The organism is Stenotrophomonas sp. STEN018 (assembly GCF_056760235.1).
Window position 1 is genome coordinate 57,672 of sequence record NZ_JBRREK010000008.1, and the last position, 54,489, is coordinate 112,160.

Genomic DNA, 54,489 nt, shown 5'->3' on the forward strand with positions numbered 1-54,489 from the left:
CTGCGCTGGGATTGATGGAGCCTACCGGCAACGGCATTGGCGGCGACCTGTTCGCGATTGTCTGGGACCCTAAGACGCAAAAGCTCCATGGCTACAACGGCTCAGGCCGTTCGCCGCGCTCGCTGACGCTGGCGGAGTTGCAGCGGCGTGGCTTGAAGGAAATTCCAGCAACCGGGCCGTTGCCGGTGTCGGTGCCTGGCGTGGTGGATGGCTGGTTCGCCCTGCACGAACGCTTCGGACGCAAGCCGATGGCTGAAAATCTGGCCCCGGCAATTGCCTATGCGCGCGCAGGGCATCCAGTGTCGGAGGTCATTGCCTACTACTGGGATCGCTCGGTGCCAAAGCTGTCGCAGTATCCGGGCTTCAAGGAGCAATTCACCATCGATGGGCACGCGCCGCGCAAGGGGCAGATGTGGCGCAACCCGAATCTTGCAAACACTTTGCAGCAGATCGCCGATGGCGGCCGCGACGCGTTCTACAAAGGTGACATCGCTCGCGGCATTGGTGACTACTTCAAGGCCAATGGCGGCTATCTGAGCTACGAGGACATGGCCGCGCATCAGGGCGAGTGGGTCGAGCCGGTCAGCAGCAATTATCGCGGCTACGACGTGTGGGAGCTGCCGCCGAACAGCCAGGGCATCGCCGCGCTGCAGATCCTCAATGTGCTGGAGGGCTACGATTTCTCGAAGATTCCTTTTGGCTCGGCAGAACATATCCATTTGTTCGTCGAGGCCAAGAAACTGGCCTTCGCTGATCGTGCACGCTTCTACGCGGACCCGGCATTCTCGCCGGCGCCGGTACAGCGGTTGATCTCCAAAGAGTACGCCGCACAGCGCCGTGCGCTGATCTCGATGGACAAGGCCTTGAAGGAAGTGCAGCCGGGCACGCCCAGGCAGTTGGAGCAGGGCGACACCATCTACATGACCGTGGCTGATGCCGACGGCATGATGGTTTCATTGATCCAGTCCAACTATCGCGGCATGGGCAGCGGCATGGCGCCGCCGGGGCTGGGCTTCATCCTGCAGGATCGTGGCGAGATGTTTGTACTGCAGAAGGACCATCCCAACGGCTATGCACCGGGCAAGCGACCGTTCCAGACCATCATCCCGGCCTTTATCACCAAGGATGGCAAGCCGTTCGCCAGCTTCGGCGTGATGGGTGGCGCGATGCAGCCGCAGGGCCATGCGCAGATCGTGATGAACCTGGTCGATTTCGGCATGAACCTGCAGGAGGCCGGCGACGCGCCGCGCATCCAGCATGAAGGCTCCACCGAGCCGACCGGGCAAGCCACGGCGATGAATGACGGCGGCGAGGTCAATCTTGAAACCGGCTTTGCCTATGAGACGGTGCGCAGCCTGATGCGCAAGGGCCACCGCGTGGTGTTTGCCGACGGTCCTTATGGTGGTTATCAGGCAATCATGCGTGACCCGGAGAGCGGCGTTTACTACGGCGCTTCGGAAAGCCGCAAGGATGGGCAGGCGGCGGGGTACTGATCTTCGCTTCTTGTGGTTGTGGCAGGGCCAAAGCCAAAGCCAAAGCCAAAGCCAAAGCACCCCTCCCCAACCCTCCCCTTCGCTGCGCGAAAGGGAGGGGGTAGAAGCGGCTCCGTCGCCATCTTGAAGATCGCCAAGAACGGCTCCCTCCTTTTCGCGCAGCGAAGGGGAGGGTTGGGGAGGGGTAGCTCTTCGCTGCCGTCCTTACCACCCAATTGTTCAGCCACATTGCGCAGCTGGGTGCCAAGCCAGTCACATACACCACGGCAATTCACAGCCCTCCGGAGCTCCCGTCTACTTGTCGAGACCTGACGAACGCTCAGTGGCTGCCCGCGCTTCTTCCTGCGCTGCCTGCTCGCGCTCGATCCACGCCTCCATCATGTGTCGCGCGCGTTGTGCGAGCCGACGTTGCCGGTTGTGCTCGGCGTCCAGTACCCGGTACAGCGAAATCATCACCAGCACCATCAACAACGCGAATGGCAATGCTGCAATGGTGATCATGCCCTGCAGTGCATCCAGCCCGCCTGCCAGCAGCAGCACCGCGGCGATCAGTGCGATGGCAATACCCCATACCAGCTTGCGCGACAACGGTGGATCGCCGGCTTCGTCGGTGGACATGCTGGCCAGCACCAGTACCGCAGAGTCGGCGGAGGTGACGAAGAAGATGACCAGCAGTACCAAGGCCAGGCCCGACAGCAGCAACGAGGCCGGCATGCTGTCGAACAGCGTGAACAGTACCGTTTCATAGCCATTGCCCAGCGCCTGGACCAGATCGGCCTGACCAAACAACTCCGCCCACAGCGCGGTGCCGCCAAACACCGAGAACCACAGGAAGCCGAGCAGGGTTGGTGCCAGCACCACCCCGACCACGAATTCGCGCACGCTGCGGCCACGCGACACCCGCGCAATGAACGCGCCCACGAACGGCGCCCAGGCGATCCACCAGGCCCAATAGAAGATGGTCCAGTCCGCGACCCAGGTACTGCCGGAGAACGGCGACATGCGCAGGCTCATCGTCACCAGCTGGTTGAGGTAGGAGCCCAGCGTGGTGGTAAAGGTATCGAAGATGAAGCCGGTGGGGCCGAGCACCAGCACTGCGGCCAGCAGCAATGCCGCCAACGCCAGATTGAAGTTGGACAACCACTTGATGCCACGGTCCACGCCGCTGGTGGTGGAGATCATGTAGAGCACAAAGGCGATGGCGATGACGGTCATCTGCAGTGGCACGCCTGCGCTCACGCCGAACACCCGTTGCATGCCGGCAGCGATCTGGATGGTGCCGAACCCCAGCGTGGTGGCGACGCCGATGGCAGTGGCGACCACGGCGGCAATGTTCACCAGCTTGCCGACCCAGCCACGATGATGGCGGCCGATGACGGGTTGCAGCATGTCGCTGATCAGTCCGCGGCCGTTGCGGTTGTATTGGAACCAGGCCATTGCCAGCCCTATCAGCGCATAGATCGCCCACGGGTGCAGGCCCCAATGAAAGAACGAGTAGCGCATCGCGGCACGGGCGGCATCCATGCTTTGCGGCGCCAGGCCTTCCGGTGGGGTGACGAAATGCGATACGGGCTCGGCCGCGCCCCAGAACACCAGGCCGATGCCCATGCCGGCGGCGAACAGCATCGACAGCCAGCTTGCACGGGAAAAGTCCGGCTCGGCATCTTCGCCGCCGATGCGCAGGCTACCGAAGCGCCCGAACGCCAGATACAGCAGGAAACACAGCGTCAGGAACACGATCAGCAGATACATCCAGCCGGCGCCACGCACAACTTGCGTCAGCGTGGTCTGCACCACGTCGTTGAAGGGGCCTGGCGCGAGGCCGGCAATCAGCACCAGCAGCGCGACCAGTGCGATGGAGACACGAAACACCATGGAGGAGCTTCTCCGATCAAATAAGCGATTGAGGGGAGCGAGCCTGAGCTTGCAGGACAACCGGCGTGCACGATGGCAACGGGCCGGGAAAGGGGGAGCGGCAAGCGCCGCAAGGCAGTCATTGGGAATCAGCCGCAGCTGCATGCTACTGAATGGCACGTCACGATTACGTTAGTGAGCTGTGAGGTCATGTGCTTGACGGCTGTACCCGCAGCGAGCCAACCCTCGTTCCCGCCGGGTTGGCATTCCCGTCGATTGCAGGTCTAATGACGCCCGAAGCGGGGGTACCGCGGCCATTGGGCCACGGTTGAGACATACCCTTCGAACCTGATCCGGCTCATACCGGCGTAGGGAAGCTTCGTGTGCCGCCAGTCGATGTGCCCGCAATGGGCCAGGGCTGGTTGGCGTACGCCTTCGCTTCGTTCCGTCATGCGAATCCCTCGCGTGGCCTTCGCACTTCGCGTGTGGATAGACAGGACGAATGCCAATGAACGCACAGCCCAGCCTGCAGCAACAGGCCCAGCAACTCTCAGAGTCGGTGACCCGGCCGATTCCCGGTTCGCGCAAGATATTCGTCGCAGGCTCGCGCCCGGACCTGCAGGTGCCGATGCGTGAGATTGCGTTGACCCGCACGCCAACCTTGTTTGGTGGCGAGGAAAATCATCCGGTCACCGTGTACGACACCTCTGGTCCTTACACCGATCCGCAGGCCAATATTGATCTGGCAGCGGGGCTGGCAGCGGTGCGCACAGCCTGGATCGAGGAGCGCGGCGATACCGAGCAGTTGGCTGGGCTCAGTTCCGAATTCGGCCGTGGCCGTCAGCACGATGCCAAACTCGATGCCGTACGTTTCCCCGGCCGCACACTGCCCCGGCGTGCCATCGGCACTGCCAATGTCACCCAGATGCACTATGCACGCCGTGGCATCGTTACCCCTGAGATGGAATACGTCGCCATCCGCGAGAACCAGCGACTGGACGCGGTGCGTGATGCCAGTCTGCTTGCGCAGCATCCGGGGCAGAGCTTTGGTGCCAACATCCAACAGATCATCACGCCGGAGTTCGTACGCGATGAAATTGCGCGCGGCCGCGCGGTGTTGCCGAACAACATCAACCACCCGGAGTGCGAGCCGATGATCATCGGCCGCAACTTCCTCACCAAGATCAACGCCAACATCGGCAACAGCGCGGTGTCGTCCGGTATCGCGGAGGAAGTGGAGAAGCTGGTATGGGCGATCCGCTGGGGCGGCGACACGGTGATGGATCTGTCCACTGGCAAGCATATCCATGAGACGCGCGAATGGATCGTGCGTAACTCGCCGGTGCCGATTGGCACCGTGCCGATCTACCAGGCGCTGGAGAAAGTGGATGGTCGCGCCGAAGCGCTGACCTGGGAGATCTTCCGCGACACCTTGATCGAGCAGGCCGAGCAGGGCGTGGACTACTTCACCATCCATGCAGGCGTGCTGCTGCGGCATGTGCCGCTCACCGCCAAGCGCGTCACCGGCATCGTCTCGCGCGGTGGCTCGATCATGGCCAAGTGGTGCCTGGCGCATCACAAGGAGAACTTCCTTTACACGCACTTTGAAGACATCTGCCAGATCATGAAGGCGTATGACGTCTCCTTCAGTCTCGGTGACGGTCTGCGCCCGGGCTGCATTGCCGATGCCAATGACGCGGCACAGTTCGGTGAGCTGGAAGCGCTCGGCGAGCTGACCAAGATTGCGTGGAAACACGATGTGCAGACCATCATCGAAGGTCCCGGCCATGTGCCGATGCAGCTGATCAAGCAGAACATGGACAAGCAGCTGCAGGAGTGCGGTGAAGCACCGTTCTATACGTTGGGGCCACTGACCACCGATATCGCGCCGGGTTATGACCACATCACCAGTGCGATCGGTGCGGCGATGATTGGTTGGTATGGCACCGCGATGCTCTGCTACGTGACGCCGAAGGAGCACCTGGGCCTGCCCAACCGGCAGGATGTGCGCGATGGCATCATGGCCTACAAGATCGCCGCGCACGCCGCCGATCTGGCCAAGGGCCACCCGGGGGCGCAGGTCCGTGACAACGCCTTGAGCAAGGCGCGTTTCGAGTTTCGCTGGGAAGACCAGTTCAACCTCGGTCTGGATCCGGAGAAGGCCAAGGAATTCCATGATGAGACGCTGCCGAAGGATGCGCACAAGCTGGCCCACTTCTGCTCGATGTGCGGCCCGCATTTTTGCTCGATGAAGATCACCCAGGATGTGCGTGAGTACGCCGCCGAGCAGGGGCTGGATGAGGCGCAGGCGCTGGCGACCGGGATGGCCGAGAAATCGGCGCAGTTCCGCGAGCAGGGCGCGCAGGTCTACCGGGTCGAATAAGCCGGTGAGTCGGGGCCGGGCATCCACGCGGGTGCCCCGGCCGCTGATTGACGCCAGCACGGGTACGGACGTGTTAGCGTGCAGCCGTCCACACCAGGGGTAGGCCATGAAACTTCGCTTTGTTTCTCTGCTTTTCGTCTTGTCCACGCTGCTCCTGCTGGGCGCCTGCGCCAGCACCCCGCGCGTCGCCAGTCAGGCAGATCCCACTGCCGATTTTTCCAGCTACCGCAGCTTTGCGTTCTTCAGCCCGCTGGCACTTGAGCAGCACGGCTATACCACCATCACCAGCAACCGCATCCGCGCCGCGGTGCGCGCGCAGATGGAGTCGCGCGGTTACCGCTTCGATGAAGCCAATCCGGACCTGTGGGTGAACCTCAACGCCTATCTGCAGGACAAGACCCAGGTCACCACGATGCCGGAAGTGGACTACGACTATTACTACAGCTATCGCGCCCGCGGCTATGTCGCCGTGCCGTACTGGCGCGATCGCACTGATGTGCGCCAGTACACCGAGGGCACCTTGAACGTGGACGTGGTGGATGTGCGGAAGAAGCAATTGGTTTGGGAGGGCATTGCGGTCGGTACGGTGGGGCGGCTGAAGCCGGAACAGCGTGGCGAGCGGATCGATGCGGCGGTGGCGGCGATCTTCGCCACCTACCCGTATCGCGCCGGGATGGCGGCTAATCCGATTCCTTGAGGTCCAGATCTGCTGGTCATGGCTCAACTGCACCGACCGGCACCGGCATTGAAAGGATGCGTATGCAGTCGCGCTTGAAATGGATCGTGATGGCGCGCAGGCACCCGTCGGCGTGGTTGCTGGCGGTGCAGCTGCTAGGTGTACTGCTTTACCCGGCGATGGAGCATATGCCGGCCGGACGCGCGTTGTTCGGCGTATTCGGCATGGTTGTGTTGGGTTTAGCGGTATGGGTGGTGCGGCGCAGTCCGCTGCTGCTATGGCTGGCGTTGACGCTGGCAATCCCGGCGGTGGTGTTTTCGCTCGCCGGCGCTTTGCTGGGGAGCCATTCGCTGATCGCTGTAGCGCAGGCATTTGAGAGCCTGCTGTATTTCTATACCTCGTGCAGCCTGATTGCCTACATGCTGCAGGACCACAAGGTCACCCGCGATGAGCTGTTTGCCGCCGGCGCTACCTTTACCTTGCTGGCGTGGGCATTCGCATTTGCCTATTCAGTGTGCCAACACGTCTACCCAGGCAGTTTTGTGGCCACCAGCGAAGGTGATTTCAGGAGCTGGGTCGAGTTGCTTTATCTCAGCTTCAGCTTGTTGTCAGGGGTGGGCCTGAGTGACGTGGTTCCTGTGCATCCGCAGGCACGTGCGTTGGTGATGCTGGAGCAGTTTGCAGGCGTTATGTACGTTGCGTTGGTGGTTTCGAGGCTGGTTGGCCTGACCATCTACAAGGCAGAGAAAACTGAACGCTAGATAAAAAAATCGCGCCAGAAGGCGCGAATCATGTAGCTGATTATGTAATTTCGTCGGCGAGAGAGAGCCTGATGTCGTCCACGTTTGGCACGTGGGGAACTCCGTTAGAGTAATATCTGTTCCAGATAAAACATTTGCTCTGTGCGTTGATGCCTTTTGCGGAATTTGGCGGCTTGCAAGGGATTGGACCCGGAAAGCTGGACACAGGATTGGTGTCCGCCAGCGACTTTGAAAGACCGCGATGGCAATGAACCCCACCGAAAAACCTAGCTCTGACCGACTGCGCGTCGGTGAGTGTCTGGTGGTGCTTTCCTCTCGTGAGGTGCACCTGCCAGGGACACGCAGGATCCAGCGGCTCACACCAAAATCGGTGGGGGTCTTGTTGGTGCTTGCGCGCAGGCAAGGGCAGGTGGTGACGCGCGATGAGCTGTTTGCCGAGGTCTGGCCGGACACCATGCCGACCAATGACGTGCTGACCCAGGCCGTGACCCAGCTGCGCAAGGCATTTGCCGCAAGCGACGCCGGTGAGGGTGCATCTTATATAGAGACCATCGCTAAAACCGGATATCGACTAATTGCCGCGGTGGTTTGGGAGCCGAGCCCGGATGTCGCGGCTGTTGATGTGCTCGAGCGCGCGGATACGCCAGTCGCTGATTCATTGCCTGCAGGCGCGCGCGAAGCAAGGCGCTACAAACGTCGCAAGGTGCGTCGTTATGGCCTGTTGGTAATCGGCATTGCCTTGTTGCTCAGCACGCTGGTGATGGCATGGTTGTTGTGGGGGCGTGATGCGCCTTCGCAGGTGGATGCAACGGTTGCCGAGGGAAACCGGGTGGTGGGCAGTCCTGCGCGCCCCTATCGGTTGGTTACCGCTACCGAAGACGTTGAGGTCAATCCTTCACTCTCACCCGATGGTGCGTTGGTTGTGTTCGCGCGCGAGAAGGACAACAGCTCCAGCTTGTGGATACAGAGTGTAAGCAACGCGACCGCCACACCATTGCTTGCGACGCCGGTCGGGGCCTCGGACCGCTTCCCGGTGTGGTCGCCAAATGGCCGCAATATCGCCTTTGCGCGCTTCTTGCCGCAGGGCGACTGCGAGGTGTTGGTAGTGTCGGCGACTGGTACCGGCCTGCGCCGGGCTACCCGTTGCGATGGTGCCGACATGCTCAGCTTTGACTGGGCTGCGGACGGTGCGAGTCTGTTGTTTGGTTCCATGACTGGCCGTTATGCGAGCCGCGGCATCCGCAGTCTGGACCTGGCATCAGGACGCTGGTCATCGTTGCAGTACGAGATGGGTGCCGACGATTTCGACTATGCGCCGCGCTACTCGGCGGACGGGAAAAAGATCGGTTTCGTGCGCAATCCCCAGGTGGGGGATATGTGGGTGATGGATGCCGATGGCAGCAATGCGCAGCGCTTGACCGAAGAGGCCGCCGAAATCAGAGGTTGGAGTTGGTTGGGCTCGGACGAAATGGTATTCGGTCGCCGTATTGACAGCGAAGCGCGCCTGTATCGGTTGGATGTGGCGACGCGCGCCCTGCGTGACATGGGCATTGATAACGCACAGAGTCCCGCGGCGTCGCGTGGCGGTGCCAACCTGGCGTTCATGCGCAGCCAGCCGCAGTACGGTTTGTTTCGCATTCCGCTGGGGCCTGATCCAGGCACGCCGCAGCATCTGTTTGCGTCCTCGGCGCGTGATGGCCAGCCAATGGTTTCGCCCGATGGCGCGCAGTTGGCGTTCACCTCCGATCGTTCCGGTGCGTTTGCGCTGTGGTGGGCGCGCTTGAATGAACCTGCGTCCCTGCAGATGATCGAAGGGGTACGTCCTGAAGCGCGGCAACCCATGGACTGGTCCGGTGATGGGCGGCATCTGTTGGTGACCGGGCGTGATGCTGGTGGCGCACCTGGTATCTATGAAGTCGCGCCGGAAGAAGGCAATTGGGTGAAGCTGCCGGTACCTGCACGTGAGCCGCTGCAAGCGGTGTATGGGCCTGCCGCCGATACGCTGCTGGTGGTGGAGCGTGGTGATGACGAGCGGATGGTATTGACCTTGTTTGACCGCAGTCAGCAGCCGTGGAAACGTTTGGCATCATTGGAAGGCGTGTCGCAGGTGCGGTACGACCGCGCTGGGCAACGGGTGCTGTTCACCCGATTGGCCAGTGGTGGGCTTTGGCAGGTGGCACCGAGCTTGAGCCAGGACAGTGTGAAAACCGTGCACGCTGAATTGCCTAGTCGCTGGCGTTACCGAGCTTGGGCCGTGGCTGCCAGCGGTGCCGTGGAATACCTGGACATCAGCCGGGATTGCAGCAGCCGGCTTACTGGCATCGCAGGTGATGGGAATAGTCAGTGTTTGGATGCCACTCGCTTCAGCGCGAGCAATGGTCTGAGTCTGGCACCAGATGGAAAGGCGGTTTTCATCGCTTTGGCCGCCACTGGTAATGTCGATATCGGGATGATGCACATCCCGCAACGTGCGCCGCAGCGGGTGATGGGCTTGGCTAAGTGGTTGTCGCCGTAGGGAATAGTGGCTTCGGAAATATTTCGTAGTCATTATCGGGAAGAATTCGCAGCTTTCTCGCCGGACTTTCCTGACGCGCATCGCCAAAGTTGGCAAAACGTTCGCTCAATAAAAGTAAACGATGGTGTGCGACATGCGGCAGGTTTCGTGGGTGGATCGTGGTCAGTCGGTTTCGTTTGAAAAACCAGCAGAGGATGGTCCGCGGCCAGCCTGTGTCGGTGTGGCCCGGCTGGGCAGCCTGCAGACCTCAGGTACTGTATTCACCGTCTGGCTGCAGCTGCGTGGCACTGCCTGGGTCGAATCCAAGGAAGGCAAGTTCCGCCTGCGCCAGCGCGAGTGGATCGCGTTCGAGAAAGAATCGCGCCCGCTGATCCAGGCTGGTCGTGATGGCATGTGCATTGGTGTCAGTCTGGATGCCGATGCCTTGCGCATGCTCGGCACACTGGCTGACAGCAGTGTTTATACCGGCCGTGGTCGAATGAGCCTGGCGGAGGCGCGTTTGGCGCTGCGCCTGTGGCGCGAAGCGCAGGCGCCGGGTTCTACCATCCACCAGCTACGCCCGCTGTTGCTGCACCTTGCCTCCCTGCAGCGTGACCTTGCCGGCACCGTGCAGCGTTGCCCTGGCCGTTCGCGTATCCGCAAGCGTCAGGTATTCGGCCGCATGCAGCGTGCGCGCATGTATCTGGAAGGCAACAGCCACCGCGTCGTGCGCATCGGCGAGCTGGCCGAGCTGACCAACTTCTCCAGCTGGTATCTGTCCAAGACCTTCCAGAGCCTGTATGAAGAGAGTCCACAGTCCTTGTCGGCGCGGCTGCGACTGGAGCGTGCAGCGATGCTGTTGCGCGATACCGACATGATGATCGGTGAAGTGGCCTCTGCCAGCGGTTTTGACAACTGCTGCAGTTTTGCACGGGCGTTCCGGGCACGTTTTGGTGCATCGGCCACGCAGTACCGTGAGCTGCCGGAAGCGTTGAAGCCAGATTCGGCAAAGCTTAAGGACGGCTCACGCAAAACCAAGGTGGCAGTACGAACGTAACGTTCAGGGGTGTTTAACGCACCGCTAACTTTGTCGTTTGTTTAGCTCTTTGGAGAGATTGATGAAGCTTCGTAATTCTGCAGTGCGGTTGGGCTTGCTCCCGGCCGGCATTGCTATTGCCTTGACCCCCTCTTTTGCTTCGGCGCAGGAAGCTGCTGCCGGTGCGACCACCCTGGATCGCCTGGAAGTCACCGGCTCGCGCATCCGTTCGGCCAGCATGGAAACCGCGCAGCCGGTGATCGCGCTGCAGCGCGCTGATATCGAGAAGCAGGGCTTCACCAGCGTTGCTGACATCGTGCAGAACCTGGCAGCGACCGGTTCGCCGGCCATCAGCCGTGCCGATGCACTGACCTCGGGCGAAGAAGTCGGTGGTCAGTACGTTGACCTGCGCAACCTCGGCCCGGAGCGCACCCTGGTGCTGCTCGACGGCAAGCGCATGGGTTCCAGCACCGGTGGTTACACCGATCTGGCTTCAATCCCGACCTCGGTTGTCGAGCGTATTGAAGTGCTGACCGACGGCGCCTCGGCCATCTACGGTTCCGATGCCATCGCCGGCGTGATCAACATCATCACCCGCAAGAACTTCGATGGTCTGGAAGCCAGCGTCTACCGCGGCCAGTACGGCCAGGGCGACGGTGACAAGGAAACCTATAACTTCGTTTACGGCCAGACCGGTGAGCGCGGTTCGGTGACCTTCGGTGCCGAGTACAGCTCGGAGAAGCCGGTGGCCGCCAAGGATCGCCGCTTCAGCCGTTCCGGCAATGGCCAGTGGCATCCGGTCCCGACCGAAGATGACGCCAACGGCTGGTCCGCGGCTACCAACAAGGGCATCCTGATTGACAAGGATGACAACTGGTACGTGAAGAATCCGGGCGCGGCAGGCACCGATCTGTCGGATTACCATGAGTTCGGCATGGCCGACTACGGCAATCCCAGTGCCGAGATGTGGCTGCAGAACAAGCTGGAGCGTCGCTCGATTTTTGCCAACGGCAACTTCGATGTGACCGAAAACATCCGCGCCACCGCCAGTGCCTTGTACACCAAGCGCACCGCGACCTCGCAGATTGCTGGCTATCCGTTCCAGTCCGAGCGTTTCAAGACCCCGATGTCGGCCGACAGCGCCTTCAATCCGCTGGGCGAAGAAGCTTCCTTCATCCGTCGTACCTCGGAAATGCCGCGTCAGACCGAGTCTGAGCAGGAAACCTTCCGCTTCAGCGCAGGCCTGGAAGGTGCGTTCGAATTTGCCGATCGCTACTTCGACTGGGATGTGGGCTACGTCTACAACCAGAACAAGGGTGTGAAGACCGGTACCGGCGACCTGTTCACCCCGAACGTTGCCAATGCAGTAGGCCCGTCGTTCATCAAGGACGGCGTTGCTTACTGCGGTACCGAAAGCAAGGTGATTGCAGGTTGCACCCCGTGGAACCCGTTGCTGGGCTACGGTGAAACCGGCATTGGTGGCCTGACCGGCAACCAGGCACTGCAGGACTACCTGTTCCTGCCGAGCCACGACACCTACACCAACACCACCAAGGTGCTGAGCGCCAACCTGTCGGGTAGCGTGGTCACGCTGCCGGCTGGCGACCTGGCCTTTGCTGCTGGTTACGAGCACCGCGAGGAAAGCGGCAAGTACAGCCCCGATGCGATGCTGCAGTCGGGCCTGAGCACCAGTCTGGCCGGCGGCCCGACCCAGGGCAAGTACGAGCTGGACGAGTTCTACCTCGAAATGAACGTGCCGATCCTGGCCGACATGCCGTTCGCCAAGGAGCTTTCGCTCGACCTGGCTGGCCGTTACTCGGACTACAGCACCTTCGGTGACACGATCAACTCCAAGTTCGGCCTGAAGTGGAAGCCGATCGACGACCTGCTGGTTCGCGCAACCTATGCCACGGGCTTCCGTGCACCGAACATCTCCAACATGTACGGTGGCGTTTCGCAGACCTTCGACAGCTACACCGATCCGTGCGACAGCACCTTTGGTGCTGCCGTGCGTAACCCGTCGGTTGCCGCTGCCTGCCAGGCTGGCGGTCTTGCCTCGAACTTCCGTCAGATCACCTCGGGTGGCGCACTGTCGACCGGTCCGGGTACGCAGTCGTACAGCCCGTTCGAATCCGGCTCCAACCCGGAGCTGATGCCGGAAACCTCCAAGACCTGGACTGCCGGCCTGGTATACAGCCCGAGCTATGTGCAGGGCCTGGATGTCAGTCTTGACTGGTGGAAGATCCGCATCGAAAACGTGATCGCCGCTGAGTCGGTCACCTCGATTCTGAACCAGTGCTACGTGCTGGGTATCGATTCGGCATGTGATCGCTTCACCCGTGGCACCTCCGGCCGTACCAACGGTCAGGTCATCGACGTGACCCGTACGCTGATCAACGGCGGCTACCAGGAAACCGCTGGTTTCGATCTGGGCGTCAAGTACCGTCTGCCGGAGTTGGCAATCGGTAACTTCGTTGTCGACTGGAAGACGACTTACGTCGACTACCTCGAGTACAAGCGTGACAACGAAGCGGGCACCCCGACCGAGCAGTCGACCGGCTGGGCTGGCAACTTCCGCGTCCGTTCGAACCTGAATGTCGATTGGAGCTACGGCGACTTCGGCGTCAACTGGGGTGTGCGTTACTACTCCAGCATGAAGGAAGCCTGCAGCTATGACATGGAAGGCGGCCCGGAGTGCAACATGCCGGACTTCACCTCGCCGTACACCTTGGCGCAGCCGACTCATGAGCGTGGTTCGAACACCTTCCACGACGTGCAGATTCGTTACAACGCACCGTGGAAGGCAACGATCGCTGTGGGCGTGAACAACGTGTTCAACCATGAAGGCCCGGTGATGTACAGCCAGCCGAACTCGAGCTTCTCGTACTACGGTGGCTTCGACATCGGTCGTTTCATGTACATGAAGTACAGCCAGAGCTTCTGATCCATCGAAGCTCTGTGATGCATGACAAAGGGTGGGCCGCAAGGCCCACCCTTTTTCTTTGCGTGATGGTAATCGTTGGGTCAGAGCAGGCGTGCTTTGATCCCCAGGCAACTGACGACGAAAGCGGATCCATCCAGGCTGGGACTGTAGCCCGGGTGCGCGCAGCGCTTCAGGAATGATCGAGGCAATGGTTGCCAACTTCCTGCACGCAGGGCTGCATTGACACGCAGAAACAACAACGGCCGCTATGCGGCCGTTGTCATTCAATCCTGGTTTTGCAGCGCAATGAAACGCAGGCTCAGGCCTCGACGCTCACGCCCATCAGCTCATCGGCCATTGCCCGCCACTGCTCCAGCTTGGGCAGTACGCCGACGTTGGCCAGATACTGCTCATCAACTGCGGTACCGGCGGCCAGTGCAGTGGCGACGTGGACAGCACCGGCCACCCAGAAGCTACGGACATTGGAGCGGCCCGGCTGCAGCTGGAAGGCGACTGCTTCGATGATGGGCATCGGCAGGCCCCACAGGCCCATCAGATAGGCACCGGCCTCGGCATGGCCGGGGCGCGGGTCTTCTGCATCGGCGGGCAGGCGTTCGTCGCGCACGCCGGGCAGCAGCAGGCCGATGTCGGCCAGCAGGGCGGCGGTGGAGCCTAGTTCGGCGCTGGATGCAGGCAGCATCTTGGCTGCCAGGCGTGAGGCCATCAGTGCGCGTGACTGCAGTGCGTTGCGGTCGGGCCCGGACATGCCGGGCAGGGCGAATACTTCACTGGCCAGAACCAGGTCGCGCAGGGTGGCCATACCCAGACGGGTGACCGCACCACGCAGATCGGAGATGGCGCGGCCGCTGTTGAAGAACGCCGAGTTGGACAGCTGCAGTACCTTGGCGGCGATGGCTGGGTCGGCTGCGACCAGCTTGGCGATCTCCGCAGAGTCACTTTCCTCGTCCTCTTCCAGCGCGTGGGTCAGGCTGATGTACAGGTGTGGCGGCGAGGGCAGCTTTTCGATGCGGCCGATGGTCTGGCGCAGGTGCGGGCTGTCCAGCAGTTCGCGCAGCTCCTCCAGGCTGGTCAGTGCTTCAAGCAGCACTTCCGGGGCCAGCGGCAGCGGCAGGAAACGATGGGCCACGCCAATGATGCGGGCCGAAGGCACGCGCTGGTTGTTGTCGCCGTCGATCAATGCGATACGGATGGTTTCCGGGCGCAGCGTGCGGATCTGCCCGAGCAGGGTGGCCGGGGCCAGGTCGGGCAGTACCGGCGCAACGATGATCGCGTCGATGGTGGCCGAGGACACCGCAACAATGGCAGCACTGCCGTCCGGGACCGACTGTACTTCCCACTGATCGCCCAGATCGGCGACGTACTCAAGCAGCTCGGCCGACAGGTTGGCTTCGCCGCCGACTAACAGGATTCGCAAGACACTTCCCCTTGGACAAAACGCAAAAGCCGCACAAAAAACAGGCCGGAAACCGGCCTGTCAATGTAGCTGCTTGCTGGCAAAGGGTCATGCCCTCTACCAGGAAAACGTGATGGTTGTCGCTACGCAGGGCCGAGTATTACGACCAAGCGCGGTGCCAATTAGACGTCCTGTTCCTGGGTGGCAAGGTAGCTCTTGTGCGCTTCGACCAGGATGCGCTTGGCTTCGGCGGCATCGCCCCAGCCTTCGATCTTGACCCACTTGCCCTTTTCCAGGTCCTTGTAGTGCTCGAAGAAGTGGCCGATGCGCTCCAGCCAGTGGCTGGACACCTGGGCGATGTCTTCCACGTGGGCGTAGCCACTGAAGATCTTGGCGACCGGCACGGCGAGGATCTTCTCATCGCTACCGGCTTCGTCGCTCATCTTCAGCACGCCGACCGGGCGGCAACGCACAACCGAGCCCGGGACCAGCGGCAGCGGCAGCACCACCAGCACGTCGGCCGGGTCGCCGTCGCCGCACAGGGTCTGCGGCACGAAGCCGTAGTTGCAGGGGTAGCGCATCGGCGTGGACAGGATGCGATCGACGAACATCGCGCCGCTTTCCTTGTCCATTTCGTACTTCACCGGCTCCGAATCCTTCGGGATCTCGACGATGACGTTGATTTCTTCCGGCGGGTTCTTGCCCGGCGAGACCAATTTCAGGCTCATTGCGCTGACTCCGAATCGTTGTTGGTTGAAAAAGAGCTCCATTCTACGCGCACCACTATTGCGGCGCACCAAACCTCAGTCGGGCGGGCAATCTGGGCCGGGCAGGGCGCGGGGAACACACTGTCGCGCAATACATATGAGAACAATTATCATTATCGATGTATGCTTGCCCGCCCAGGGCCGGCGTGTGCAGGCGGCCCGTCCTGTCTTCACAGCCTCCAATGTCCAGCAACGCCACCACCTTGACCGAACTGCTGATCCGCGAACGCCCGGCCTTGCTGCGTCTGGTGCGGCAGATCCTCGGTGCTGATGGCGGCGCCGACGACGTCATCCAGGGGGTGTGGTTCAAGGTCCGCGGGGTCGGCAACGAGCAGGTCATTGGTAACCCGCGTGCCTACCTGTACCGCTTGGCCAGCAACCTGGCCACCGATCATGGTCGCGAGCGTACCCGCCGGTTGCGCCTGCAGACTGAGAATTACCTGTGGGGGCCGGACGAGGTGCTGTCCACCGAGGAGCAGGTGATGGCGCAGGACGAGCTGGCACGGGTTCTGGAAGCTGCCGAGCACCTGCCCGAGCCCACCCGCAGCATGTTCCGCCTCAATCGCCTGCAGGGCCTGACCCAGCCGGAAGTGGCGCGGCGGATGGGGGTATCGGTAACCACCGTGGAAAACCATCTGCGCTTGGCCCTGCAGCGGCTGGCCTGGGCGCGCAGCGGCGGTTAGCGTTGCAATTCATCTTGGGGATGCAGTGGCGCGGTTCGTCATGTAGTGAGACCGCTGTCCTGTATTCCGCCCGTCGCCATCACAAACAAAAGCAGCAACGCCAGCCCATGAGCCCGCCGTCCTCCTCGCCAACGCCCGACAGTCCCGCTGCGCAGCAGGCGCGCGACTGGCTGCTGCGTCTGGCCTCGGGGACCATGAACGAGCAGGACATGCAGACCTTCGAGCAGTGGTTGTTGCTGCCCGGACACCGCCATGCGTTTGAACATCAACGGGTACTGTGGCGCAGCCTCGCTGCCCGCCCGCAGACCAGCGTGGTGGTACAGCGGCCTGTGCGCCGCACGCAACGTCGCTGGTTGGCAGCGGTGGCGATGCTGGCGCTGTTCTGTGGGGTGATGTCGGCGCCGGAGCTGGCGCTGCGCATGCGCGCTGATTACCGCGCGGATGTGGCCATTCGCCAGGTCGGCCTGCCGGACGGTTCAACCGCCGTGTTGGATGCTGGCGCTGCCATTGCCGTGCATTACGGCGAAGCCACGCGGCGTATCGAGCTGCTGCGTGGGCGCGCCTGGTTCGAGGTTGTGCCGCAGTCTGGCGCGCCATTCCGCATCACCGTCGGCGATGGTGTGGTCGAGGACATTTCCACCGCGTTCGTGGTCAGTCGTGATGGCGATCATGTCGATACCGCGGTCGAACAGGGGCGCGTGCGGGTTGCTGCGCGCCCGGATCAAGGCTGGATGTACCTGCAGGCCGGGCAGACAGCTGGCTGGAGCAAAGGCGGGGTTGCCGAGCTGGGCGCGGGACTGGCACCTGATCACGTCGCAGCATGGCGACGCGGCGAGCTGCTGCTGGAAAACGTGCCGGTGACGCAGGTGCTGGCCGAATTGGGGCGTTATCGTCCAGGTCATGTGTTCGTGCGTGGCGATCTGTCGGCCTTGCCGCCGATCAATGCCGCGTTGCGGCTGGATCAACCCGAGCAGGCGCTGGATGCGCTGGCTGCAGGCAGTGGCTTGAGCGTAACGCGCCTGCCGTTTGGCATCGCCATCGTGCAGGCACAACAGAACGAGCTGCCAGCGCGTCGCTAGCCGAGCTGGGCGATTGATCTTGGGGGTTTGCCCGGCTCAATCGTCTTAACCCCGACCGTACCTCAGCCGCCGCCACGTACGTCGAACCTCCGCCGCCTCATTGCGGCTTCGACATCAGGAATTTCAATGCCCAGTTCTTTCCGCGCCGGCCCACGCCTGCGCCTGTCCCGTCTGCACGTCGCGATGCTGGCCGCCGGCCTGGCGGTGCTGACGCCAGCCATTCCCGCAATGGCGCAGGCCACCGTTGCCAGCGCCAGCGCACAGTTCGACATCCCAGCGCAGCCGCTTGCTGCAGCGCTGGGCCAGTACATGCGTCAGTCCGGCGTGCAGGTGGCCTATGCCGCCGCGCTGGCCGACGGTGCGACCTCGGCACCGGTATCCGGCCAGCTGGCGCCGGCGACGGCGCTGCAGCAGCTGCTGCGCGGCACCGGCATCGCTGCCCGCCGCAGCGGCAATGGCGCGGTGACTCTCGAAAAGCTGCCGGCGGGGGCGACCGCGGAAAACCTGGTCGTGACCGGCACCCTGAGCGTAGCCGGTGACCAGCGCGGTGGCGAAGGCACTGGCAGTGATGCCGCACGCCTGCTCGATACCTATCGCACCACTGGTTCGACCGCCTACATCCCGCAGCAGACCATCGAACGCTTCCGTGGCACCTCCACCGCCGACATCATCAAGGGCGTGGCTGGCGTCACCGCAGGTGATCCGCGTGTGGGCAATGCCTTGGATGTGAACATCCGTGGCATCCAGGGCCAAAGCCGCATCCCGGTGATCATCGATGGTGGCCAATCGACCATGGACACCTATCGTGGTTATGCCGGCCAGTCGCAGCGTACCTACCTCGATCCGGACTTGATCTCCAACATCACCATCACCAAGGGCCCGAGCCTGAAAGCAAACGCGTCCGGCGGCATCGGTGGCGTGGTCGAGATGGAGACCTTGAAGGTTGATGACGTGCTGCGCGAAGGCCGCGATAGCGGCATCCGCGTGCGTACCGGTTTGGCCAACAACAGCGCCAACAACGTGCCCGATTACAGCGCCGCACCGCGCACTGACCGTAATGCTACCGGCAATCAGTTCGCCAACGTGGCGGTGGCCCAGCGTTGGGATCGCTTCGACCTGGTCGCCGCCTATGCCTGGCGCGATACCGGCAACTATTTTGGCGGCAAGCACGGCTATGACGACTTCCCGCAGACCCGGCGCACGCTGGCACCGCTGAATCCGCCGCGCACCGAAGTATTCAACACATCGTCACGTTCGGAATCGGCGCTGCTGAAAGGCACCTGGCGCATCGACGATGCACAGACGTTGGAACTGGGCTACCGCCGCTACGAGGGCACTGCCGGCGAAATCATGGCCTCGCAGATCATCCGTGTGGACCGCGACCGCGTGCCGCAGTGGGACCCGGGCCACGTCGACATGGACAGCTACAGCCTGCGCTACCGCTTCAATCCGGACAGCAGCCTGGTCGACCTGCGTGCAAACGCTTGGTACACCGACGCCGAAAGCATGATGTACAACAGCCTGACCGGTATCACCCCGTGGTACTTCGATCGCCGCACCGAGTGGTATGACGCGCCGAGCTTCAGCGGCAACCCCGGTTACAAGGATGCCTACGCCAATCCGTTGAAGCAGAAACGCTTCGGCTTGGACGTGAGCAATACCTCGCTGCTGGAAACCAGCGCCGGTCTGTTCACCTTTGACTACGGCCTGTCGCTCAGCGATGAAGACATCCGCCCGAATGCGCCGGTGATGCATGACGACCTGGTCAACAACCGCTTCCTGCGCAATGCTGAGCGCAAGGAATACAGCGCGGTCGCATCGATCAAGTGGGAGCCCAATGAGCATTGGGAGTTCATGGCCGGCGGCCGCTGGAACCGGGTCAACGTGCATGACCGCAATCGACTGGCCAAGGAAGACAAGTTCGAGGCTGATGGTCAGTACCGCTACACCCAGCTGCTCAACGGCGACCCGAGCCTGCCGTCATGGCGTGCCAAGCGCATCGCGATGCTGAACTGGTACCCGGATGCCAATGGCAATTTCACCCTGGCCTCGCTGCTGGCTTCGCCATACAAGAAGGGCACGGTGGCCGACATCGGCGGCTGGAACTTCTACGACGCTGATGCCGCGGAAGATTTGATGGTGCCGGTGAGCTGGACCTGGTCCAAGCCGATCAAACGCCGTGACAGCGCGTTTTCGCCGACTGCAAGCGTCACCTATCGTTTCGACGAAGACAGCATGGTTTACCTGAAGTACGCCGAAGGCACCAAGCTGCCGAGCCTGTTTGAAACCACGTTGGGTCTGTTCACCGCCGCAAAGCCCGTTGGCGAGCTGAAGCCTGAGCGCTCCGGCAGCTGGGAAATCGGCGCCAGCACGATCAAGCGCGATCTGTTCGCCAATGGCGACCAGCTGGCACTGAAGCTGGCCTACTTCGATACCCGCGTGGATGACCTGATCACCCGCGATTACCGCACGCTGTCGGCCGGGCTGATCCGCAATGTGGATCGCTTCAAGGTGTCGGGCATGGAGTTCCAGTCCAACTACGATGCCGGCAAGGTGTTCGCCGACCTGTCCGCGCACTACTACTTCAAGGCCAAGACCTGCGCGCCGGATATTGCTGCAGAGCGCCGTGCCTACGGTCATGCGCGCAACATCGAGGAGTTGAAGAACACCCCGAACTGCGTGGACGGTGGTTTTGAAGGCTCCTACAGCAATACCCAGAACCCACCGCGTTACACGGTCAATGTGACCCTGGGTTCGCGTTTGTTCGACGAGCGGCTGACGTTCGGCACCCGCGTGGTGCACAACGCTGGCCCGATCAGCAAGCTGGACAAGGAATGGAACGTCGGCCTGTCGGCGATCCAGCAGCTGTACCGCCCGGCGACCATCGTCGACCTGTTCGCCAGCTGGTCGTTCAATGACCAGTGGAACCTGGACGTCAACCTGGACAACGCCACCGATCGCTATTACCTGGACCCGCTGGCGCTGGGCATCCTGCCGGCACCGGGCCGTACCGCGCGGATGGCGCTGACGTTCCGGTATTGATGGATAGGGACTGATCGATGTACAGGGCAATCCCGGCGCGCAAGCGCCGGGATTGCCGGTTGCAGCACATCGTGCAGGCCGCTTGGGGGAAGGCCCCCGGCAGACGTCTCAATCAGGACGACCGGCGAGTCCATCAAAAGATGCGGCCGGTTTCCCCCTCCGCTTCGTAGTTGCAGACCATGATCACGACCGAAACCATTGCCGCACCCAGCCGTAGCCAGCGCCTGAAAGCGGCTACCAGCAGCACCCATGATTCGCTGGACAAGCGCATCATGTCCGAGGACATCTTTGCCAGCCGCGAGCGCTTCGCCAAGTTCGTACGCGTGCAATACCGTTTCCACCGCGACATCCAGGCGCTGTACGCCACGCCGCTGCTACGCGCGCTGCTGCCGGATCTGGAGCAGCGCCAGCGCCTGCAGCAGATTGTTGCCGACCTCGGTGATCTGCAACAGGACGTTCCTGCCGAAACCGCTGCGGTCATCCCTGACGATATCGAGCTGCCGCAGGCGCTGGGCTGGCTGTACGTCGCCGAAGGCTCCAACCTCGGCGGCACCATCCTGTTCAAGCTGGCCGGCAAGCTGGGCTTGGGCGCGGACTTCGGTGCCAGCCACCTGGCCGCGCATCCGGATGGCGCGGCTCGCCACTGGCGCCAGTTCACTGCATCAATGGATTCCATCAGCATGAGCGAGGCGCAGGAAGCGGCCGCCATCGAAGGCGCCAATGCGGCGTTCCGCACCGTACGCGCCTACGTCGAGCAGGAATTCGCCTGATGCAGGTCGGCGCATCGGCAGACACCATGAAGGCATCGGCGTGATCCGTTGGCTGTGGTTCTGCCTGGGCTGGCTGATGGTGGCCTTGGGGGTGATCGGTGCGTTGCTGCCGGTGATGCCGACCACTATTTTCCTGATCCTGGCGGTGTGGTGCTTCTCGAAATCCTCGCCGCGCTTTGAAGCGTGGCTGCTGCAGCATCCGCGTTACGGCCGGCCGCTGCGGCAGTGGCGCGAGCAGGGTGCGGTGAGCCGCAAGGGCAAGTGTTTTGCCGCTGGGGGCATGGCGCTGGGTTATGTGCTGTTCTTCATCGGCGCGCATCCGAGCTGGAAGCTGGCCGTGCCAGTGGCCGTTTTCTTCCTGGCCAGTGCTGCCTATGTGCTGTCGCGGCCAAGCCCGCGCGAGCCGGCGGCCAGTGAGGAGCAATCATGATGCAGTCCGCCGCTGCCGATACGCAGCATGCGGTGTCGTGCCGACGCGACGCCATCTCGTACAACGTTCAACGCACCAGCCAGATCGCCAGTGCGACTTTTTTCCACGACGATCCGGAATCTCTCCATGCACGCTGATATTTCCTCAAACGCCGCCACACAGGCACTCACGCCCTGGGCCATGTACCAGTCCGCCGACTGGGTGGTGCAGGCGGTAATGATCTGCCTGGCATTGGCCTCGCTGGCTACCTGGACGGTGTTGATCGCCAAGACCTTGGAGCTGGGCCGTATCGGCCGTGAACTACAGGCCGCGCGCGAGGTACTGGATGTCAGCGGCAGTCTCGATGGCGCCGATGCGCAGCCGGTACTGCAGCAATCGGATCTGGCGCGCAGCATGCTGGGCGCGGCCCGCACCGAGCTGGCGTTGTCGGTTGATGCGCAGGGGCACGATGGGGTCAAGGAGCGTCTCGGCTCGCGGCTTGAGCGCATCGAGCTGGGCAACAGCCGACGCCTGCGCAGCGGCGTCGGCCTGTTGGCCAGCATCGGCGCGGTGGCACCGTTCGTCGGTCTGTTCGGCACCGTGTGGGGCATCATGAACAGCTTCGTCGGCATCGCCGCGTCCAACACCACCAATCTGGCGGTTGTTGCGCCGGGCATCGCCGAAGCACTGCTGGCCACGGCGATGGGCCTGGTCGCTGCAATCCCTGCGGTCGTCATCTACAACCATTTCAGTCGCCGCTTGCAGACCTTGCGTGCATTGGGCGGGGATATCTCCGCCAGCGTGCAGCAGATCGTCTCGCGCGATCTGGATTGCGGCCGCGCGTTGTCGCGCGACGTGCGCTGAGGCCGGGCGATGGCAATCCGTACCTCCCGTGAGTCCGACGACGAAGCGCTGGACGAAGCGCACGAGATCAATGTCACCCCCTTCATCGACGTGATGCTGGTGCTGCTGATCATCTTCATGGTGGCCGCACCGCTGGCCACCGTCGATGTGCCGGTCGAACTGCCGGCCAGCAGCGCCAAGCCGCAGCCGCGTGATGCCGAGCCGCTGTTCCTCACCGTGCAGGCGGATCTGTCGCTGCGTCTGGGCGAGGCCTCAGTATCGGCTGATGCGTTGGCAGCAGAACTTGAAAAGCGCACACAAGGTGATCACTCGCAGCGCATCTTCCTGCGTGCCGACCGCTCGGTCAGCTATGGCGATCTGATGGAAGCAATGAACCTGCTGCGTCGCGCCGGCTACCTGAAAGTGGCGTTGGTCGGGATAGAGCAGTCATCGTGACCGTCGCTACTGCATCCTCGCGCCTGCGTTGGGGTGGCAGCTTCGCGCTGGCGCTGTTGCTGCACGCCGTGGTGATAGGCGCGGCGCTGTGGTGGAGTCTGCGCACACCGCCCTTGCTGGCCGACCAGCAGCCGCTGGAAGCGGTGATGGTGGATATGGCTGAGACGCCGGAAGCGCCGCCAACGCCGCCAACCGAGATTCCACAGGGGCCGCCGCAGCAGGAGCAGCAACGCAGCGAACCGACCCCGGCGCCACGCGTGGAGCGTGAGCCGCCACCGCAGGAGCCCGAGGTGGTGGACGCTTACGTGCCGCCGCAGCCGCGTGAGCAGGTGCCAGCCTCCGACGCCCACACGGTAGACCAGACCCTGGCGCCGCCGGATGTCAGTGCCAAGCCCAGCGAGCGCTATGCCGCCCGCCAGACCACCGCCGGGCAACAGGCGCAGGCTTCGGTCAGCTGGCAAGGGCAGTTGCTGGGGCATCTGGAAAAGTATCGCCGCTATCCACGCCTGGCCGAACGCCTGCGTCAGCAAGGCGTGGCCTATGTGCGCTTCAGCGTGGACCGGCAGGGCAAGGTCAGCAATGCCAGGATCGGCCGCAGCAGCGGCCACGACAGCCTTGATGAGGCCACGCTGGAGACGCTGGCGCGGGCAACCCCGGTGCCGGTACCGCCAGCGGATGTCGTCGGTGACCCGGTGGAAGTGATGGTGCCGGTGGAGTTCTTCATCAATCGCAGATAGGCGGCAGCCCCCAGACGACCTATCGACGAAGGCTGTCCCCTCTCCCGCTTGCGGGGGGAGAGGGGCAGCTTGCGAACCATTGGTTCGCTGCCCGTCGACCGACCTTGCGCTAGCGCAAGGGCCGGGGCGCGGAGCGGGGGCAGGGGTGAGGGCGCTCTTAGCGGCAATCCTGCAGCGCGACGGCATCCAGGCGTCGAGTCGATGGATATTCACGGACATGGGCACGCCAACCTTCTACGCGGCTATTGCGACGGTGCAAGAGCTGACAAGTGCATCCACGCCCGCCCGCAGTTAGCCTGCCCCCATGGATTCCCTGATCGCAGCATCCGCCCGCGCCTTGGCCACCGGTGATGTACTCACCGCGCTCAAGCACGTTGCATTGCGCGACGATCCTCCCGCGCTGGCCCTGCGCGGAATCGCCATGGCCCAGCTCGGCGACCTGACGCGGGCTCGAGAGCTGTTGCGGCGTGCCCAGCGCGGCTTTGGCACGCACGAAGTACTGGCACGCGCGCGCTGCGGGTTGGCCGAGGCCGAAGTGGCCTTGGCGCTGCGCGAACTTGGCGGTGCTTCCGAACCGCTGTCGACCATCGCGACCGTGCTGGATACACACGGTGATTCGGCCAATGCATTGCAGGCTTGGCTGATCCTGGCGCGGCGACTGCTGTTGCTGGGAAGGATCGACGAAGTAGCACATGTTATGAACAGATTGGAGGGCAGACGACTGCCCCCCGCACTGAACGCAATGGCGGCGCTCACAGCTGCAACGCTGGCACTGCGACGGATGCAGATCGAGCAGGCTCGGGCACTACTTGAACGTGCTCGGGCGGCGGCCGTAGAAGCGGGTATTGGCGCTTTGCAGGCAGAAGTGGAAGAAGCCTGCATCAAACTTGATCAGCCTGCTGCTCGTTGCCTCGGTGGAGGTGCGGATCAGTTGCTGCGTATTGATCAAGTGCAGGCGCTGTTGGAATCCGGCGCATTGATAGTGGACGGGTGCCGCCGCGGCATAAGGCTAGGCACCAGCTGGCAATCGCTGGCAAGGCGGCCGGTGTTGCTCGAGCTTGCCTGCGCACTGGCCGAGGCCTGGCCGGGCGAGGTTGATCGCGATGTGCTGATCACACGCGCATTCGGCATGCGCCACTACGACGAGACGCTGCGGGCACGGCTGCGGGTGGAGATCGGTCGCCTGCGCGGAATCATCGCGGCGCAGGCGCGTATTGAAGCAACACCTGCGGGCTTCCGCCTGTCACCTTGCTCAGCGACCTCGGTGAAGGTGTTGCTGCCGCCTATCGAAGGCGAGCAAGGAGCAATGGTCGCGCTGCTTGCCGACGGTGCCGCCTGGTCGACTTCGGCGTTGGGCTTGGCCTTGGCAGGCAGTCAGCGCAACGTGCAGCGGGCGTTGCTGGAGTTGCAGGCAGCAGGGCGGGTGTACTCGAATGGGCGCGGTCGAGCGCAGCGCTGGCGCTCGATGCCGCTGAGCGGTTTCACGACGATCTTGTTACTCCCTGCTGCGCTGCCGATTGACTAGTGTCGCTGGCAGGCAGCCAATCACGGACATGCCAGGAGATCGCAGTGATGAATACCCAAACCCTCAGTCCCAAAGTTGTGGCGACCAAGGTTCGCCCCGCCGAGGTGGTGCGTGAGTACGGCCCGTTCGCCGGCTCGGACACCATCAATGGCGTCAGCTTTGATGGACACAACGTCTGGGCTGCCACCGGCGCCGCGCTGGTGGCCTTCGATCCGCGTGATGGCCGGACGGTGCGCAGTTTAGCCGTGCCCTGTGACGCCGGTACTACCTTCGACGGTACCTATCTCTGGCAGATCGCCGAAGCGCGCATCGACAAGATCGATGCCGAGAGCGGAGAAGTGTTGGCTTCGATTCCCGCGCCGGGCGCTGGAACTGACTCTGGGATGGCGTGGGCGGAAGGCAGCTTGTGGGTGGGCCAGTACCGGCAGCGGAAAATTCACCAGATCGATCCGGCCGACGGCAGGATCCTGCGCACGATTGAATCCGACCGCTTCGTCACCGGCGTGACCTGGGTGGATGGAACGCTTTGGCATGCCACTGGCGAGGCTGGTCAGAGTGACATTCGGCGCCTGCAGGCCGATACCGGTGCAGTGCTGGAGCGCCTGCAGATGCCGGATGGCATCAGTGTCAGTGGGCTGGAAGCGGATGGTGGTGAGCTGTTCTATTGCGGTGGTGGCAACGACGGCCGGGTGTATGCAGTGAAGCGTTCGGGTTGAGTGGTGTTGTCGTGTTTTGCGACTGGCCGACGTGATGTCAGCTTCGCGGCTTACGCCGCTCCCACAAGTGCTTCGGGTTGTTGGATGCTTTGTGCACTTTCCGATCACCCGGCTGCTGGATACAAGAGCCCCTCTCCCGCGCGCGGGAGAGGGGTTGGGGTGAGGGCGCTTTTCGCTGTCAGTCAGGATTACAGCAGCGGTACCAGCAACAGAGCCACGATGTTGATGATCTTGAGCTACGCCTGCGGCGCCCCCATCCCGTTCCCTTCCCCCGTAAACGGGGGAAGGGCGAAGGTGCTGTGCGCAGTCGGCTTCGACTACAGCAATGGCACCAGCAGCAACGCGACGATGTTGATGATTTTTATGAGGGGATTGATCGCCGGCCCCGCCGTGTCCTTGTACGGATCGCCGACCGTATCGCCGGTCACCGCGGCCTTGTGCGCTTCACTGCCCTTGCCGCCGAAGTGACCATCTTCGATGTACTTCTTGGCGTTGTCCCAGGCACCGCCGCCGGTGGTCATCGAGATCGCGACGAACAGGCCGGTCACGATGGTACCGATCAGCAAACCACCCAATGCCTTCGGCCCGAGCAGCAGGCCAACCACCACTGGTACTGCGACCGGCAATAGCGAAGGAACGATCATTTCCTTGATCGCCGAGCGGGTCAGCATGTCCACTGCCTTGTGGTATTGCGGCTTGGCCGTACCCTGCATGATGCCGGGGATCTCGCGGAACTGACGGCGGACTTCTTCCACCACCGCGCCGGCCGCACGGCCGACTGCTTCCATCGCCATCGCACCGAACAGGTAGGGAATCAAACCGCCGATCAACAGGCCGATGATCACCGTGTGATCGGACAGATCGAAGGCGAAGGTTTCGCCTGGATGTGCCATCTGCAGGTTGTGTGTGTAGTCGGCAAACAGCACCAGCGCTGCCAAAGCCGCCGAGCCAATCGCATAACCCTTGGTCACTGCCTTGGTGGTGTTGCCCACTGCATCCAGCGGATCGGTGATGTTGCGGATCTCCGGTGGCAGATCGGCCATTTCCGCGATGCCGCCGGCGTTGTCGGTGATCGGGCCATAGGCGTCCAGCGCGACGATCATGCCGGCCATCGACAGCATCGCGGTTGCAGCGATGGCGATGCCGTACAGGCCACCAAAGTGGAACGCCGACCAGATCGCCGCGCAGACCGCGATCACCGGCAGCGCGGTGGACTTCATCGACACACCCAGACCGGCGATGATGTTGGTGCCGTGGCCGGTGGTCGAAGCCTGTGCCACGTGCTGCACTGGCTTGTACTGGGTGCCGGTGTAGTACTCGGTGATCCACACGATCAAGCCGGTCAACACCAGTCCGATCAAGGCGCAGATGTACAGGTTGGTGGCGCCGTGGCTGGAGTCGGCCATCAGCTGCGTGGTCACCGGCCAGAAGGCGATGGCGGCCAGCACGCCGGATACGATCACGCCCTTGTACAGCGCGCCCATGATCGAGCCGCCGGCTTTCACCTTGACGAAGAACGCGCCGATGATCGAAGCGATGATCGATACCCCGCCAAGCACCAGCGGATACAGCACCGCATTGCGGCCGACTTCGGCCATCATCATGCCGCCCAGCAGCATGGTGGCGATCACCGTCACCGCATAGGTTTCGAACAGATCCGCGGCCATGCCTGCGCAGTCGCCGACGTTGTCGCCGACGTTGTCGGCGATCACCGCTGGGTTGCGCGGGTCATCTTCGGGAATGCCGGCCTCGACCTTTCCGACCAGGTCCGCACCGACGTCCGCGCCCTTGGTGAAGATGCCGCCGCCCAAACGCGCGAAGATCGAAATCAAGGAGCTGCCAAATGCCAAACCGACCAGCGCATGCAGGTTGTCGGCCTGGCTAAGGCCCATGCGCTGCAGAATCAGGTAATAACCGGCCACGCCCAGCAGGCCCAGGCCGACCACCAACATGCCGGTGATAGCACCGCCACGGAACGCGACATCCATCGCAGCACTCATGCCGTTGCGGGCAGCTTCGGCAGTGCGCACATTGGCGCGTACCGATACGTTCATGCCGATGTAGCCGGCGGCACCGGACAGCACCGCGCCGATCGCAAAACCGATCGCCGTGTACCAGCTGAGGAAGAAACCGACCAGTACGAACAACACCACGCCGACGATGGCGATGGTCAGGTATTGGCGGTTGAGATAGGCCCGCGCGCCTTCCTGGATGGCGGCGGCGATTTCCTGCATGCGGGCATTGCCGGCAGGTTGGCGTAGGACCCATTGGGCCGAGATGATGCCGTAGACGATGGCGACAGCGGCGCAGACAAGCGAAAGCACAAGACCGTACTGTTCGAGCATGACCCCTCCAGCGTTGGTGGATGCCATACAGCTGTGGATGAAGCGGGGACACGCCGGGTAGATCGAAGCACTGGAACAGACCCGGGCCGCGTGCGGCTGTGGTACGTGTCGCTGTGTTCAAACACTCTGAGGCGGCCTGAGTATGACTGCCAGCTGTCTCGACCGCCAGCCGCCCCCTTCTTGCTGTTGGGTTCAGTCGGATGCTGGCAACGTCGCGTATCTGTCCATGTGGAATCGCTGCCGATGAAAGCCCTGCTAGTTCTTGCCGTGACGGCCTTGTCGCCGCTGCCGTTGTTGGCGGCCACCGCCAAGCCCGAGATCGAACGTCCGGCAGCCAGCGCGCAGGCCACCGGCACGGTACACACCGTGCGGCAGATTCCCGAAGCCTGTACCCGCATCGAGGGCCGCTTCACCGGTACCGCCGCGCAGCCGTATGACATGCAGTTGGTACGTACCAACCCGCAGTGCCAGCCACGTGCGGTATTCCTGGATGCCAGCAAGGTCAATCCCAGCGAAGCGGCCGGCTGGAAGCTCAATGAAGTGGCGCGTATTCCCTCGGCATCCTGCAGTTCGCAGCAGGCGGTGATCGAGGTGTGGCGCAAGCCGGCCGGGCAACAGGTAGCACTGGACGGGCAGGGCCAGAACCGCGTCTATCTGGGTGATGCCAAAACGCAGGCCGCAGCTGGGCGATTGGCTGCATTGCCCGCGTATTCGGCCAAGCTGGCGATGCAGGGCACGGCCTGCCGCTGACGGTGCTGCTAGCTCAGCGTTGTTGCGCGGCTCGGGTGTCTCGATCGTGCTGTGCCATTTGCTTGCCAACGCGGTAGCCCGCTACGGCCAGTGCGCAGACGACGAGAAAACCAAGCATCCCGATCAGTATCTTGCGGAACATGGTGCAGTGCCCGTGTGCAGACTTTGGGCGAAGGATGCGCCGCCCATCGGGGCGGCACACCTGTCTGAAGTAATGCCGGTGATCAGGCTCTACTAGCCCCTCTCCCGCCTGCGGGAGAGGGGTTGGGGTGAGGGCAGCTTTTGGGGGCGCAGCCATGTTGTGCTGGGCGCTACCGGGCAAGCCTCCCTCCGCCGAGCATGGTTCGGCACTACATTGCTGCTTCAGCCTTCCCAGCTCGGGAGCTTCTTGGCTACGGCGACGTTCTTCAAGGTCACGTACTTGGGCAGGCCATCGCGGTCGTACGGCAGCGGCGCTTCGCCACGGATCAGCGGCTGCAGGTAGCGACGGGCCTTCTCGGTGATACCGAAACCATCCTTGCGGATGAAGCCGGCCGGCATCTTCTTTTCGTGGTTGGCGACCTTGGACAGCGGTGCGGCCTCGATCTTCCAGCGGTACGGCACATCCGAGCTGCGCACGATCACCGGCATCACCGAGTTGTGGCCCTTCAGTGCGAACTGCACTGCTGCCTTGCCCACCGCCTGCGCCTGTTCCCAATCGGTCTTGGAGGCGATATGGCGGGCCGAGCGCTGCAGATAGTCGGGCAGGGTCCAATGCACCTTGTAGCCGAGTTCGGCCTTGACCTTGCCGGCCAGGTACGAAGCCACGCCGCCGAGCTGGGTGTGGCCGAAAGAATCCTTGATGCCACCGGCATCGGCGACGAACTGGCCGTCGGCGGTATGGATGCCTTCGCTGGCGACCACCACACAGAAGCCGACCTTCTCGACCACCTGCTTCACCTTGGCCAGGAACACCGGCTCGTCATAGGCGCGCTCCGGCAGCAGGATGATCTGCGGTGCGTCGTCGGGGTTTTCACCGGCCAGGCCTGCAGCTGCAGCCAGCCAACCGGCATGACGTCCCATCGCCTCGTAGATGAAGACGCGGGTCGAGGTTTCCGCCATCGCCGCCACATCGAGCGCCGCCTCGCGCACCGAGATGGCGGTGTACTTGGCCGCCGAGCCAAAGCCCGGACAGGTATCAGTCACCGCCAGGTCGTTGTCGATGGTCTTGGGCACGCCCACGCAGGTCAGCGGGTAGCCGTATTCCTTGGCCAGCTGCGAGACCTTCAGCGCGGTATCGGCCGAGTCATTGCCGCCGTTGTAGAGGAACCAGCGCACGTCATGCGCCTTGAAAACCTCAAGCAGGCGCTCGTACTTGGCGCGGTCCGCATCCAGTGACTTGAGCTTGTAGCGGCACGAGCCGAACGCGCCGCCAGGAGTATGGGCCAGCGCGGTGATGTTGGCGGCCGACTCCTTCGAGGTGTCGATCAACTCCTCGCGCAGTGCGCCGAGGATGCCGTTGCGTGCTGCCAACACCTTGATTTTCCTAACTCTTGCTTCGGCGATGACGGCCGAGGCGGTGGCGTTGATGACGGCGGTGACGCCGCCGGACTGGGCATACAGCAAGGTGCCTTTGGACATGGGCAATACTCTCCAGAGCGGGGGACATTCCGGGACATTGGCCGGATGCGGTAAGCTGCACATATTGCGGTGCAGCGTGAATCGGCCCATGAGTCTAACGCCGCTGTCCGTCCCGTTTCCTCAAAACATATGGGAGTCAGGAATGCGATTGGTTCTGTTGGGACCGCCCGGTTCGGGCAAGGGCACACAGGCGACGAGCCTGAAGGAACATCTGCAGGTTCCGCACATTTCCACAGGCGACCTGCTGCGCGCCGAAGTGGCTGCCGGCACCGAGCTGGGCAAGCAGGCCAAGGCGGTGATGGATGCCGGCAACCTGGTGTCCGACGACATCCTGCTGGGCATGCTGGAATCGCGCCTGTCGCAGGCCGATACCGCCAAGGGTTTCATTCTGGATGGTTACCCGCGCAACGTGGCCCAGGCCAACGCGCTGGGCGAACTGCTGGCCAAGCTGAACCAGCCGCTGGACGCCATCGTGCAGCTGGAAGTGCCGACCGAGCTGCTGGTCGAGCGCATCGCTGGTCGCGCCCAGGAGCAGGGCCGTGCCGATGACAACCCGGAATCGGTGCGTCAGCGTCTGCAGGTCTACAACGATTCCACCGCACCGGTGATCGACTTCTACGCCGCCAAGGGCACCCTGGCGCGTGTGGATGGCGTTGGCGCGTTGGACGAAGTGCTGACCCGCATCCTGGCGGCGATCAAGCGCTGAGGATGCTGGGCGCCGGCAGGTAACTGCCGCGCCCAGTCGCGGGCTTGCTGCGACGGCCGCGCATACAGAAACGCCCGGATCCATGAGCTGGATCCGGGCGTTTCGTTTGTAAAAAGCCAGCTAAGGGCGTGCTCACGGCCCCATCAGCATGAGCTCCCTGGGGATGGCCTCTTGGGGAGTAGGACCTGAGGGATACTGAGGCTGGCGTCACGTATTTTCATTGTGAATGTCTCGTGACGGTATCGGGGAATCCCCTACAAGCGATTGGGGATACAGCTCGGGTTGGGCCTGGATACCCCAAATCCAGCGCATCGGCGACAATCTAGGGATGAGCAAGATCCATATCCTCGGCATTGCCGGTACTTTCATGGGCGGCGTGGCCGCTCTGGCCCGCGAACTCGGTCATCAGGTCGAAGGCAGCGATCAGGCGGTGTATCCGCCCATGTCCACCCAGCTGGAAACCTTGGGTATCAGCCTGTCGCAGGGCTATCTGGCGGGCAATATCAGCCCAGACTGCGACGAAGTAGTGGTTGGTAACGCGCTCTCGCGCGGCAACCCGGCGGTGGAGGCGGTGCTGGATTCCGGCCGTCGCTATACCTCGGGCGCGCAATGGCTGTCCGAACAAGTACTGCCGGGCCGCGATACGCTGGCGGTCGCCGGTACCCATGGCAAAACCACTACGACCACCATTCTGTCCTTCCTGCTGCAGGCGGCCGGGCGCGAGCCGGGTTTCCTGATTGGTGGCGTTGCGGAGGATTTCGGGGTGTCGGCGCGGTTGGGGCGGTCGCTGGCGGGGGTTGCTGATGCAGGTGCAGCCCGACCCCCCTCCGCCCCTTCGGGGCAGCTTCCCCTGGAGGGAGAAGGGGAGGATGCGTCGATCCTTTCGGATCGACCGCTTTTTGTTGTTGAAGCTGACGAATACGACACCGCGTTCTTCGACAAGCGCAGCAAGTTCGTTCATTACCGTCCGCTGGTCGCCATCCTCAATAATCTGGAATTCGATCACGCCGATATCTTCCCGGATGTAGCCGCGATCCAGCGTCAGTTCCATCATCTGGTGCGCACCGTGCCCGGTCGCGGTCGCCTGATCGTAAATGGCGAAGACAAGTACCTGGCCGAAGTGCTGGCGATGGGCTGCTGGACGCCGGTGGAGCGCTTTGGTTTTGATCCTTCACTGGAATGGAGCGCACGCCTGATCAACCAGGACGGCAGCGCCTTTGCGGTATTGCATCGCGGTGCCGAAGTGGCAACCGTGGAATGGTCGCTGCTGGGCCGGCACAACGTGCTCAATGGACTGGCTGCATTGGCCGCCGCGCATGCGGTGGGTGTCGATGTTGCCAGCGTGGCACCGGCCTTGGCTGGCTTCCATAGCGTCAAACGGCGCATGGAAGTGATCGGACAAGCGCAGGGCGTAACCATCTACGACGATTTTGCCCATCACCCAACCGCCATCCACACCACGCTGGAAGGTTTGCGCGCAAAGGTTGGTGATGCACGCATCGTGGTGGCGATGGAGCCGCGCAGCAATTCGATGCGCTTGGGTGCACATTCGGATGCACTGGCGCCGTCCTTGGATATCGCCGATGCGGTGGTGTTCCTGGCGCGGCCCGAGCTGCCATGGGACGCGGCCAAGGTGATCGACGCAGTGCGCGGCGATGCGCAGGCGGTCGCCGATACCGATGCATTGCTGACCAAGCTCGGCGATGTCGCGCGCGCTGGCGACCACGTGGTGTTCATGTCCAACGGTGGTTTCGACGGCGCGCCGCGGCGTTTCCTGGCGCAGCTGCAAGGCGTTTGATGTAGTTGTCTTAGGCCGGGTTGCATGCAACCCGGCACAGCATTGATTGCGGTGGCGCACGATGAATTGTCGTGGCGGTGTGGTGGAGTACCATCCGGCTTGTCTGCCGAACACCTGTCACTACCTGGACCATGCAATTGCTCAGCCTTGCCCTGTTTCCCCTGCACGCGGTGTTGTTGCCCGGTGCGATGTTGAACCTGCGCGTATTTGAGCCGCGCTATCTGGATCTGGTGCGCGAATGTGGACGTACCGGCAGCACCTTTGGCGTCTGCCTGATTCTCGATGGCGAGGAAGTCGGTGCGCCGGCAATCCCCGCTGCGTGGGGTGTGGAAGCGGTGGTCGAGGATTTCGACGTCGGCCCTGATGGTGTGCTGGTGCTGCGCCTGCGTGGTGCGCGGCGTTTCCATGTAACGGCGACTCATGTGCGCGACAACGGTCTGGTGATGGCCGATGTCGAGTGGTGTGAGCGCGACAGCGACGACGAGCTGCAGCCCGAGCACAGCTTGCTTGGCACCTTGCTGGAAAACATCATCGAGCAGATAGGCGGCGAGTACGCAGCTGCCGGTCCGGCGCAATTGGACCAGGCGGCGTGGGTGGGCTGGCGCCTGGCCGAACTATTGCCGCTGCACGAAACCCAGCGCCTGCAGTTGTTGCAGGAAAACGACCCGCAGCAACGCCTGGATCGATTACTGGAGTGGATCCCGGAGCTGGATGTGCCGATCGAGGAAGATCTGTAACCCGGTTGTAGGAGCGGCGTAAGCCGCGAAGCTGGCAATGTTTCGAGGCGAGCGGAAACCGCAATCTGACGATTTATCGGCTTCGCGGCTTACGCCGCTCCTACAGTGTTGGCCGGCAACGCCTCCGTAGTGCCGAGCCATGCTCGGCAGAGGCTTTACCGGTAGTGCCCCCTGCCGAGCATGGCTCGGCACTACAGTCGTCCTTACGGCGTTGGTTCGGCGCGGATCATCAGCAACGGCAGGCCCGTCTCCGGCTGCACCTGCTGCTGGGTTTGCAGGCCATCCAGCGATTGCTTGAGCGTGTCCAGTGCCGGGTCAACGCCGCGCAGCGGCCGCCACATGCCGAACAGTTTCAGGTGTCGCTGGTAACGCAGAGTCTGCGCGCTGCCCAGCCATACCGGTGCCAGCCAAGGTTGCAGTTGGACGGTGGAAGGCCACAGCCGCAGTGCGTGGATTTCATCCGGACGCGCGCCCGGATGCAGCATCAGCAGCGCCTCGACATTGGTGTCCAAGGTTGCCGGCAATACCGGCACCTGCTGCGGCGTGGCCTTCATGTCCAGCATCATCAACGCCTGTTGCCAGCCAGCCTGGGGCTGCCGGGTCCAGCCATTGCGTTCGAGCTGCGCCTGCAAGGCCGGCAACGGGCCGGCTACCTGTACGTCCAGCGGCCAGCGCTGATCGTCATCGAAATCATTGCGGCGAGCGGGCAGCTCATGCCAACCGTCCTGCCACCAACGGGAGGCGTCCATCTGCACGATGCTGGCTGCAGCGGGTTCGAACTTGGCCAGCTTGGCCGGTACATTGCGCGGTGCATACCAAAGCCCGGCGATCACGAACACGCCGTAGAACAGCCATGCAACCGGCTTGACCCAGAACGAGCGGTTGAAGCGGCGGCGATAGGCCACGCCCAGTACCAGCAGCCAGAACACGCCGAACAACATGCCGCCGATCACGTCGCTGAGCCAGTGTGCGCCCAGGTAGATGCGGGCAAAACCAATCACCGTGACCACCGCGCCGGACAACAGGTACGGCCAGACGCGGGTACGTCCCGGCAGCTCGCGGCCGATCAGCACCGCAAAGAAGCCGAAGGTGATGGTGGCCATGGTCACCGCCACCGACGGGAAGCCAAAGCCGCTGCTGGCGGCCGGCGGCCGCACCACATCGACGGTGGTACCCAGCAGCTTTGTCAGAGCCAGGCCGAAGGCCAGCGCCGCCAGCCAATGGAAGACCGCCATCCAGCGCCGGCGCCAGGCCAGGTAACCCATACCCGCTGCAATCGCCGGCAACAGCACCTGCCAGTCGCCCAGCGAGGCCAGCGCGGCCATCGGGTAGTCGGCCAGCGGGTTGCGCAGGGCAAGCATCAAGCGGTGTACGGCCAGGTCCAGGGCCAGCGGTTCGCCGTGGCCGACCACCACCATCAGCAGCGCGAACCAACCCCAGCCCAGCACCAGCAGCATCAAGGCCAGCATGGCCAAGGGCACCGATTCGCGGCGTTTGGGATCGAACAGGTCACTCAGCGAGTGGCCGATGAAGCGCGGGTGGCGGTGCGACCAGGCCAGTAGACGGGCCAGCCAGCCGTCCATGCGTGTCGCCGACCAGCGGTAGCTGTACAGCACGATAGCCCACACCAGCCCAAGGATCGTGCCAAGCAGGGCGACCACCAGGAACAGACGCCCGGCCACCGCCGCAACGGCGTCATAGGCCTGGCCCAGCGCCCAGCCGGGCAGCAGGAACAGGACGGCCCAGGACAGGCAGGCAAGGCCGCTGGCCTTGAGATAGCTGATGAAGCGCATGTTGGCCATACCGGCAATTGCCGGTACGAAGGGCCGGATCGCGCCGACGTAGCGGGCGATCAGGATGCTTTTGAAGGCATTGCGGCGGAACATGACCTCGCCACGGTCCAGCAGCTGCGGGTAACGGCTGAACGGCCATACGCCGCGCAGGCGGTCGCCCCAACGGCGGCCCACCCAATAGCTCAAGCCGTCGCCGGCAAAGGCGCCCAAGGTTGCACATATCACCGCATAGGGGCCGGAAAGCTCGCCCATGCCGATCAATACACCCACCGCGATCATCAGCGGCAAGGCCGGCACGATGGCGCCGAGAATGATCACCGCATCGCAGAAGGCGATGGCGAAGATCGCCAGGCCAGCAAGGATGGGATGGGCAGCGATCCACGCGAGGGTGGCGTCGATCCAGGAAGAATTCATCGGCCGATTATAAAGGGAAGCCCGAGTCAGACCGATGGCAACGGCATAGGTTCAGTCGATTGCAGTGGCACTTGTTCACCTACGATGTCGCTCAGAGGATGGCGTGTTGGCGACTAGAATGCAGGGATGACTGACTCTTCCCCCGCACCTGTCACCGCGCTGAAAGCTGACAGCTTCGGACGAATCCTGTTGATTGAAAGCCCGCAAGGGCCCTTCGTGCGCCGCGATCTGGGGGCGACGCCCTTGTGGCTGCGGTTGCCGGCCTGGTGGTTGGCGCGGCGTGAAGCCCGCGCGCTGGCCAAACTCGATGGCATGGAAGCCACGCCGAGGCTGCTGGCCTGGGATGGGCACTGGTTGGACCGCAGCTATATGGCAGGCGCGGCCATGTACCAGCGTCCGCCGCATGGTGACCTGGCCTATTTCCGCGCGGCGCGGCGTTTGCTGCAACGCGTGCACCGGCACGGCATCGCCCACAACGACCTGGCCAAGGAAGCGAACTGGCTGGTGCGCGAGGACGGTTCCCCGGCGCTGATCGACTTCCAGCTGGCGGTATGTGGCAATCCGCGTTCGCGCTGGATGCGGTTGTTGGCGCGCGAAGACCTGCGCCACCTGCTCAAGCACAAGCGCATGTATTGCCGGCAGGCGCTGACCCCGGTGGAGCTGCGCCTGCTCAAGCGGCACTCATGGATCCGCGAACTGTGGTTTGCCACCGGCAAGCCGGTCTACCGCTTCGTCACCCGCCGCATCCTGCATTGGGAAGACAACGAAGGGCAGGGGCCGAAGCCTTGAGTAGTGGTGTGCGGGCGCGTGAGGTCGGGATATCTGCGGGCGCGTTGCTGCACCCGTTGCTGCCAGGCAGTCATTTCGCGCATGCCTCGCGGATCAATCTGGTCCGCCGGCCAGACAGTGCCGTACAGGCCTATCTGGACATCGCCCGGCAGGTGCCGGCCTGGTTTGATGGACTGATGCGGCTGCGAAATGCCGGCATGCGTCTGCTGGGAATGAAGCACCTTGGCGCGATCCGCAGCGTGCCAGCGCGTGCTCCGGAAGGGCTGACGGTCGGCGACAGGCTCGGGATATTTACAGTGCGAGCCCTGGCAGCCGATGGCATCGTGCTGGGCGACAGCGACCGTCATCTGCGGGTGGAACTAGCAGTAGAGCTTGGCCCCGGCTACGACAGCTGCGAGCTGCAGGTGAGCACCGTGGTTCACCTGCACCGGCCGTTCGGGCGTCTATACATGTTGCCGGTAGCGCCCTTGCACCGGGTCATCGTGCCGCGTCTGCTGGAGAGCCATGCGCGGCGTATGGTGGTGCCCGGACGGGATTGAGCTGCAATGCCAGTGCTGGCTGAAATGTATAGCCAGCACTACCCCGGCAATCTGCGCAGGCTCAGCGCAGTTCGAGCAACTGCTTGCCTTTGAAGCTGCGCTTGCTGTCGAAGTCGTAACCGATGGTCACCTGTCCATCGTCGGCACAGGCATGGCAGCTGCGCAGTGGTGTGGTGTAGCGCAGGCGCACTCCGCCATCGGGTAGCGCTTCAGTGCCGGCAGCCAATGCAGGTGCGAACGGGCCGGAGTCGGGGTGCTTGCTGGCGAACGCTTTGTAGGCAGCCGAGCCGCGTGCCGCCTCATCGAGCACTTCCTCGTCCACGTCGATGGCCAAGCCATTGGCGTCCACCAGCCAGGTGCCCTCGTTGGTATTGGCGCGGAACGGGAATTCCAGCGTGGCCACGCCAACGCCTTCGACGTTCTGCCATGCGGTGACATAGCCGGGCTTGCCCTGCGCGGACAAGGTGCTGGCAGCCGTCAAAGCGGCCGGTGAGGCAGCACCGGCGCGCATAACCTCCAGCAGGCAGTTGTCGGCTGCGGTGTCGGTACGACAGGACTCGATCGAGCCTGTCCATACTGCGTTGGGACCGATTCGGGCGGCTTCTTCGCTCAGCCCTGTGGTCTGCGTGGTGACATCCTTGGCCGCCGCAGGTACTTCGGCGGCGGGGTGTGGCTTCTGGCAGGCCACAAGCCCAAGGGCGAGCAGCAACGGAGCAGTCAGGTGCAGTGTTTTCATCGGGAGTCCTTGCGCGATACCGCACCAGTATCGGCAAGCCATATGAACCCTGAGTGTCGATCCTTCAACAAACCGCAGGACTGTGCGTGGGTGCTGGTATCGGCATAATGCGGATTGCTTTCTTACCGGTTCCGGAGTGCATATGAGCAGCTTGCGAGGCAAGACCCTTTTCATCACCGGCGCCTCGCGTGGCATCGGCCTGGCCATCGCCCTGCGTGCTGCACGCGATGGTGCCAACGTCGCCATCGCCGCCAAGTCGGCGGTCGCCAATCCCAAGCTGCCGGGCACTATCCATACCGCTGCCGAGGCGGTCAAAGCAGCAGGTGGCCAGGGTCTGGCGCTGAAGTGCGACATCCGCGAAGAAGACCAGGTCAATGCGGCGGTCGCTGCAACCGTGGACACCTTTGGTGGCATCGACATCCTGGTCAACAACGCCTCGGCGATCTGGCTGCGCGGCACGTTGGACACGCCGATGAAGCGCTTCGACCTGATGCAGCAGGTCAACTCGCGCGGCAGCTTCCTATGCGCGCAGGCTTGCCTGCCGCACCTGCTGCAGGCGCCTAACCCGCACATCCTCACCCTGGCACCGCCGCCCAGCCTCGACCCGAAATGGTGGGGTCCGCATACCGGGTACACCCTGGCCAAGATGGGCATGAGTTTCGTTACTTTGGGTCTGGCAGCTGAGTTCGGTCGCAAGGGCGTTGCAGTCAATGCGCTGTGGCCGCGCACAGTGATTGCTACCGACGCGATCAATATGATTCCGGGCGTGGATGTGGGCGGCTGCCGCAAGCCGGAAATCATGGCCGATGCCGCACACGCGGTGCTGACCCGTACCGCGGCCGGCTTCAGCGGACAGTTCCTGCTGGATGACGAGGTGCTGGCCGAAGCGGGCATCACCGATCTGTCGGGCTACGCGATGGACCCGACGCGGCCGCTGATGCCGGATCTGTTTCTCTGATTGCCTTCCCAAGGATGGAAGGCTTCACCTGTAGTGCCGAGCCATGCTCGGCAGAGGCTTCACCGGGAATACCTCACCTGTAGTGCCGAGCCATGCTCGGCAGGGGCTTCACCGGGAATGCCACACCTGTAGTGGGGGGGGGGGGGGGGGGGGGGGGGGGGGGGGGGGGGGGGGGGGGGGGGGCGGGGGGGGGGGGGGCGCGCCCCCCCCCCGCGGCCGGCCGCGGGGCGGGCGGGGCGCCCACCCCCCCCCTCCCCCCCGCCCCGCCCCGCCCCCCCCTCCCCCCCGCCCCCCCCCCCCCCCCCCCCCCCCCCCCCCCCCCCCCCCCCACTACGCACCGCCAGCTTCGCGGCTTACGCCGCTCCTACAAAACCCTGCAACACACCTCAATGCTCGATGTGCTCTGGCAACACATGCCCACAGCGATTGCAGTACTGCGCCTTGAACTCGTGCCCCTCATGCCCGCAGACCGTGCAGCCACGGTTGTCGTGGCGGCTTTCGCGCAGCATGTTGCCGGCCAGTTCGGCGGTGTAGATGCCGGTCGGCACAGCCAGGATGCTGTAGCCGATCAGGATCAGCGCCGAGGTGATGAAGCGGCCCAGCGTGGTATGCGGGACGATGTCGCCAAAGCCCACCGTGGCCATCGTCACCACCGCCCAGTACATGCTGGTTGGGATATTGCTGAAACCGTACTGCGGGCCTTCTATCACGTACATCAAGGCGCCGGCGATGATCGCGATGGTGACCACCATCGACAGGAACAGCAGGATCTTGCGACGGCTGCGCCATAGCGCCGCCATCAGAACGCCGCTCTCCTCGATGTAGCGGGTCAGCTTGAGGATGCGGAATACCCGCAGCAGGCGCAGTACGCGCACCACCAGCAGGCTCTGGGTGCCGGGGATGAAGAAGGAAATATAGGACGGCAGGATCGCCAGCAGGTCGATGATCCCCCAGATGCTGAACGCATAGCGCAGTGGCCGCCGCACCACCAGCAGGCGCAGCACGTACTCGGCGGTGAACAGCAGGGTGAAAGCCCATTCAACGATGTAGAAGCCGGTGGCCCAGGCCACGTGGATGCGCTGCACGCTGTCGAACATCACCACCAGCACGCTGGCGAGGATGGCCCAGACCAGCAGCAGGTCGAAACGGCGTGAGGGCGGGGTGTCGGTGCGGTGGATGATGTCGAACCAGCGGCGGCGCCAACCGCTGTCGCTGGCCGGGTTCAGTTGGGGGGCAGAGAACAGTCGCATGTACCCATTGTGCCGCAGGCCCACGGAATGGAGGACAATGGACCGTTCACACCCACTGATCTGGAACGCCATGACCGCTGTCGTCGAGCCGCTGTTGTCCCTGTCCAATTACTACCTGCCGGTCTACCGGCCGCGCCAGCTGGTGCTGGAGCGAGGTCAGGGCGCACGACTGTGGGATACGCAGGGCCGTGAGTTCATCGATCTGGCCGCCGGCATCGCGGTATGCAGCCTGGGCCACAACAACCCGGACCTGAAGGCCGCGCTGTTCGAGCAGGCCGACAAGCTCTGGCATACCAGCAACATGTTCTACAGCGAGCCGCCGCTGCACCTGGCGCAGGAGCTGGTGGACGCCTCGCGTTTCGCAAAGCGCGTGTTCCTGTGCAATTCCGGCGCCGAAGCCAATGAAGTGGCGATCAAACTGGTGCGCAAGTGGGCCAGCGCGCAGGGGCGCGGCCCGGAGAAGCGCTTCATCGTCACCTTCCGTGGCAGCTTCCACGGCCGCACCCTGGCCACAGTGACCGCTACTGCCCAGCCCAAGTACCAGGAAGGCTACGAGCCGCTGCCCGGTGGCTTCCGTTATGTCGACTTCAACGACGTCGCCCAGCTTGAGGAAGCGATGGCTGGTGGCGATGTTGCCGCGGTGATGTTCGAGCCGGTGCAGGGCGAGGGTGGGGTAATGCCGGCCAGCGCCGAGTTCATGCGCCGCGGCCGCGAGCTGTGCGACCAGCACGACGCACTGATGGTGCTGGATGAAATCCAGGTTGGCATGGGCCGTACCGGCGAGCTGTTCGCGCATTGGAACTGGGGCGTGACCCCGGACATCGTCACCCTCGCCAAGGCATTGGGCGGCGGTTTCCCGATCGGCGCGATGCTGGCCGGCCCCAAGGTTGCCGAGGTGATGAGCGTTGGTGCGCATGGCAGCACCTTCGGCGGCAACCCGCTGGCAGCGGCGGTTGCCCGCGTGGCGCTGCGCAAGCTGTCGTCCGACGAGATCAAGGCCAATGTGCTGCGTCAGTCGGCCGCGCTGAAGGCCGGTCTGGAGGCTATCGGTGCAGAGTTCGGCGTGTTCGAGCAGGTGCGCGGCATGGGCCTGATGCTGGGTGCGGTGCTCAAGCCCGAGTACGTGGCTGACATCGGCGTGCTGCTGGATCTGGCGGCCGAGAAGCAGGTGCTGATCCTGCAGGCCGGCACCAGCGTGCTGCGCTTCGTGCCGGCGCTGAACATCACCGATGAGGAAGTGGCCGAAGGCCTGAAGCGCGTGCGCGAGGCGATCGCGGCTTATATCGCCTCACGCGGGTGAAACAAGCGATAGCACTGGCGAGTACAGTGCTACGGAAACTTGATGCCCTCGACGTGTACCGCTTGCTGCGGTCACTCGGGGGCATCGCTTATCTGCGGTCTGAGCCAACGCAGGGTCAGGGGCGGGTATTTAGAGCAGCCATGGCCGCAATGGCAGCAACTGCCATGCAACCAGCAGCCCAACACCGGGTAGTGTCGCTAACAGGCATGTTGTCAGCAGACGCGTACCGCGGTCGGCGCGTCGCCATCCACGCAGCCCCACTGCGGTTCCTGTCACCAGCGCCACCGGCAGCAGCAAGCTCACGCCGGCCAGCGTCACGCTCGCCACAGTCCTGTCACCCAGTTCCAACAGGGACTGCCGATAGAACAAGGCTGCTGACAGCAGCAAGGCCGTCCCGGCAAGGAAGGGCAGGAGAACCGGATGCTGCCAACGCAGCTTTCCGCGTATCGCCAACACAACACCGGCCAACATCATGATGACAACGCCGACCACGGTTATGGACAGCAGCAGTCCCGGCACGATGATGCGCCAGGCAGGAACGCGCATATGGTTGCGCAGTCCGTCGCTCAGAACACGTACACCGTCTTCGCCAATCAACAGCACATGCGAGGCTAGAACCCGGCCGTGCGCGCGGAAAAGTTGATTGCCGAGCGGCTGCAGCAGCTGTGTATCTCTGGACAGCGAACGTAGACGGAGCTGGTCGCCAACAGTGTCCACGCGGACGAAGTCGGTCAGCGCCTGCAGTGGCGCAACTGCAGGCATTGCCTGTGGTGAACGGATGTACAGGCCATCCCACCCTGACAGCGAGGTTGTAGTAGGCGATGCAGCCTGTGCCGAAGCAATGGGCGGCAGTGCCAGTGCTTCGACAAGCCGCTGGTTGAGTCTTTCGTTTTCGGCGTCTTCGTTGTCGGTGTTGGTGGCGACGAAGAAAGCACTGCGCTGCTGCGGAAATATGCACAGCATCGCCCAGTAGCCGATGGTGTTGCCGGGATGGCAGCCGCCAACCTGGCCGTGCCGGTCGCGTCCGACCAGCACCAGCCCATGACCGAGTGGCAGGCCAGCGCGCACGGCCTCGGTTCCAGCTGGTGCGGTCAACGCCTGCATCAGCTCCATTGCGATGAAGGGCTGCCTTGCATTGCTGCCGTCGCCAAGCAGGAAGCTGGCAAACAACGCCATGTCACCCGCGGTGGTGGTCAGTTGCGCGGCGGGACGCAGAAAAGTGGGTACGGCCGGTGCGGGACGCGCCTGCTCAAAGTGGCCCATCGCAAGATGCGGGTCTGCGTGCGATCCGGTCTGCGTGGTGTAGGTGAACGTGCTTTCTCGCATACCCAGCGCGGCCAGTACTTCCCGGTCCATCCAGGTTTCGTAGCGTTCGCCGCTGACGGCCTCGATCACCTGCCCCAGCACGGTGTAGCCGAGGTTGGAGTAGCTGAAGCGGCTGCCAGGCTGGCTGAGGACGCGTAGCGGCGCGCGGTCCGTACCAGATGCGATCGCCAAGGGCACGTCAGCGGTAGCCTTGAGACTGAAGAACTGGCCGAGTTTTAGGTTCTCCAGGCCAGCTGTATGCGCAAGCAGATGGCGCACACGTACCGGGTGCGTGGATTCCCAGGGATTATCAAAGCCGATTGCCGGAACCACCTGTGTCACCGGTGTCTCCAATGAAAGGCGACCTTGGCTGATCATGCGCAGCACACCAAGGGCAAGTACGGCTTTGGTAACCGAGCCAACGTGCACGCGCGTGGAGGACCGCATGGGCGAGCGGGTGACTGCATCACGTACCCCTGCGGCACCGTTCGCAGCGCGGCCATCTGCAGTGACGGTAGTCCAGACCACACCTTGCAGACCTTCCTCATCGATGATGCGCTGCATGTCGGCTTGCAGTTTGCTGCTGTCGTTGGCTGCGGCAAAAGGTGCCGCCAAGACGGATACGCACAGCAGAATAGTCTGCAGAAAGGTCTTCATGGCGTGGCTCGCGCTGGCATGAGCGGGAAGGCGACCGACGTAAGCCCGTCATCGTGGCGGATGTCCAAGGCAATGCCGTGCTGCTCGCAAAGCCGTTGCACGATCGCCAGCCCCAGTCCGAAGCCAGTACTGTTCGCTCCCTTGCTGAAGGCATCCAATGCATGGTCGCTGATGCCATCACCGGGGTTGATGACGCGCAGCTGTTCGCCCTCAACGGCGATGCGTATCGAGCCGGCCGTTGTATGGGCGAAGGCGTTGCCAATCAGGTTGGCGAGCAATACCTGCAGTACTGCCAGCGGCAGGGTGCTGTTTTCGGCAAACGCGACGTCGATGTCCAGCTCGATCTGCTTGTCGTCCAGCAGCGGCGATTGTTCGACAATCACGCGCTCGATCACCGGCAACAATCTGTTCGCTTCGCCAGTGGCAGGCAGCGCCTGTTCGCGGGCCAAGGCCAGCAGCATGCTGATGGTTTGTTCCAGCTGCAGCGTGGACTGGCGAATGTGTGACAGCCCCTGTTGTGCCGCTGGCGACAACGACGGATCACGGGCCAGACGCTCGGTGGTTCCACGTATGACTGTCAACGGCGTACGCAGTTCATGGCTGGCATCGCGGGTGAACTCGCGCTCGCGGATGACGAAGGCACGGATGCGGGTGATCAAAGCCTCCAGTCCACGCGCCAGCACGCCGACTTCGTCATCGGCAAAACGCTGCGCGTGCACGGCAGGCAAGTGGTCGGGCCCGGCGTTGTCGACGAGCTGGACAAGCCGCGACAGCGGTGCGGTAGTGCGACGTGCCAGCCAGGCACCGAGCAGCAATGCAAGCGCGATCACCGCCACCCCGGACCAGGCCAGCAACTGCAGCAAGGCCGCGCGCTGTGGCCGCACCACCAGCAATTGGCTTACTTCGGCGAGCAGCCAGGCAGGCGCGGCGGCATCATCAGTCTGCAGCCGCAGCAGATGGTAGTGACGACCGTCGCTGCCCGGGAATTCTCGCCGGCGCGGCTCGTGCGCAAGGGTGCTGGCGATGCTGTCGGGCAAGAGGGATGCGGACTCAACTACCTGCATCCATGATTCGCGTGGTGCCTTCCACGCACGGGTCTGCGCATGATGCTGCAGCTGTTCGTTGGCTTCGCGTTCCAGCAGCCCGTTGAAGAACATGTCCTCAACCGCATAGGCGAATACCGCCACGTACAGCCCAAACAGTGTGGCGACCACCAGCGTGAAAGCGGCGAAGGCCAGCATCAGCCGGTTGCGCAGGCGCTTGCGTGGCGTCGAGGATGGGTTCGTCACGATACGCCCTCATCGGATTCAAGGCGGAAGCCGACGCCATGTACGGTCTTCAGCATCGGTGTGGCAAAAGGCTTGTCCAGCATTTGCCGCAACAGATAGAGATGCGTGCGCAGTGGGTCCGAGTCGGGTGGGGTATCGCCCCAGAGGCGCTGCACCAGATCGCTGCGGGTCAACGTGCGCGGCCATGCTTCGGCCAGCGCAAGCAGGATGTCGAAGCTGGTCTGGTGCAGTTCGATGTGCTGGCCATGGCGTTGCACGCCGTGGCTGCGGCGATCAATCCGCAGGCTGCCTATGCGCAACACATGTTCCTGACCGACGCGATGGCGTTGCGACAAGGCCAGGCAGCGAGCCACCAGTTCCTCACCTGCGAAAGGCTTGACCAGGTAATCATCGGCGCCGCTGCGGAAGCCGAGCAGGCGGTCGTCCAGCGCATCGCGTGCGGTCAGCATCAGGATCGGGACATGCCGGTCGGACTCGACACGCAGGCGCTGGCAGACCTGCAGCCCGTCAAGGCCGGGCAGGCCCAGATCCAGTACCAGCACGTCCGGTGGTTCGGTCAGCGCCATCTGCAGGCCGCTGCGGCCGTCTGCGGCGAAGCTGGCCCGGAAGCCATGCGCGGACAGCAGCGCATGCAGGTTGTCGCGCAGCAGGCGGTTGTCCTCGATCACCATAATGCGCAGGGCAAGCAGGGGCATGGCTCAACCGTCGATCTGTTGCAGGAGGGCTTGAGCCTGTTCCAGCTTCGGATTGCTTGCCAGTGCCTGGAGTACCAGGGCGCGAGCCTGTGCCGGTCGATTGAGTTTGAGGTGTGCTTCGGCAGCAGCAAGTTTCAGGCGTGCTTCGTGCATGTGCGGTAGCGCCAGTTTCATGACCTGCAAGGCCTGCTCCAAGGCGGCATCGTTGGCTGCGGCCTGTGCCTGGTAATAGCCGAGGATGCCGATCAGCTCAATGTGATGGCGCGAGGTATCGGCCGCCAGTGCAGCACGTGCGCCTTGCGCGTCGCCGCTCAACAGGCGTTCCACCAGGGTCATGCTGGTTTCATCGCGCCATGGTGTGCGGGCGACCGGTGTGCGGCCGGTGGCGCGAACAATGGCTTCTGCCACGGCGGTGGTGGAGTAGGGGTTCTGGCCGGTGATCAAGCGCCCATCCACCACCAGCTTCGGCATCATCAACGGTGCTTCCTGCCACTGCGCGCCGCGCTGGCGCAGCGCGTCTTCGAGCAGCCACGGAAATTGGGATGCCCACTTCTTGCCGAATACCGCCTCCTCCTCATTGCTGAAGCCGGTGAGTTGGCGACCCGCAACGAGCAGGCTGCCATCGGCCAGTCGTACCTCGGCCAAGGCGGCCGGACCGTGGCAGACCGCGGCGACGATGCCGCCGTTGTCCCAGACCTCGGCCAACAGCTGCTGCAGAGCCTGATCGCGGGGCAGGTCGAACATCGCGCCTTTGCCACCGACCACATATACCGCGGCGTAGTCGGAGGCCTTCGCCGCGGTGGTGGCCTTGGTGTCGGCCAATTGCCGCATCGCCCGTGCATCAGCCAGCAAGGCTGCGTTGAAGGGCTCGTCCGGGTTGTATTTGTCGGCATCCACTGCGCCGCCCTTGGGGCTGGCGACCTCCACCTGCAGGCCGTTGGCCTTGAACACCAGCCAGGCCTGCGACAGCTCATCGAACTCATAGCCCGGGCGCTGCTTGCCGGCATCCTTGCCTTCGCCGCTGACAACGATCAGTACCTTGTCCGTTGCCGCCGATGCATGCTGTGGCAATGCCGGCGCCAGCAACAGGACGGACAGCAATAATCGTGAGGGCAGGTTCATCGGTGGCTCCAGTGGCTTGGGACGCCAGTGTCGCCAACGGATATCAAATGAATTTCAATCGCTGCGAAAAACCAAGTCAGCGCAGCAGGTGATTGCGCTTGAGCAGGCGCCGTAACGACTGCGCGTGAAACGCAGTATCGGCATGCAGTCCGGCTTCGCGCGCGCCCTGTACGTTGCGGAATAGATGGTCGACGAACAGGCTTCGTCCAGGCGCACAGCCAAGCGCCGCGCAGGCGGCCAGATACGCTGCTGGGTCCGGTTTGCGTACTCCCAGCGCTGCGCTGCAGAGCACGCGACGGCCAGTTAGCAACTGCTCGATCACCGGCCGCGTCAGCAGGCCATTATTGGTCAGCACCGCAACCTGCACATCCGCATGCACGCGCTCCAGCACCGCCATGCAATCGCTGCGCAGCTTGCTGGCGGCGAGCCGTGCAGCGTGCCAGTGGGCCGCGCCCAACGTGCTGCCCAAGCGTTGATTCAAGGCCTGCAGCAACTGCTCACCATCCAGTTCGCCGCGGGCATGGGCGAACTCAAGCCCGTCCGTGCGCAACGCGGCATCCACCTGCTCAGGCGTGCAGCCAGCAGCATCGGCAAGCTGGCGCAGATGGATACGGTGATCGTAATCGGCCAGCAGGCCGTCGAAATCCAGCAGTAAGGCGTGCGGTCGTTGCATGGGTGGCAAGGCAGGAGCGGGGCTTCAGTATCGCTGGCATGGCAGCTGCGCGCAGCCTGCGACATCGCGTCACAGGTTAAATCTGCTGGGCTTGCCTAGAATTCAGACACTGTAGTTGTCATTTTCCGGAGTTCACCTTGAAGCGTTCCAGCTTGCTGTTGTTGGCCCTTGTTGGCCTGTTGCCCGCTGTGCCTGCGCTTGCGCGCACCTGTGCGGTCACCATTGAGAGCAATGACCGCATGCAGTTTTCGCTGCCACAGATCCGCGTGGCCACCGATTGCACCCAGGTGGACCTGACCTTGAAGCACACTGGCAGGATGCCGGCTACCGCGATGGGGCATAACTGGGTGCTGACGCGCACGCCGGATTTCCAACAGGTCGCCACTGCGGGCATGCGTTCGACGTTGGCTGACAGTTATCTGCCCAAGAATGATGCGCGGGTGATCGCGTTCACGCCGGTGATCGGCGGTGGGCAGACCACGCAGGTGCGCTTTGCGACCAGCAAGTTGACGCGTGGTGGCGACTACACCTTCTTCTGCTCGTTCCCGGGGCATTGGGGAATGATGAAGGGCAAGCTGGTTTTTGGGTAAGCTGATGAGCTGTTCGAATCTTGGGTTCGAGAAGCTTCAGAGTAACAGCTGCCCTCACCCCAACCCCTCTCCCGCGGGCGGGAGAAGGGCTTTATTTCGATCATTGTCGCTGTGGACTGATCAACCCGCAGCAACTACCTTGAACGCCTCGCGCGCTGCAACCAGCGTGGCTTCGATTACCGCATCGTCATGTGCGCTGGACAGGAAGCCGGCCTCGTAAGCAGACGGTGCCAGGAACACGCCGCGCTCGAGCATGGCGTGGAAGAACCGGTTGAAGGCGTTGATGTCACAGGCGATGGCCTGCGCATAGGTCTCCACCTTCTCGCTGGTGAAGAACAGGCCGAACATGCCGCCGACGCGGGTGGTGGTCACGGCCACGCCGGCATCGCGCGCTGCCGCTTCCAAACCATCGCAGAGCGTGTTGGTTGCCGCCGTCAGACGCTCATGGAAGCCCGGCGCCTGCACCAGCTGCAGCATCGCCAGGCCAGCGGCCATGGCCACCGGATTGCCGCTCAGGGTGCCGGCCTGGTAGATCGGGCCGGCTGGTGCGATCTGCGACATCAGCTCGCGGCGACCGCCGTAGGCGCCCACCGGCATCCCGCCGCCGATGATCTTGCCGAAGGTGCTCAGGTCCGGGGTGATGCCGTAATGCGCCTGCGCGCCACCCAGGGCAACGCGGAAACCGGTCATCACTTCGTCGAAGATCAACAGCGTGCCGTATTGCGTGCACAGCGCGCGCAGGTGCTGCAGGTAGCCTTCACGTGGCGGGATGCAGTTGGCGTTGCCCACCACCGGTTCGATGATCAGGCCGGCGATGTCGGCGCCCTGCTGCTCGAACAAGGCGGTGGCGGCTTCGAAGTCGTTATAGGGCAGGGTCAGCGTGAGTTCGCTCAGCCCGGCCGGTACGCCCGGCGAGGTCGGCACGCCGAGGGTCAGCATGCCGCTGCCGGCCTTGACCAGGAACGAGTCGCCGTGGCCGTGGTAGCAGCCTTCGAACTTGACGATCTTGTTGCGGCCGGTGGCGCCGCGCGCCAGACGGATTGCCGACAGTGTGGCCTCGGTACCGGAGTTGACCATGCGCACCATCTCGCAGGACGGCACCAGCTGGGTGATGGTCTCGGCCATGGTCACTTCGGCCGCGCACGGCGCACCGAACGACAGTCCATTACCGATGGCCCGCTGCACGGCCTCGCGCACGGCCGGGTGGTTGTGGCCGACGATCATCGGGCCCCAGGAGCCGACGTAATCGATATAGGCGTTGCCATCCACGTCATGCAGGTAGGCGCCATCGGCGCGCTGCACGAAGAAGGGTTCGCCGCCGACCGACTTGAATGCACGCACCGGTGAATTGACGCCACCGGGCAGCAGCGTCTGTGCGCGCGTGAACAGGGCGTGGGATTGGGCGTGGTTCATGCGTGAGTCCTTTGAGGTATCAACAACAACGAAGAGCTGAGCTTGGCGTTAGCCCCTCTCCCGCTTGCGGGAGAGGGATTGGGGTGAGGGGAAGCTTCTAGCGAGCAAACGTCAAAAGCGCTCTCATCCGCCCCTTTTGGGGCACCTTCTCCCGCATGCGGGAGAAGGGAATGGCAGAGATAGTGAGGGCTGTGGGAGTCAGGCAGCGCTAAAACAGCGCCGATAAGCCTCCAACGCGGCCACCGGATCGGCCTCGCTGAACACGCCGCTGATCACCGCGATCAGATCCGCGCCAGCTTCCACCACAGGCCGGCTATTGTCCGGGGTCAAACCGCCGATCGCCACCCGTGGCACGCCCAGTGCGGCGCTTTGTCGCAGCAGCTCCGGGCTTGCTCGGCGTGGGGTGATCTTGCTGCGGCTCGGGTAGAACGCGCCGAAGGCCACATAGCTGGCGCCAGCTGCAACCGCGCGCTGGGCAAGGGCCAGCTCGTCGTAGCAGGAGGCGCCAATGATGGCCTGCGGGCCGAGCAGGGCGTGGGCGGCGGCGATGTCACCGTCGTCTTCGCCCAGATGCACGCCGGCAGCGCCGACCTGCAGGGCCAGTGCGGCATCGTCGTTGATGATCAGCGGCACCCCGGCCTCGGCGCATAGCGCCTGCAGGGCGGTGGCCTGCGCCAGTCGGGTGGGCGCATCGACGGCCTTGTTGCGGTATTGCAGCCAGCGGGTGCCGGCCAGCAGCGGACGGACCCGCTCGAGCAGGCGTGTGCTGTCGGTTTCGTCGGGGGTGATCAGGTAGACGCCACGGGCGTCGGCAAGCTGGGTCATGTATGGCTACCGGTACGGCGTAGGGAGTGTGACAATCAACGCCGCTTCTTTGTCTGGTGATTATCCCCGATGTCCGACGCTACGGCCTCCACCCTGCGCAACTGGATGTGTGTCGTCTGCGGCTTCATCTACAGCGAGGCCGAGGGCTTGCCGGAAGAAGGCATCGCTGCGGGCACCCGCTGGGAAGACGTGCCCGACACCTGGACCTGCCCGGACTGCGGCGTGACCAAGGATGACTTCGAGATGGTCGAGCTGGATTGAGCCGCGCAACCTCCGGTTTGTAGGAGCGGCGTCAGCCGCGAAGCCACTGCGGCATTCGAAGCCGGTAAAGAACATTTGCCTGCCGAAGGACCGCTCTGGCGTTCCCTGCACAAAGCGGCTTCTGCGGAAATGCCGCGTTGATCCATGGCTTCGGATGCCGCAGTGGCTTCGCGGCTCACGCCGCTCCTACAAGCGGCAAGGCAGGCAACGCACGGCTCAATGCAGCCTCGGCCGTTCGCTACCCAGCTCAACCAGACGCTCGCGGATGCTGACGGCATCGGCGGCTTCTGGCGCCATCTTCAGGTAGCGCGCCAGGTCGGTGCGGGCACCGGCCAGGTGCTCCAGTTGCACATAGGCCAGGCCGCGATCGCGTACGGCATCGGCCTGCTCGGGGATGAGCTTGAGGATGCGGTCGGCGCTGCGTGCAGCGCGGTCCCATTCGCCGCGTTCGGCATAGACGCCGTGCAGATTGCGCAGCATGCGCATCAGGATGGCGCGGTGCGGTGCCGGGTCCAGGATCTGTGCCAGCACGCTGTCGTCGGGCGTTTCACCGCCCAGGTTGCTGCGTGCGCGCTCGCGTAGTTCATCCACGCCCAGCGGGCGACCACCGTTGAACGGGTCCATGATCAGCACGCCGTCTTCGACCGGCAGCCGCACCAGGAAGTGGCCGGGGAAGGAAATGCCTTCCAGCGGCAGGCCGAGCCGGCGCGAGACTTCAATCTGCACCAAGGCCAGCGAGATCGGGTTGCCCAGACGGCGCTCGAACACCTCGTTGAGGTAGCTGTTGCGCGGGTCGTAGTACTCCTCGTTGTCGCCGCTGTAACCGACCTCGTTGAACAGGTGGTTGTTGATCGCGGCAACCTTGAGTGGCCATTCACCAATGGCGTCCACTTCCACCCGCAGGTGATCGGCATGGGCCTGCAGCACGCGATCATAGGCGGCCGGGTCCAGCTGCGGGTATTCGTCGCGGGCGATCAGCAGGGCAGTCGGCAGCAGCGGCAGTGCCTCATCGGGCAAGCCGGCCAGTTCTTCCCACTGCGGCAGGGTAATGCGTGTTTCAGACATGCCCCAAGACTGGCGGCAAAGCGGCGCCGGTTCAAGGGCGCCGCTGTTCAATTTGTGGCTGTGAGTCAGTTACCGCTGGTGATGCCCGGGCCGAAGGTCAACTCGGCACCGTCTTCCAGCTTGAGCTTGGCGGCCTGGCCGGCGTTGAGTTCCAGCACATACAGGGCCGGGTTGAAGCTGGGGTAGGGCGGGCACATGTCGCCGGCCGAACACGGCGGCACATCACGCTGCTGGCTGACCAGGCGGCGCTGGCTGTCGAAGTAGAGGATGTCGAGCGGGATCCTGGTGTTTTTCATCCAGTACGCCTGCGGTTCCTCGCGGTCGTGGACGAACAGCATGCCGTGGTCGGCGTCCATCTGGTCGCGGAACATCAGGCCGCGGGCGCGGGTTTCGTCGTTCTGCGCCAGTTCCACGTTGTAGCGGGTGCCGGCCAGTTCCACCCAGTGCTTGCCGTCGGCGCTGGCGCAGCCGGTCAGGGCGAGCAGGGAAAGGGCAACGATGGTGCGCAGGAAGGATTTGGGCATGGTTGGGACCTGGTTCCTAGGGGAGCCTTCGGACGGGTCCGGTGGAAGTCAAAAGCTTCCCCTCATCCGCCCTTCGGGCACCTTCTCCCGCTTGCGGGAGAAGGGAAGAGCAACAAGCCAAGGCTAAAGCAGCTGCCAAAGCCAAAGCAAAAAACAGCGGCCAAAGCGACAGCCGAAGCCAAGGCTAAAGTCAAAGCCCAAGCCAAGGCCAAAGCGGCAGCTTTGCTGGCTTGGCTTACAGCACCTGTGGCGGCTCGCCGCCGATGATGACAACGTCAGCCGGGCGGCGGGCGAACAGGCCGACGGTGACCACGCCGGGAATCTGGTTGAGCTGCTGCTCCAGCTTCACCGGGTCGGTGATGGCCAGGTTGTGCACGTCCAGAATCAGATTCCCGTTGTCGGTGGTCACGCCATCGCGCCATACCGGCTGACCGCCGGTCAGGGCCAGGATCTCGCGGGCCACCAGGCTGCGCGCCATCGGGATAACTTCCACCGGCAGCGGGAACTTGCCCAGTACCTTGACCTGCTTGCTCGGGTCGATGATGCAGACGAACTGCTTGCTGGCCTCGGCGATGATCTTCTCGCGGGTCAGTGCAGCACCGCCGCCCTTGATCAGGTTCTTGTTGCCGTCGCACTCGTCGGCGCCGTCCACGTACAGCGACAGGCCGCCGGTGTGGTTCAGGTCCAGCACCTCGATGCCGTGGCCCTTGAGCAGGGCGGTGCTCTGGTCGGAGCTGGAGACCGCGCCTTCAATCTGGTCCTTGATGCGGGCCAGGGCCTCGATGAAGTAGGCAACGGTGGAACCGGTGCCGACACCGACGATCATTCCCTTCTGCACGTACTCGATGGCTTTTTCGGCGGCCAGGCGCTTGGCTTCAGACATGGTGGGCTCAATCAGGTTGGAAAACATGTTTTGTAGGAGCGGCGTAAGCCGCGAAGCCGGGAATCTGAAACGTTGTCAGCTTCGCGGCTTATGGCCCGAGGCCACCCAGCGACGCTCCCACAAGAGGGAATTATTTGGCTTTCTTTTCCAGCGACAGCAGCAGCTTCCACTGTGCGGCGGTAACCGGGAACACCGACAGGCGGTTGCCCTTGGCGGTCAGCGGGAAACCTTCGCCCAGTTCCTCGGCATGCAGCTTGATCTCGTCCAGCGCGATCACCTGCGCCAGCTTACGCTCGAAACCCACGTCCACCAGCATCCAGCGCGGTTGCTCGCGCGTGCTCTTGGGGTCGTAGTAATCGGATTCGGGATCGAACTGGGTGTCGTCCGGGTAGGCCTCACTGGCCACCGTGGCAATGCCGACGATGCCCGGCACCTTGGTATTGGAGTGGTAGAACAGGATGCCGTCGCCGACCTTCATGCCATCGCGCATGAAATTGCGCGCTTGGTAGTTGCGCACGCCATTCCACGGTTCGGTGCCCACGCGCTGCAGGTCGTCGATGGAAAAGGCGTCCGGTTCGGACTTCATCAGCCAATAGCGCTTGCGGGCGGTCATGCGTTCAACGATTCCGGGTAGAGAGTGGCCTGCTCGGTACAGATGGCATCCACCGCCACATCCCAGTCCTCGACCGGCAATGACGGCACCTGCTGGGCGGAGAAACCTACCCCCACCAGCCACGGCGGCGCGGCCTGGCGCTGCCGAAATGCGAAGCTGCGATCATACCAGCCGCCCCCCATGCCCAGCCGACGGCCGCCAGCATCAAAGCCGACCAGCGGGGCGATGACCAAGGCCATTTCCTCCGGCCGCAGCGCCTGCGCAGGGTCCACATCAGGCTCGGGAATACCATAACGGTTGCTGACCAATGCTTGGCCGGGCCGCCAAGGGGCGAAGCGCAGCAGTTTGCCGTGCAGCAGCGGCAGGCAATAGGTCTGCTGCGGCGGCAACTGCATCTGCCAGCGGTGCAGGGCGATCTCGCCGTCCATCGCCCAGTAGCCGGCGACATGGCCACTGAGCCCTGCGAAAGGCAGGGACAGCAGGTGCGTGGCGAGGGTTTCGGCAGCGGCGATGCGTTCGGCGGCGGGGATGTCGCGGCGGTGCTGGCGCAGTTGTTGGCGGAGGAGTTGGCGGGGATCGGTCATTTGCGAAGGTCGAGGCTTGGAAGCCGTTCTTCTAGCGGGAAAGAGGTGAGGGTAAGGGTGAAGCACTTGGGGAGCCAAGCCTTTGTAGCAACTGTCTTGTCAGCCGGAGGCCATAGCGGCCTCCGCATCTCGTTTACGAGCATTGAGGATGACCAGCATCTTTCTCATAACCGCGACCAAGGCCACCTTGCCGG

The 54,489-nt window shown here is 63.5% G+C and carries 49 protein-coding genes and 1 riboswitch (1 of these 50 cut by a window edge); of the genes, 28 read left to right on the forward strand and 21 right to left on the reverse strand.

The features are described 5' to 3' along the window. Positions 1-1,493, forward strand: partial view of a gamma-glutamyltransferase gene (ggt, locus tag ACVOMB_RS04990; RefSeq protein WP_481530162.1) — the 3' portion only. It extends 211 nt beyond the left edge of the window; 1,493 of the gene's 1,704 nt are visible here — the last part of the coding sequence; its start codon lies beyond the left edge, outside the window; it ends in the stop codon at positions 1,491-1,493. Positions 1,494-1,787: 294 nt separating this feature from the next. Here the strand turns inward: ggt and ACVOMB_RS04995 are convergent, their stop codons facing one another. Continuing rightward, positions 1,788-3,368, reverse strand: coding sequence for a BCCT family transporter (locus tag ACVOMB_RS04995; RefSeq protein ID WP_481530163.1), 1,581 nt, complete (start codon positions 3,366-3,368; stop codon positions 1,788-1,790). Positions 3,369-3,638: 270 nt separating this feature from the next. Then, a riboswitch (TPP riboswitch) is annotated at positions 3,639-3,740 on the forward strand. A 115-nt stretch (positions 3,741-3,855) separates the two neighbouring features. On the opposite strand from ACVOMB_RS04995, the gene thiC reads away from it, so the two are divergent. The 6 genes from thiC (at position 3,856) to ACVOMB_RS05025 (ending at position 13,641) form a co-directional block, all read left to right on the forward strand. Beyond that, positions 3,856-5,730, forward strand: coding sequence for a phosphomethylpyrimidine synthase ThiC (gene thiC, locus ACVOMB_RS05000; RefSeq protein ID WP_481530164.1), 1,875 nt, complete (start codon positions 3,856-3,858; stop codon positions 5,728-5,730). 139 nt (positions 5,731-5,869) lie between these two features. Beyond that, positions 5,870-6,427, forward strand: coding sequence for a DUF4136 domain-containing protein (locus tag ACVOMB_RS05005; protein ID WP_481530165.1), 558 nt, complete (start codon positions 5,870-5,872; stop codon positions 6,425-6,427). Positions 6,428-6,483: 56 nt separating this feature from the next. Continuing rightward, on the forward strand, positions 6,484-7,167 hold the full coding sequence (locus ACVOMB_RS05010) for an ion channel (protein WP_481530166.1): 684 nt from the start codon (positions 6,484-6,486) through the stop codon (positions 7,165-7,167). A 247-nt stretch (positions 7,168-7,414) separates the two neighbouring features. Further along, positions 7,415-9,682, forward strand: a complete 2,268-nt coding sequence (locus ACVOMB_RS05015; protein WP_481530167.1) for a winged helix-turn-helix domain-containing protein — start codon at positions 7,415-7,417, stop codon at positions 9,680-9,682. Positions 9,683-9,815: 133 nt separating this feature from the next. Next, positions 9,816-10,718 carry an AraC family transcriptional regulator gene (locus ACVOMB_RS05020; protein WP_481530168.1) on the forward strand — a complete coding sequence of 301 codons (903 nt, stop codon included), beginning with the start codon at positions 9,816-9,818 and terminating at the stop codon, positions 10,716-10,718. 61 nt (positions 10,719-10,779) lie between these two features. Further along, entirely contained in the window at positions 10,780-13,641 is a 2,862-nt protein-coding gene (locus ACVOMB_RS05025; RefSeq protein ID WP_481530169.1) for a TonB-dependent receptor, read from the forward strand. Positions 13,642-13,939: 298 nt separating this feature from the next. Here ACVOMB_RS05025 and ACVOMB_RS05030 read toward each other — a convergent pair whose 3' ends face one another. Next, entirely contained in the window at positions 13,940-15,055 is a 1,116-nt protein-coding gene (locus ACVOMB_RS05030; protein WP_481530170.1) for an HDOD domain-containing protein, read from the reverse strand. Between the two features lie 161 nt (positions 15,056-15,216). After that, positions 15,217-15,762, reverse strand: a complete 546-nt coding sequence (gene ppa / locus ACVOMB_RS05035) for an inorganic diphosphatase (RefSeq protein WP_481511682.1) — start codon at positions 15,760-15,762, stop codon at positions 15,217-15,219. Positions 15,763-15,983: 221 nt separating this feature from the next. Between ppa and ACVOMB_RS05040 the strand changes: the two genes are divergently transcribed. The 11 genes from ACVOMB_RS05040 (at position 15,984) to ACVOMB_RS05090 (ending at position 26,061) form a co-directional block, all read left to right on the forward strand. Next, positions 15,984-16,484, forward strand: a complete 501-nt coding sequence (locus ACVOMB_RS05040) for an RNA polymerase sigma factor (protein ID WP_481530171.1) — start codon at positions 15,984-15,986, stop codon at positions 16,482-16,484. Positions 16,485-16,591: 107 nt separating this feature from the next. Next, on the forward strand, positions 16,592-17,563 hold the full coding sequence (locus ACVOMB_RS05045) for a FecR family protein (protein ID WP_481530172.1): 972 nt from the start codon (positions 16,592-16,594) through the stop codon (positions 17,561-17,563). 126 nt (positions 17,564-17,689) lie between these two features. Further along, positions 17,690-20,605, forward strand: a complete 2,916-nt coding sequence (locus ACVOMB_RS05050; RefSeq protein ID WP_481530173.1) for a TonB-dependent receptor — start codon at positions 17,690-17,692, stop codon at positions 20,603-20,605. A 179-nt stretch (positions 20,606-20,784) separates the two neighbouring features. Then, positions 20,785-21,375, forward strand: a complete 591-nt coding sequence (locus ACVOMB_RS05055; protein WP_481530174.1) for a biliverdin-producing heme oxygenase — start codon at positions 20,785-20,787, stop codon at positions 21,373-21,375. A gap of 43 nt (positions 21,376-21,418) precedes the next feature. Further along, entirely contained in the window at positions 21,419-21,805 is a 387-nt protein-coding gene (locus tag ACVOMB_RS05060) for a YbaN family protein (RefSeq protein WP_481530207.1), read from the forward strand. Beyond that, on the forward strand, positions 21,802-21,942 hold the full coding sequence (locus ACVOMB_RS05065; RefSeq protein WP_481530175.1) for a hypothetical protein: 141 nt from the start codon (positions 21,802-21,804) through the stop codon (positions 21,940-21,942). The genes ACVOMB_RS05060 and ACVOMB_RS05065 overlap by 4 nt, the downstream gene beginning before the upstream one ends. Further along, on the forward strand, positions 21,932-22,648 hold the full coding sequence (gene exbB / locus ACVOMB_RS05070) for a tonB-system energizer ExbB (protein WP_481530176.1): 717 nt from the start codon (positions 21,932-21,934) through the stop codon (positions 22,646-22,648). The genes ACVOMB_RS05065 and exbB overlap by 11 nt, the downstream gene beginning before the upstream one ends. 9 nt (positions 22,649-22,657) lie before the next feature. Further along, positions 22,658-23,083: a TonB system transport protein ExbD gene (gene exbD, locus ACVOMB_RS05075; protein ID WP_481530177.1), complete on the forward strand. Its 426-nt coding sequence runs from the start codon at positions 22,658-22,660 to the stop codon at positions 23,081-23,083. Then, complete coding sequence (locus ACVOMB_RS05080) at positions 23,080-23,820, forward strand: energy transducer TonB (RefSeq protein ID WP_481530178.1); 741 nt, start codon at positions 23,080-23,082, stop codon at positions 23,818-23,820. Before exbD ends, ACVOMB_RS05080 begins: the two co-directional genes overlap by 4 nt. A 304-nt stretch (positions 23,821-24,124) precedes the next feature. Continuing rightward, positions 24,125-25,345 (forward strand): helix-turn-helix domain-containing protein, encoded by a 1,221-nt coding sequence (locus ACVOMB_RS05085; protein ID WP_481530179.1) that lies wholly within the window; start codon positions 24,125-24,127, stop codon positions 25,343-25,345. A 47-nt stretch (positions 25,346-25,392) separates the two neighbouring features. Next, the gene (locus ACVOMB_RS05090; RefSeq protein WP_481530180.1) at positions 25,393-26,061 is read left to right on the forward strand and encodes a glutaminyl-peptide cyclotransferase; all 669 of its coding nucleotides are present in this window, start codon (positions 25,393-25,395) and stop codon (positions 26,059-26,061) included. A 317-nt stretch (positions 26,062-26,378) separates the two neighbouring features. Here the strand turns inward: ACVOMB_RS05090 and ACVOMB_RS05095 are convergent, their stop codons facing one another. Further along, positions 26,379-28,406 carry a sodium-translocating pyrophosphatase gene (locus tag ACVOMB_RS05095; protein WP_481530181.1) on the reverse strand — a complete coding sequence of 676 codons (2,028 nt, stop codon included), beginning with the start codon at positions 28,404-28,406 and terminating at the stop codon, positions 26,379-26,381. A 243-nt stretch (positions 28,407-28,649) separates the two neighbouring features. On the opposite strand from ACVOMB_RS05095, the gene ACVOMB_RS05100 reads away from it, so the two are divergent. Beyond that, complete coding sequence (locus ACVOMB_RS05100; RefSeq protein WP_481530182.1) at positions 28,650-29,156, forward strand: hypothetical protein; 507 nt, start codon at positions 28,650-28,652, stop codon at positions 29,154-29,156. Between the two features lie 13 nt (positions 29,157-29,169). Here the strand turns inward: ACVOMB_RS05100 and ACVOMB_RS05105 are convergent, their stop codons facing one another. Both ACVOMB_RS05105 and ACVOMB_RS05110 read right to left on the reverse strand, forming a co-directional pair. Next, complete coding sequence (locus ACVOMB_RS05105) at positions 29,170-29,298, reverse strand: hypothetical protein (RefSeq protein ID WP_481530183.1); 129 nt, start codon at positions 29,296-29,298, stop codon at positions 29,170-29,172. A gap of 221 nt (positions 29,299-29,519) precedes the next feature. Further along, positions 29,520-30,776 carry a 6-phosphofructokinase gene (locus ACVOMB_RS05110; RefSeq protein WP_481530184.1) on the reverse strand — a complete coding sequence of 419 codons (1,257 nt, stop codon included), beginning with the start codon at positions 30,774-30,776 and terminating at the stop codon, positions 29,520-29,522. Positions 30,777-30,918: 142 nt separating this feature from the next. On the opposite strand from ACVOMB_RS05110, the gene ACVOMB_RS05115 reads away from it, so the two are divergent. From ACVOMB_RS05115 to ACVOMB_RS05125, 3 genes are all read left to right on the forward strand, one after another. Beyond that, entirely contained in the window at positions 30,919-31,482 is a 564-nt protein-coding gene (locus ACVOMB_RS05115) for an adenylate kinase (RefSeq protein WP_481530185.1), read from the forward strand. 328 nt (positions 31,483-31,810) lie between these two features. After that, positions 31,811-33,280, forward strand: coding sequence for a UDP-N-acetylmuramate:L-alanyl-gamma-D-glutamyl-meso-diaminopimelate ligase (gene mpl / locus ACVOMB_RS05120; protein WP_481530186.1), 1,470 nt, complete (start codon positions 31,811-31,813; stop codon positions 33,278-33,280). A 131-nt stretch (positions 33,281-33,411) separates the two neighbouring features. Further along, positions 33,412-34,017, forward strand: coding sequence for an LON peptidase substrate-binding domain-containing protein (locus tag ACVOMB_RS05125; RefSeq protein ID WP_481530187.1), 606 nt, complete (start codon positions 33,412-33,414; stop codon positions 34,015-34,017). 203 nt (positions 34,018-34,220) lie between these two features. On the opposite strand, the gene ACVOMB_RS05130 is transcribed toward ACVOMB_RS05125, so the two are convergent. After that, complete coding sequence (locus tag ACVOMB_RS05130) at positions 34,221-36,224, reverse strand: bifunctional DedA family/phosphatase PAP2 family protein (RefSeq protein WP_481530188.1); 2,004 nt, start codon at positions 36,222-36,224, stop codon at positions 34,221-34,223. A 126-nt stretch (positions 36,225-36,350) separates the two neighbouring features. Between ACVOMB_RS05130 and ACVOMB_RS05135 the strand changes: the two genes are divergently transcribed. Then, positions 36,351-37,013, forward strand: coding sequence for a serine/threonine-protein kinase (locus tag ACVOMB_RS05135; protein ID WP_481530189.1), 663 nt, complete (start codon positions 36,351-36,353; stop codon positions 37,011-37,013). Beyond that, positions 37,010-37,552 carry a DUF2867 domain-containing protein gene (locus tag ACVOMB_RS05140; protein ID WP_481530190.1) on the forward strand — a complete coding sequence of 181 codons (543 nt, stop codon included), beginning with the start codon at positions 37,010-37,012 and terminating at the stop codon, positions 37,550-37,552. The genes ACVOMB_RS05135 and ACVOMB_RS05140 overlap by 4 nt, the downstream gene beginning before the upstream one ends. A 61-nt stretch (positions 37,553-37,613) precedes the next feature. Here ACVOMB_RS05140 and ACVOMB_RS05145 read toward each other — a convergent pair whose 3' ends face one another. Continuing rightward, positions 37,614-38,288 carry a hypothetical protein gene (locus tag ACVOMB_RS05145; RefSeq protein WP_481530191.1) on the reverse strand — a complete coding sequence of 225 codons (675 nt, stop codon included), beginning with the start codon at positions 38,286-38,288 and terminating at the stop codon, positions 37,614-37,616. A gap of 142 nt (positions 38,289-38,430) precedes the next feature. Between ACVOMB_RS05145 and ACVOMB_RS05150 the strand changes: the two genes are divergently transcribed. Next, complete coding sequence (locus ACVOMB_RS05150) at positions 38,431-39,246, forward strand: SDR family oxidoreductase (RefSeq protein WP_481530192.1); 816 nt, start codon at positions 38,431-38,433, stop codon at positions 39,244-39,246. A 386-nt stretch (positions 39,247-39,632) separates the two neighbouring features. Here the strand turns inward: ACVOMB_RS05150 and ACVOMB_RS05155 are convergent, their stop codons facing one another. Further along, positions 39,633-40,496: an ion transporter gene (locus ACVOMB_RS05155; protein WP_481530193.1), complete on the reverse strand. Its 864-nt coding sequence runs from the start codon at positions 40,494-40,496 to the stop codon at positions 39,633-39,635. Positions 40,497-40,566: 70 nt separating this feature from the next. Here ACVOMB_RS05155 and ACVOMB_RS05160 point away from each other — a divergent pair, with 70 nt between their 5' ends. Continuing rightward, positions 40,567-41,796 (forward strand): acetylornithine transaminase, encoded by a 1,230-nt coding sequence (locus ACVOMB_RS05160; protein WP_481530208.1) that lies wholly within the window; start codon positions 40,567-40,569, stop codon positions 41,794-41,796. Positions 41,797-41,925: 129 nt separating this feature from the next. Here ACVOMB_RS05160 and ACVOMB_RS05165 read toward each other — a convergent pair whose 3' ends face one another. From ACVOMB_RS05165 to ACVOMB_RS05185, 5 genes are all read right to left on the reverse strand, one after another. Beyond that, positions 41,926-43,758 carry a serine hydrolase domain-containing protein gene (locus tag ACVOMB_RS05165; RefSeq protein ID WP_481530194.1) on the reverse strand — a complete coding sequence of 611 codons (1,833 nt, stop codon included), beginning with the start codon at positions 43,756-43,758 and terminating at the stop codon, positions 41,926-41,928. After that, positions 43,755-45,047, reverse strand: a complete 1,293-nt coding sequence (locus tag ACVOMB_RS05170; protein ID WP_481530195.1) for a sensor histidine kinase — start codon at positions 45,045-45,047, stop codon at positions 43,755-43,757. The genes ACVOMB_RS05165 and ACVOMB_RS05170 overlap by 4 nt, the downstream gene beginning before the upstream one ends. Beyond that, positions 45,044-45,742 carry a response regulator transcription factor gene (locus tag ACVOMB_RS05175; RefSeq protein ID WP_481530196.1) on the reverse strand — a complete coding sequence of 233 codons (699 nt, stop codon included), beginning with the start codon at positions 45,740-45,742 and terminating at the stop codon, positions 45,044-45,046. The genes ACVOMB_RS05170 and ACVOMB_RS05175 overlap by 4 nt, the downstream gene beginning before the upstream one ends. A gap of 3 nt (positions 45,743-45,745) precedes the next feature. Next, positions 45,746-46,864, reverse strand: a complete 1,119-nt coding sequence (locus ACVOMB_RS05180) for a DJ-1/PfpI family protein (RefSeq protein WP_481530197.1) — start codon at positions 46,862-46,864, stop codon at positions 45,746-45,748. A 76-nt stretch (positions 46,865-46,940) separates the two neighbouring features. Beyond that, positions 46,941-47,537 carry an HAD-IA family hydrolase gene (locus ACVOMB_RS05185; RefSeq protein ID WP_481530198.1) on the reverse strand — a complete coding sequence of 199 codons (597 nt, stop codon included), beginning with the start codon at positions 47,535-47,537 and terminating at the stop codon, positions 46,941-46,943. Between the two features lie 152 nt (positions 47,538-47,689). On the opposite strand from ACVOMB_RS05185, the gene azu reads away from it, so the two are divergent. Then, positions 47,690-48,127, forward strand: coding sequence for an azurin (azu, locus tag ACVOMB_RS05190; RefSeq protein WP_481530209.1), 438 nt, complete (start codon positions 47,690-47,692; stop codon positions 48,125-48,127). Between the two features lie 120 nt (positions 48,128-48,247). Here the strand turns inward: azu and hemL are convergent, their stop codons facing one another. Both hemL and thiE read right to left on the reverse strand, forming a co-directional pair. After that, entirely contained in the window at positions 48,248-49,540 is a 1,293-nt protein-coding gene (gene hemL, locus ACVOMB_RS05195; RefSeq protein ID WP_481530199.1) for a glutamate-1-semialdehyde 2,1-aminomutase, read from the reverse strand. Positions 49,541-49,738: 198 nt separating this feature from the next. Next, entirely contained in the window at positions 49,739-50,365 is a 627-nt protein-coding gene (gene thiE / locus ACVOMB_RS05200; RefSeq protein WP_481530200.1) for a thiamine phosphate synthase, read from the reverse strand. Between the two features lie 69 nt (positions 50,366-50,434). On the opposite strand from thiE, the gene ACVOMB_RS05205 reads away from it, so the two are divergent. Beyond that, on the forward strand, positions 50,435-50,626 hold the full coding sequence (locus ACVOMB_RS05205) for a rubredoxin (protein ID WP_481530201.1): 192 nt from the start codon (positions 50,435-50,437) through the stop codon (positions 50,624-50,626). Between the two features lie 216 nt (positions 50,627-50,842). Here the strand turns inward: ACVOMB_RS05205 and ACVOMB_RS05210 are convergent, their stop codons facing one another. From ACVOMB_RS05210 to ACVOMB_RS05230, 5 genes are all read right to left on the reverse strand, one after another. Further along, complete coding sequence (locus ACVOMB_RS05210; protein ID WP_481530202.1) at positions 50,843-51,691, reverse strand: SirB1 family protein; 849 nt, start codon at positions 51,689-51,691, stop codon at positions 50,843-50,845. Positions 51,692-51,756: 65 nt separating this feature from the next. Then, on the reverse strand, positions 51,757-52,215 hold the full coding sequence (locus ACVOMB_RS05215) for a DUF192 domain-containing protein (RefSeq protein WP_481530203.1): 459 nt from the start codon (positions 52,213-52,215) through the stop codon (positions 51,757-51,759). A gap of 235 nt (positions 52,216-52,450) precedes the next feature. Continuing rightward, positions 52,451-53,098, reverse strand: a complete 648-nt coding sequence (rpiA, locus tag ACVOMB_RS05220) for a ribose-5-phosphate isomerase RpiA (protein ID WP_481517731.1) — start codon at positions 53,096-53,098, stop codon at positions 52,451-52,453. A gap of 130 nt (positions 53,099-53,228) precedes the next feature. Further along, on the reverse strand, positions 53,229-53,711 hold the full coding sequence (locus ACVOMB_RS05225; RefSeq protein WP_481514466.1) for an EVE domain-containing protein: 483 nt from the start codon (positions 53,709-53,711) through the stop codon (positions 53,229-53,231). Next, complete coding sequence (locus ACVOMB_RS05230; RefSeq protein WP_481530204.1) at positions 53,708-54,295, reverse strand: 5-formyltetrahydrofolate cyclo-ligase; 588 nt, start codon at positions 54,293-54,295, stop codon at positions 53,708-53,710. The genes ACVOMB_RS05225 and ACVOMB_RS05230 overlap by 4 nt, the downstream gene beginning before the upstream one ends. Positions 54,296-54,489: the final 194 nt, after the last annotated feature.

Bases quoted from the DNA above. Each gene is read 5' to 3' on its own strand.
- ACVOMB_RS05100 (WP_481530182.1), top strand. From the start codon at position 28,650: ATGAAAGCCCTGCTAGTTCTTGCCGTGACGGCCTTGTCGCCGCTGCCG.
- ACVOMB_RS04995 (WP_481530163.1), bottom strand. From the start codon at position 3,368: ATGGTGTTTCGTGTCTCCATCGCACTGGTCGCGCTGCTGGTGCTGATT.
- ACVOMB_RS05185 (WP_481530198.1), bottom strand. From the start codon at position 47,537: ATGCAACGACCGCACGCCTTACTGCTGGATTTCGACGGCCTGCTGGCC.
- ACVOMB_RS05015 (WP_481530167.1), top strand. From the start codon at position 7,415: ATGAACCCCACCGAAAAACCTAGCTCTGACCGACTGCGCGTCGGTGAG.
- ACVOMB_RS05045 (WP_481530172.1), top strand. From the start codon at position 16,592: ATGAGCCCGCCGTCCTCCTCGCCAACGCCCGACAGTCCCGCTGCGCAG.
- ACVOMB_RS05125 (WP_481530187.1), top strand. From the start codon at position 33,412: ATGCAATTGCTCAGCCTTGCCCTGTTTCCCCTGCACGCGGTGTTGTTG.
- ACVOMB_RS05025 (WP_481530169.1), top strand. From the start codon at position 10,780: ATGAAGCTTCGTAATTCTGCAGTGCGGTTGGGCTTGCTCCCGGCCGGC.
- ACVOMB_RS05055 (WP_481530174.1), top strand. From the start codon at position 20,785: ATGATCACGACCGAAACCATTGCCGCACCCAGCCGTAGCCAGCGCCTG.
- thiC (WP_481530164.1), top strand. From the start codon at position 3,856: ATGAACGCACAGCCCAGCCTGCAGCAACAGGCCCAGCAACTCTCAGAG.
- ACVOMB_RS05225 (WP_481514466.1), bottom strand. From the start codon at position 53,711: ATGACCGCCCGCAAGCGCTATTGGCTGATGAAGTCCGAACCGGACGCC.
- ACVOMB_RS05085 (WP_481530179.1), top strand. From the start codon at position 24,125: ATGGATTCCCTGATCGCAGCATCCGCCCGCGCCTTGGCCACCGGTGAT.
- ACVOMB_RS05135 (WP_481530189.1), top strand. From the start codon at position 36,351: ATGACTGACTCTTCCCCCGCACCTGTCACCGCGCTGAAAGCTGACAGC.
- ACVOMB_RS05210 (WP_481530202.1), bottom strand. From the start codon at position 51,691: ATGTCTGAAACACGCATTACCCTGCCGCAGTGGGAAGAACTGGCCGGC.
- ppa (WP_481511682.1), bottom strand. From the start codon at position 15,762: ATGAGCCTGAAATTGGTCTCGCCGGGCAAGAACCCGCCGGAAGAAATC.
- ACVOMB_RS05130 (WP_481530188.1), bottom strand. From the start codon at position 36,224: ATGAATTCTTCCTGGATCGACGCCACCCTCGCGTGGATCGCTGCCCAT.
- ACVOMB_RS05050 (WP_481530173.1), top strand. From the start codon at position 17,690: ATGCCCAGTTCTTTCCGCGCCGGCCCACGCCTGCGCCTGTCCCGTCTG.
- ACVOMB_RS05180 (WP_481530197.1), bottom strand. From the start codon at position 46,864: ATGAACCTGCCCTCACGATTATTGCTGTCCGTCCTGTTGCTGGCGCCG.
- ACVOMB_RS05215 (WP_481530203.1), bottom strand. From the start codon at position 52,215: ATGCCCAAATCCTTCCTGCGCACCATCGTTGCCCTTTCCCTGCTCGCC.
- ACVOMB_RS05090 (WP_481530180.1), top strand. From the start codon at position 25,393: ATGAATACCCAAACCCTCAGTCCCAAAGTTGTGGCGACCAAGGTTCGC.
- mpl (WP_481530186.1), top strand. From the start codon at position 31,811: ATGAGCAAGATCCATATCCTCGGCATTGCCGGTACTTTCATGGGCGGC.
- ACVOMB_RS05155 (WP_481530193.1), bottom strand. From the start codon at position 40,496: ATGCGACTGTTCTCTGCCCCCCAACTGAACCCGGCCAGCGACAGCGGT.
- ACVOMB_RS05205 (WP_481530201.1), top strand. From the start codon at position 50,435: ATGTCCGACGCTACGGCCTCCACCCTGCGCAACTGGATGTGTGTCGTC.
- hemL (WP_481530199.1), bottom strand. From the start codon at position 49,540: ATGAACCACGCCCAATCCCACGCCCTGTTCACGCGCGCACAGACGCTG.
- ACVOMB_RS05150 (WP_481530192.1), top strand. From the start codon at position 38,431: ATGAGCAGCTTGCGAGGCAAGACCCTTTTCATCACCGGCGCCTCGCGT.
- exbD (WP_481530177.1), top strand. From the start codon at position 22,658: ATGGCAATCCGTACCTCCCGTGAGTCCGACGACGAAGCGCTGGACGAA.
- ACVOMB_RS05020 (WP_481530168.1), top strand. From the start codon at position 9,816: ATGCGGCAGGTTTCGTGGGTGGATCGTGGTCAGTCGGTTTCGTTTGAA.
- ACVOMB_RS05105 (WP_481530183.1), bottom strand. From the start codon at position 29,298: ATGTTCCGCAAGATACTGATCGGGATGCTTGGTTTTCTCGTCGTCTGC.
- ACVOMB_RS05010 (WP_481530166.1), top strand. From the start codon at position 6,484: ATGCGTATGCAGTCGCGCTTGAAATGGATCGTGATGGCGCGCAGGCAC.
- ACVOMB_RS05095 (WP_481530181.1), bottom strand. From the start codon at position 28,406: ATGCTCGAACAGTACGGTCTTGTGCTTTCGCTTGTCTGCGCCGCTGTC.
- rpiA (WP_481517731.1), bottom strand. From the start codon at position 53,098: ATGTCTGAAGCCAAGCGCCTGGCCGCCGAAAAAGCCATCGAGTACGTG.
- ACVOMB_RS05175 (WP_481530196.1), bottom strand. From the start codon at position 45,742: ATGCCCCTGCTTGCCCTGCGCATTATGGTGATCGAGGACAACCGCCTG.
- ACVOMB_RS05145 (WP_481530191.1), bottom strand. From the start codon at position 38,288: ATGAAAACACTGCACCTGACTGCTCCGTTGCTGCTCGCCCTTGGGCTT.
- ACVOMB_RS05230 (WP_481530204.1), bottom strand. From the start codon at position 54,295: ATGACCGATCCCCGCCAACTCCTCCGCCAACAACTGCGCCAGCACCGC.
- thiE (WP_481530200.1), bottom strand. From the start codon at position 50,365: ATGACCCAGCTTGCCGACGCCCGTGGCGTCTACCTGATCACCCCCGAC.
- ACVOMB_RS05160 (WP_481530208.1), top strand. From the start codon at position 40,567: ATGACCGCTGTCGTCGAGCCGCTGTTGTCCCTGTCCAATTACTACCTG.
- exbB (WP_481530176.1), top strand. From the start codon at position 21,932: ATGCACGCTGATATTTCCTCAAACGCCGCCACACAGGCACTCACGCCC.
- ACVOMB_RS05040 (WP_481530171.1), top strand. From the start codon at position 15,984: ATGTCCAGCAACGCCACCACCTTGACCGAACTGCTGATCCGCGAACGC.
- ACVOMB_RS05165 (WP_481530194.1), bottom strand. From the start codon at position 43,758: ATGAAGACCTTTCTGCAGACTATTCTGCTGTGCGTATCCGTCTTGGCG.
- ACVOMB_RS05115 (WP_481530185.1), top strand. From the start codon at position 30,919: ATGCGATTGGTTCTGTTGGGACCGCCCGGTTCGGGCAAGGGCACACAG.
- ACVOMB_RS05110 (WP_481530184.1), bottom strand. From the start codon at position 30,776: ATGTCCAAAGGCACCTTGCTGTATGCCCAGTCCGGCGGCGTCACCGCC.
- ACVOMB_RS05065 (WP_481530175.1), top strand. From the start codon at position 21,802: ATGATGCAGTCCGCCGCTGCCGATACGCAGCATGCGGTGTCGTGCCGA.